56 protein-coding genes and 1 other RNA gene (1 of these 57 running past the window's edge) are annotated in these 55,355 nt (G+C 62.7%); 28 read left to right on the top strand and 29 right to left on the bottom strand.

Annotated elements, in window-relative coordinates; translation table 11 throughout:
- The 3 genes in view from rfbD to rfbC are tightly spaced (at most 2 nt apart) and all read right to left on the bottom strand, a layout consistent with a single transcriptional unit that may run on beyond the window.
- Positions 1-182: the 5' portion of a dTDP-4-dehydrorhamnose reductase gene (rfbD, locus tag RBA95_RS13405; protein ID WP_306017381.1), read on the bottom strand. It extends 709 nt beyond the left edge of the window; 182 of the gene's 891 nt are visible here — the first part of the coding sequence; its start codon is at positions 180-182; the stop codon falls past the left edge of the window.
- The gene (rfbB, locus tag RBA95_RS13400; RefSeq protein WP_306017380.1) at positions 179-1,225 is read right to left on the bottom strand and encodes a dTDP-glucose 4,6-dehydratase; all 1,047 of its coding nucleotides are present in this window, start codon (positions 1,223-1,225) and stop codon (positions 179-181) included. The genes rfbD and rfbB overlap by 4 nt, the downstream gene beginning before the upstream one ends.
- Before the next feature lie 2 nt (positions 1,226-1,227).
- Positions 1,228-1,821, bottom strand: a complete 594-nt coding sequence (gene rfbC / locus RBA95_RS13395; protein WP_306017379.1) for a dTDP-4-dehydrorhamnose 3,5-epimerase — start codon at positions 1,819-1,821, stop codon at positions 1,228-1,230.
- A 399-nt stretch (positions 1,822-2,220) separates the two neighbouring features.
- On the opposite strand from rfbC, the gene RBA95_RS13390 reads away from it, so the two are divergent.
- From RBA95_RS13390 to RBA95_RS13375, 4 genes are all read left to right on the top strand, one after another.
- Positions 2,221-3,627 (top strand): hypothetical protein, encoded by a 1,407-nt coding sequence (locus RBA95_RS13390; RefSeq protein ID WP_306017378.1) that lies wholly within the window; start codon positions 2,221-2,223, stop codon positions 3,625-3,627.
- Between the two features lie 164 nt (positions 3,628-3,791).
- Positions 3,792-5,567 carry a GspE/PulE family protein gene (locus tag RBA95_RS13385; RefSeq protein ID WP_306017377.1) on the top strand — a complete coding sequence of 592 codons (1,776 nt, stop codon included), beginning with the start codon at positions 3,792-3,794 and terminating at the stop codon, positions 5,565-5,567.
- Between the two features lie 11 nt (positions 5,568-5,578).
- A complete protein-coding gene (locus RBA95_RS13380; protein ID WP_306017376.1) occupies positions 5,579-6,274 on the top strand; it encodes a class I SAM-dependent methyltransferase in 696 nt (231 codons plus the stop codon).
- 2 nt (positions 6,275-6,276) lie between these two features.
- Positions 6,277-7,476 (top strand): type II secretion system F family protein, encoded by a 1,200-nt coding sequence (locus RBA95_RS13375; RefSeq protein WP_306017375.1) that lies wholly within the window; start codon positions 6,277-6,279, stop codon positions 7,474-7,476.
- Positions 7,477-7,491: 15 nt separating this feature from the next.
- On the opposite strand, the gene RBA95_RS13370 is transcribed toward RBA95_RS13375, so the two are convergent.
- Complete coding sequence (locus RBA95_RS13370; protein ID WP_306017374.1) at positions 7,492-8,205, bottom strand: methyltransferase domain-containing protein; 714 nt, start codon at positions 8,203-8,205, stop codon at positions 7,492-7,494.
- Between the two features lie 163 nt (positions 8,206-8,368).
- On the opposite strand from RBA95_RS13370, the gene gspG reads away from it, so the two are divergent.
- Together gspG and RBA95_RS13360 are read left to right on the top strand one after the other, a co-directional pair.
- The gene (gspG, locus tag RBA95_RS13365) at positions 8,369-8,803 is read left to right on the top strand and encodes a type II secretion system major pseudopilin GspG (protein ID WP_306017373.1); all 435 of its coding nucleotides are present in this window, start codon (positions 8,369-8,371) and stop codon (positions 8,801-8,803) included.
- 6 nt (positions 8,804-8,809) lie between these two features.
- Positions 8,810-9,223 carry a Tfp pilus assembly protein FimT/FimU gene (locus RBA95_RS13360; protein WP_306017372.1) on the top strand — a complete coding sequence of 138 codons (414 nt, stop codon included), beginning with the start codon at positions 8,810-8,812 and terminating at the stop codon, positions 9,221-9,223.
- On the opposite strand, the gene RBA95_RS13355 is transcribed toward RBA95_RS13360, so the two are convergent.
- From RBA95_RS13355 to RBA95_RS13310, 10 genes are all read right to left on the bottom strand, one after another.
- Complete coding sequence (locus RBA95_RS13355) at positions 9,220-9,600, bottom strand: hypothetical protein (protein WP_306017371.1); 381 nt, start codon at positions 9,598-9,600, stop codon at positions 9,220-9,222. The genes RBA95_RS13360 and RBA95_RS13355 overlap by 4 nt on opposite strands.
- A gap of 32 nt (positions 9,601-9,632) precedes the next feature.
- Positions 9,633-10,256, bottom strand: coding sequence for a prepilin peptidase (locus RBA95_RS13350; protein WP_306017370.1), 624 nt, complete (start codon positions 10,254-10,256; stop codon positions 9,633-9,635).
- 9 nt (positions 10,257-10,265) lie between these two features.
- Positions 10,266-12,425 (bottom strand): secretin N-terminal domain-containing protein, encoded by a 2,160-nt coding sequence (locus RBA95_RS13345; protein ID WP_306017369.1) that lies wholly within the window; start codon positions 12,423-12,425, stop codon positions 10,266-10,268.
- On the bottom strand, positions 12,422-12,910 hold the full coding sequence (locus RBA95_RS13340) for a hypothetical protein (RefSeq protein ID WP_306017368.1): 489 nt from the start codon (positions 12,908-12,910) through the stop codon (positions 12,422-12,424). Before RBA95_RS13340 ends, RBA95_RS13345 begins: the two co-directional genes overlap by 4 nt.
- On the bottom strand, positions 12,907-13,488 hold the full coding sequence (locus RBA95_RS13335; RefSeq protein ID WP_306017366.1) for a hypothetical protein: 582 nt from the start codon (positions 13,486-13,488) through the stop codon (positions 12,907-12,909). Before RBA95_RS13335 ends, RBA95_RS13340 begins: the two co-directional genes overlap by 4 nt.
- Entirely contained in the window at positions 13,485-14,534 is a 1,050-nt protein-coding gene (locus tag RBA95_RS13330) for a hypothetical protein (RefSeq protein ID WP_306017365.1), read from the bottom strand. The genes RBA95_RS13335 and RBA95_RS13330 overlap by 4 nt, the downstream gene beginning before the upstream one ends.
- On the bottom strand, positions 14,488-15,531 hold the full coding sequence (locus RBA95_RS13325; RefSeq protein WP_306017364.1) for a type II secretion system protein GspK: 1,044 nt from the start codon (positions 15,529-15,531) through the stop codon (positions 14,488-14,490). Before RBA95_RS13325 ends, RBA95_RS13330 begins: the two co-directional genes overlap by 47 nt.
- Positions 15,528-16,196, bottom strand: a complete 669-nt coding sequence (locus tag RBA95_RS13320) for a type II secretion system protein (protein WP_306017363.1) — start codon at positions 16,194-16,196, stop codon at positions 15,528-15,530. The genes RBA95_RS13325 and RBA95_RS13320 overlap by 4 nt, the downstream gene beginning before the upstream one ends.
- A gap of 79 nt (positions 16,197-16,275) precedes the next feature.
- Positions 16,276-17,310, bottom strand: coding sequence for a glycosyltransferase family 2 protein (locus RBA95_RS13315; protein WP_306017362.1), 1,035 nt, complete (start codon positions 17,308-17,310; stop codon positions 16,276-16,278).
- 3 nt (positions 17,311-17,313) lie between these two features.
- Positions 17,314-18,243, bottom strand: a complete 930-nt coding sequence (locus RBA95_RS13310) for a sulfotransferase (RefSeq protein ID WP_306017361.1) — start codon at positions 18,241-18,243, stop codon at positions 17,314-17,316.
- A 103-nt stretch (positions 18,244-18,346) separates the two neighbouring features.
- Between RBA95_RS13310 and RBA95_RS13305 the strand changes: the two genes are divergently transcribed.
- Positions 18,347-19,174 carry an ABC transporter permease gene (locus tag RBA95_RS13305; protein ID WP_306017360.1) on the top strand — a complete coding sequence of 276 codons (828 nt, stop codon included), beginning with the start codon at positions 18,347-18,349 and terminating at the stop codon, positions 19,172-19,174.
- 9 nt (positions 19,175-19,183) lie between these two features.
- Positions 19,184-19,879: an ABC transporter ATP-binding protein gene (locus tag RBA95_RS13300; protein WP_306017359.1), complete on the top strand. Its 696-nt coding sequence runs from the start codon at positions 19,184-19,186 to the stop codon at positions 19,877-19,879.
- 2 nt (positions 19,880-19,881) lie between these two features.
- Here the strand turns inward: RBA95_RS13300 and RBA95_RS13295 are convergent, their stop codons facing one another.
- Together RBA95_RS13295 and RBA95_RS13290 are read right to left on the bottom strand one after the other, a co-directional pair.
- Positions 19,882-20,538: a glycosyltransferase family 32 protein gene (locus tag RBA95_RS13295; protein WP_306017358.1), complete on the bottom strand. Its 657-nt coding sequence runs from the start codon at positions 20,536-20,538 to the stop codon at positions 19,882-19,884.
- Positions 20,535-21,428 carry a WcbI family polysaccharide biosynthesis putative acetyltransferase gene (locus tag RBA95_RS13290; protein ID WP_306017356.1) on the bottom strand — a complete coding sequence of 298 codons (894 nt, stop codon included), beginning with the start codon at positions 21,426-21,428 and terminating at the stop codon, positions 20,535-20,537. Before RBA95_RS13290 ends, RBA95_RS13295 begins: the two co-directional genes overlap by 4 nt.
- A 221-nt stretch (positions 21,429-21,649) precedes the next feature.
- Between RBA95_RS13290 and RBA95_RS13285 the strand changes: the two genes are divergently transcribed.
- The 8 genes from RBA95_RS13285 (at position 21,650) to RBA95_RS13250 (ending at position 29,680) form a co-directional block, all read left to right on the top strand.
- The gene (locus tag RBA95_RS13285; RefSeq protein WP_306017355.1) at positions 21,650-25,429 is read left to right on the top strand and encodes a glycosyltransferase; all 3,780 of its coding nucleotides are present in this window, start codon (positions 21,650-21,652) and stop codon (positions 25,427-25,429) included.
- Between the two features lie 78 nt (positions 25,430-25,507).
- Positions 25,508-25,822, top strand: a complete 315-nt coding sequence (locus RBA95_RS13280) for a DUF4164 family protein (protein WP_306017354.1) — start codon at positions 25,508-25,510, stop codon at positions 25,820-25,822.
- The gene (locus RBA95_RS13275; protein WP_306017353.1) at positions 25,819-26,223 is read left to right on the top strand and encodes a cell division protein ZapA; all 405 of its coding nucleotides are present in this window, start codon (positions 25,819-25,821) and stop codon (positions 26,221-26,223) included. The genes RBA95_RS13280 and RBA95_RS13275 overlap by 4 nt, the downstream gene beginning before the upstream one ends.
- Positions 26,224-26,257: 34 nt before the next feature.
- Positions 26,258-26,417, top strand: a non-coding RNA gene (ssrS, locus tag RBA95_RS13270) — 6S RNA.
- Positions 26,418-26,437: 20 nt separating this feature from the next.
- Positions 26,438-27,013, top strand: coding sequence for a 5-formyltetrahydrofolate cyclo-ligase (locus RBA95_RS13265; RefSeq protein ID WP_306017352.1), 576 nt, complete (start codon positions 26,438-26,440; stop codon positions 27,011-27,013).
- Positions 27,014-27,102: 89 nt separating this feature from the next.
- On the top strand, positions 27,103-27,906 hold the full coding sequence (locus RBA95_RS13260) for a hypothetical protein (protein ID WP_306017351.1): 804 nt from the start codon (positions 27,103-27,105) through the stop codon (positions 27,904-27,906).
- A gap of 106 nt (positions 27,907-28,012) precedes the next feature.
- Positions 28,013-28,783, top strand: coding sequence for a ferredoxin--NADP reductase (locus tag RBA95_RS13255; protein ID WP_306017350.1), 771 nt, complete (start codon positions 28,013-28,015; stop codon positions 28,781-28,783).
- Positions 28,784-28,861: 78 nt separating this feature from the next.
- Positions 28,862-29,680 carry a TIGR00282 family metallophosphoesterase gene (locus tag RBA95_RS13250; RefSeq protein WP_306017349.1) on the top strand — a complete coding sequence of 273 codons (819 nt, stop codon included), beginning with the start codon at positions 28,862-28,864 and terminating at the stop codon, positions 29,678-29,680.
- On the opposite strand, the gene fghA is transcribed toward RBA95_RS13250, so the two are convergent.
- From fghA to RBA95_RS13235, 3 genes are read right to left on the bottom strand one after another with little or no spacing between them, the layout of a single operon-like run.
- A complete protein-coding gene (fghA, locus tag RBA95_RS13245; protein WP_306017348.1) occupies positions 29,681-30,517 on the bottom strand; it encodes an S-formylglutathione hydrolase in 837 nt (278 codons plus the stop codon).
- Positions 30,518-30,521: 4 nt separating this feature from the next.
- Complete coding sequence (locus RBA95_RS13240; RefSeq protein ID WP_306017347.1) at positions 30,522-31,013, bottom strand: YaiI/YqxD family protein; 492 nt, start codon at positions 31,011-31,013, stop codon at positions 30,522-30,524.
- Positions 30,976-32,088 carry an S-(hydroxymethyl)glutathione dehydrogenase/class III alcohol dehydrogenase gene (locus RBA95_RS13235; protein WP_306017346.1) on the bottom strand — a complete coding sequence of 371 codons (1,113 nt, stop codon included), beginning with the start codon at positions 32,086-32,088 and terminating at the stop codon, positions 30,976-30,978. Before RBA95_RS13235 ends, RBA95_RS13240 begins: the two co-directional genes overlap by 38 nt.
- Positions 32,089-32,257: 169 nt before the next feature.
- On the opposite strand from RBA95_RS13235, the gene serA reads away from it, so the two are divergent.
- Positions 32,258-33,481, top strand: a complete 1,224-nt coding sequence (gene serA / locus RBA95_RS13230; protein ID WP_306017345.1) for a phosphoglycerate dehydrogenase — start codon at positions 32,258-32,260, stop codon at positions 33,479-33,481.
- A 53-nt stretch (positions 33,482-33,534) separates the two neighbouring features.
- On the opposite strand, the gene RBA95_RS13225 is transcribed toward serA, so the two are convergent.
- The 3 genes from RBA95_RS13225 to fsa all read right to left on the bottom strand — a co-directional run bounded on the left by RBA95_RS13225 (position 33,535) and on the right by fsa (position 36,592).
- Positions 33,535-34,428, bottom strand: a complete 894-nt coding sequence (locus tag RBA95_RS13225; RefSeq protein WP_306017344.1) for a delta-class carbonic anhydrase — start codon at positions 34,426-34,428, stop codon at positions 33,535-33,537.
- Between the two features lie 193 nt (positions 34,429-34,621).
- On the bottom strand, positions 34,622-35,932 hold the full coding sequence (locus RBA95_RS13220) for a hypothetical protein (protein ID WP_306017343.1): 1,311 nt from the start codon (positions 35,930-35,932) through the stop codon (positions 34,622-34,624).
- A gap of 9 nt (positions 35,933-35,941) precedes the next feature.
- Positions 35,942-36,592, bottom strand: coding sequence for a fructose-6-phosphate aldolase (gene fsa, locus RBA95_RS13215; protein WP_306017342.1), 651 nt, complete (start codon positions 36,590-36,592; stop codon positions 35,942-35,944).
- A gap of 201 nt (positions 36,593-36,793) precedes the next feature.
- On the opposite strand from fsa, the gene RBA95_RS13210 reads away from it, so the two are divergent.
- Positions 36,794-37,528: a class I SAM-dependent methyltransferase gene (locus tag RBA95_RS13210; protein ID WP_306017341.1), complete on the top strand. Its 735-nt coding sequence runs from the start codon at positions 36,794-36,796 to the stop codon at positions 37,526-37,528.
- Here RBA95_RS13210 and RBA95_RS13205 read toward each other — a convergent pair.
- The 4 genes from RBA95_RS13205 to kdsB all read right to left on the bottom strand — a co-directional run bounded on the left by RBA95_RS13205 (position 37,525) and on the right by kdsB (position 41,645).
- Positions 37,525-38,931, bottom strand: a complete 1,407-nt coding sequence (locus RBA95_RS13205) for an exopolysaccharide biosynthesis polyprenyl glycosylphosphotransferase (RefSeq protein WP_306017340.1) — start codon at positions 38,929-38,931, stop codon at positions 37,525-37,527. The two genes, RBA95_RS13210 and RBA95_RS13205, sit on opposite strands and share 4 nt — an antisense overlap.
- An 82-nt stretch (positions 38,932-39,013) precedes the next feature.
- Positions 39,014-40,228, bottom strand: coding sequence for an O-antigen ligase (locus RBA95_RS13200; RefSeq protein WP_306017339.1), 1,215 nt, complete (start codon positions 40,226-40,228; stop codon positions 39,014-39,016).
- Complete coding sequence (locus RBA95_RS13195; protein WP_306017338.1) at positions 40,225-40,869, bottom strand: histidine phosphatase family protein; 645 nt, start codon at positions 40,867-40,869, stop codon at positions 40,225-40,227. The genes RBA95_RS13200 and RBA95_RS13195 overlap by 4 nt, the downstream gene beginning before the upstream one ends.
- On the bottom strand, positions 40,869-41,645 hold the full coding sequence (kdsB, locus tag RBA95_RS13190) for a 3-deoxy-manno-octulosonate cytidylyltransferase (RefSeq protein ID WP_306017337.1): 777 nt from the start codon (positions 41,643-41,645) through the stop codon (positions 40,869-40,871). Before kdsB ends, RBA95_RS13195 begins: the two co-directional genes overlap by 1 nt.
- 189 nt (positions 41,646-41,834) lie before the next feature.
- Between kdsB and RBA95_RS13185 the strand changes: the two genes are divergently transcribed.
- Both RBA95_RS13185 and cmk read left to right on the top strand, forming a co-directional pair.
- Complete coding sequence (locus RBA95_RS13185; RefSeq protein WP_306017336.1) at positions 41,835-42,608, top strand: YebC/PmpR family DNA-binding transcriptional regulator; 774 nt, start codon at positions 41,835-41,837, stop codon at positions 42,606-42,608.
- Positions 42,605-43,249, top strand: a complete 645-nt coding sequence (cmk, locus tag RBA95_RS13180) for a (d)CMP kinase (protein ID WP_306017335.1) — start codon at positions 42,605-42,607, stop codon at positions 43,247-43,249. Before RBA95_RS13185 ends, cmk begins: the two co-directional genes overlap by 4 nt.
- Positions 43,250-43,286: 37 nt before the next feature.
- On the opposite strand, the gene RBA95_RS13175 is transcribed toward cmk, so the two are convergent.
- Positions 43,287-45,110 (bottom strand): autotransporter domain-containing protein, encoded by a 1,824-nt coding sequence (locus RBA95_RS13175; protein WP_306017334.1) that lies wholly within the window; start codon positions 45,108-45,110, stop codon positions 43,287-43,289.
- Positions 45,111-45,265: 155 nt separating this feature from the next.
- On the opposite strand from RBA95_RS13175, the gene RBA95_RS13170 reads away from it, so the two are divergent.
- The 6 genes from RBA95_RS13170 (at position 45,266) to RBA95_RS13145 (ending at position 52,432) form a co-directional block, all read left to right on the top strand.
- Complete coding sequence (locus RBA95_RS13170; RefSeq protein ID WP_306017333.1) at positions 45,266-46,060, top strand: aldo/keto reductase; 795 nt, start codon at positions 45,266-45,268, stop codon at positions 46,058-46,060.
- A 27-nt stretch (positions 46,061-46,087) separates the two neighbouring features.
- Complete coding sequence (locus tag RBA95_RS13165) at positions 46,088-47,332, top strand: FAD-binding domain-containing protein (RefSeq protein ID WP_306017332.1); 1,245 nt, start codon at positions 46,088-46,090, stop codon at positions 47,330-47,332.
- 100 nt (positions 47,333-47,432) lie between these two features.
- Positions 47,433-48,398, top strand: coding sequence for a metalloregulator ArsR/SmtB family transcription factor (locus RBA95_RS13160; protein ID WP_306017331.1), 966 nt, complete (start codon positions 47,433-47,435; stop codon positions 48,396-48,398).
- Positions 48,388-49,920, top strand: a complete 1,533-nt coding sequence (gene pgi, locus RBA95_RS13155; RefSeq protein ID WP_306017330.1) for a glucose-6-phosphate isomerase — start codon at positions 48,388-48,390, stop codon at positions 49,918-49,920. The genes RBA95_RS13160 and pgi overlap by 11 nt, the downstream gene beginning before the upstream one ends.
- 71 nt (positions 49,921-49,991) lie before the next feature.
- Positions 49,992-51,980, top strand: a complete 1,989-nt coding sequence (tkt, locus tag RBA95_RS13150; protein WP_306017329.1) for a transketolase — start codon at positions 49,992-49,994, stop codon at positions 51,978-51,980.
- 194 nt (positions 51,981-52,174) lie between these two features.
- A complete protein-coding gene (locus RBA95_RS13145) occupies positions 52,175-52,432 on the top strand; it encodes a YjhX family toxin (protein WP_306017328.1) in 258 nt (85 codons plus the stop codon).
- Positions 52,433-52,454: 22 nt separating this feature from the next.
- Here RBA95_RS13145 and RBA95_RS13140 read toward each other — a convergent pair whose 3' ends face one another.
- Together RBA95_RS13140 and RBA95_RS13135 are read right to left on the bottom strand one after the other, a co-directional pair.
- Positions 52,455-53,630 (bottom strand): cupin domain-containing protein, encoded by a 1,176-nt coding sequence (locus tag RBA95_RS13140; protein WP_306017327.1) that lies wholly within the window; start codon positions 53,628-53,630, stop codon positions 52,455-52,457.
- 14 nt (positions 53,631-53,644) lie between these two features.
- Positions 53,645-54,268, bottom strand: coding sequence for a hypothetical protein (locus RBA95_RS13135; RefSeq protein WP_306017326.1), 624 nt, complete (start codon positions 54,266-54,268; stop codon positions 53,645-53,647).
- A 126-nt stretch (positions 54,269-54,394) separates the two neighbouring features.
- Between RBA95_RS13135 and ruvC the strand changes: the two genes are divergently transcribed.
- Both ruvC and ruvA read left to right on the top strand, forming a co-directional pair.
- The gene (gene ruvC, locus RBA95_RS13130) at positions 54,395-54,892 is read left to right on the top strand and encodes a crossover junction endodeoxyribonuclease RuvC (RefSeq protein WP_306017325.1); all 498 of its coding nucleotides are present in this window, start codon (positions 54,395-54,397) and stop codon (positions 54,890-54,892) included.
- Positions 54,889-55,355 (top strand): Holliday junction branch migration protein RuvA (gene ruvA / locus RBA95_RS13125; RefSeq protein WP_306017324.1); only part of this gene is annotated, 467 nt, incomplete at its 3' end. The genes ruvC and ruvA, both read left to right, overlap by 4 nt.

The following is a 55,355-nucleotide window of genomic DNA, read 5'->3' as shown; positions in this document are numbered from 1 at the left end:
TTGATGACCGCGAACGGCGCATGGGCGTCCAGCAACGCTGCGGGATCGTCCTGCGCCAGATCAAACTGGTCACGCCCGCACGCCAGAAGGTCCGGGTCTGCCTGGACAAGCGCCTGGGCCAGTTGTCCGGACCGTCCGATCACCAGGATCGGTTTCAGGCTGTCAGCAGGGGCGCGGCTCATGCGCTGAGCCCGAGACGCTCGCCCTGATAGGTCTTGTCCAGAATGGGCCGCCACCAGTCTTCATGCGCGAGATACCAGTCGATGGTTTGGGCCAGCCCATCTTCAAAGCTGACAGAGGGCGTCCAGCCCAGCTGGGATTTGATCGTGCTGGCGTCGATGGCGTAGCGCTGATCATGCCCCGGGCGGTCGGTGACGTACTGGATCTGCGCCTGCCGTGCGGTTTCGGCGGGGCGGATGGCGTCGAGCCGGTCACAGATCGCGGTGACGACCTCAAGATTGGTCCGCTCGGCGTCGCCGCCAATGCAATAGGTGTGTCCGGCCTGACCGTGGGAGACCACCATTTCAAGCGCGCGGGCATGGTCGTTAACATGCAGCCAGTCGCGCACATTCGAGCCGTCGCCATAAACGGGCAGCGCCTCGCCCGAAAGCGCCTTGAGGATCATCAGCGGGATCAGTTTCTCGGGAAACTGGCGCGGTCCGTAATTGTTCGAGCAGTTGGAGACGCGCACATCCAGCCCATAGGTCCGGCCCCAGGCCCGCGCCAGATGATCGGATGCGGCTTTGGACGCGGAATAGGGCGAGGACGGGTCATAGGCCGTCTCTTCGGAGAACTTGCCCTCAGCGCCCAGCGAGCCGAACACTTCATCGGTCGATACATGCAGGAAGGCGAAGTCGTCCGCTGCCTGTCCGCGTTTGTCGCGATAGGCGCGCGCCGCCTCCAGCAGGGTGAAGGTGCCCAGCACATTGGTGTCGACGAAATCCTTGGCGCCGGTGATGGAGCGATCCACATGGCTTTCCGCCGCCAGATGCATCACGGCGTCCGGTTCGAACCGCTCGAACGCCTGCTCAACCGCCTCGGCATTGCGAATGTCGGCGTGCAGGAAGTCGTAATTGGGGTGATCCGCAATATCCGCCAGGGAGGCGGGGGAGGCCGCATAGGTCAGAGCATCCAGATTGAGCACCTGCCAGCCGGTTTCCAGCACCAGCCGCCGCACCAGGGCGGAGCCGATAAAGCCCGATCCGCCCGTCACTATAACCCGCATGCCTACGCTCCATCCCATCCCGCCGGGAAGAGCGGGGCGACTTCTTTCAGGCGCGGGGCGGCGGCGTCCTTGTCCGACAGGATCGGATCGTCCACCCCCCAGTCGACGCCCAGATCGGGGTCATTCCACGCCACCGATCCATCATGCTCTTTCGAGTAATAGTCCGTCACCTTGTAGGCAACCCGGGTATTGTCGGACAGGGTCACGAATCCATGCAGGAAACCGGGCGGGACCCAGAGCTGCTTGCCGTTGTCCTCGCTCAGCTCGACCGCGGCCCACCGGCCGTAAGACTTAGAGCCTTCACGAATGTCCACGACCACGTCCCGGATCGCGCCGGTCATCACGCCCACCAGCTTGCCCTGGGCGTGGGGCGGGGACTGGTAATGCAGCCCGCGCAGCGTGCCCTTGTGGGCGGAGAAGGACAGGTTGTCCTGCACGAACGCGACATCAAAGCCCGCCTCGGCCAGCCGACGGCGGTTATAGCTTTCGCTGAACCAACCGCGCGAATCGCCAAAGCGCGCCGGGGTGACCACGAGCGGTCCGTTCGTTTGCGGTCGTGACTGGAGATCAAACTCTGGAAATGTATCAAATGTCATTGCGGCGCCGACTAAAGCCTGAAGAGGCTTGGACCTACCCCAAGCTGAGGCTTGTGCAAACCCATTGGAAATATAAGGCGCGATTAATGCAGGGCGCTAGCGCCTCGTTAACCCTGTCCGCCCTATCACCGTGGTGCATGAACCCGCATTTGAGTTACTGTAAATGTCTGCCGTTGCGTGAAAGTAACACATGAAATTTCGGGGGCGTATGTTGGGTCCATGTACACGGAGCGGGCGAATAAACGGTTGACACCTATGCCACCCCTCGCCTTTACTCCGCATCGTTCGGCGCCTCGCTTGAGGGGGGCGTGAAACCGTGTTCTCTGCAGGAGCACGACAAATTCATGTTTGGCCCCATGGCGCTGAACAGCCATGGCTAATCAATTGGGGGATACCCAGATGAAACTGACTAAACTTCTCACTGGCGTCGCTGTTGCGGCTCTTCTCACCGGTGCCGCGAACGCCCAACTGGTCGTTGCTGACACCGATGGTGACAACTCTGTGGAATTTGCTTCCCAGGTCGACCTGTCTGCCGCTGCATACCAAGACGAACTGAGCATTACGCTGAGCGCAGCCGACATTACTGCGATCAATGCACTGGGCGTGACTGATGATATCAACATCACGCTCACCGTCGATGGTGGTCTGTCCTTCTCGACTTTTCTGAGTGGTTCCAACTTCACGCCTGCCACCCCGCTGGCCTCTTGTAACCTGAACATCTCTGCTGGTGGTTCCAATGGGGGTACGACTGTTACCTTCACCAGCGATGCATCTTTTGATCCTAACAACTGTCTCGGTTCGTCCATCGGCTTCACTCTGCCGGTCGATATCGAAGGTGTCGGCAACGTCTCCTACGAGCTGGCACTGGCTTCAACTGGAACCGTGCTCGCATCGGGCGACTACAATGCGGCAGTTGCTCCCGCGACTCAGGACTTCTACACTGCCCGTAATTCACTCGACGTGACCTTCACGGCAGGTACCGCAGTGCCTGAACTCGATGACAGCTATGAGCTGTTCGATGGTAGCTCGACGACCGACGTTGTCGGCAATCTTCGGGTGGATGACGTTGATGGCGGCGCAACCACCTACTCTGTCTCTGTCGGCGGCGCTTCGGTTCCTTTCGACACTGCAACGGCAGCTCAATTTGACGGTGCTGAACTGGTCGTGACCGTGCCGTCTCCGGCCGGTATCGCGAGCGTGACCCTGGCGGGTATTGGCACTGAAAATCTCGATGCCAATGGTCAAGCCACTTTCGCTCTGACCAATGCTGATCTGACCGCTCTTTCTGCCGCTCTTGGTGTTGATGTTTCACTGGTTGCAGACACCACCACCCCGGCGGCGATCGCAAACCAGGACATCACTGCTGACCTGACGTTTGACGAAGCCACTGGTTCTGACCTGAACGTCGATGACGTGCTGGGCGCGACTGTTGGTGACGTCGTGCGTGAAGGCTCCAACACTGCTCTTTTCGAGTGGGTCGGTGACTCTGCCGCCGCCACCTCGAACGTGTTCCGCGCAACTGGCCTCGGCGCTACCCTGCCGACCATCCGCGTGACCCTCGCTAACTCCACCGCTGACGTGGACGGAGAGTACGTGGTGACCCCGGCTGGCACGCTGACCAACGGTGAGCTCATCATGACCGAAGCTGACATCGAAGCTGCTGTGGGCTCTGCCTTCGGCCGCGCTGATGTTTCCTTCTCTTTTGAAGCAGCTGGCGTGAGCGTCCGTCGCTTCATGGTCACCAATGGTGTCGTGTCTGAAAACACCACCGATTACGCTGTCGGCGCTACGCCGATTGGCGGCTAATCCTTCTGATCTTCGGATCAATTGGATGGAAAGGGCGGCTTCGGCCGCCCTTTCTTTTTGTCTGAAAGCCGGTTGGCTGAGGGGCGCGGCTTTCGCCGCAGACCAGATGCAGTATGCTTGGCGCGCACGGGACCGAAGCGGTCCGATGAACTGCGGGTGGAAGAATGGATCACCGTCGGATTGGCGACATTCTGCTGGAACGAGGCTTTGTCACTCCAGTCGATCTGGACCGTGCAGCCCGCTATCAGGACGAGATCGGCGCCCTGTTCGGGCAAGCCCTGCTGCGCCTGGGCGCAGTGTCGGAAGACATGTTGCTGAGCGCACTGTCCGATCAGCTGGATCTGCCTGTCCTGTCCCCGGACCAACTGCCGCAATCGCCTTTGCAATACCATCAGGCGGCGCGAACGCTCGGCGTCTCTGTGGACTGGTTGTTACTGCACGACACGGTGCTCTGGCATGAGCCCGGAGAGCCTGCGGTGGATGAGCCGGACCCGGCAGAGGGCGTGCCTGCACAGACCGATCTCTCCCGGCCGCTCTTTGTCTTCTCTCGGGCCCCGTTGGATCCCGCCCTGCACGAGACCTTGTCACGCAGCGCGTCCGGACCTGTCCAGGTGGTGCTGGGACCGAATCGCTTGCTCGACAGTGCTCTGTCGGCGCTGCGTTCGGCGGGGCGGGTGCAATCGCGGGACGATCTGGATGACGCCCAGCGTTTGCGCGAAATGGCCGAGGAAGCGCCGGTCATCGACTTCGTGAATGGCGTTTTCGAAGACGCGCTGCAGCGTCGGGCCTCTGATATCCATATCGAGCCGTTTGAAAGCCATTTCCAGATCCGGTTTCGGGTCGATGGCGTGCTGCACCAGATGCAGACTCTGCCGCGCGCCCGCTTTGACGCTGTCGCAAGTCGCATCAAGCTCTTGTCCAATATGGACATTGCAGAACGTCGACTGCCTCAGGACGGGCGGCAATCTGTCCGCTTTGCCGGCCAGGATATTGATTTGCGTGTCTCATCCCTGCCCGGCGCCTGGGGGGAAAGCCTGGTTCTACGCCTCCTGCGCAAGCAGCAGGAACTGCCCAGCCTGGAGGGGTTGGGGCTGGATGGAAACGCCATGCGCGTGTTCGAGGATCTGATCGCCGAGCCCAATGGCGTCATTCTGGTCACGGGACCGACAGGCTCGGGCAAGTCCACCACGCTTTATCGCGGTCTTGAGTTGGTCAATGACGGTGAGCGCAAGATCATCACGATCGAAGACCCGGTCGAGTATGACATGGCCGGCATCACACAGGTCCAGGCGCGGTCCGAGATTGGGTACACCTTCGCCAAGGGGCTGCGCGCCATTCTGCGTCAGGACCCCGACGTCATCATGATCGGTGAGATCCGGGACGGGGAAACCGCCTCCATCTCGGCGCAGGCGGCGCTGACCGGCCACCTTGTGCTCTCCACCCTGCACACCAATTCCGCACTCGCTGCGATCGAGCGTCTCATCGATCTCGGCGTTGAGCCCTTCCTGGTGTCTTCCGCCTTGCGCGGGCTTATGGGACAGCGTCTGGTGCGCCGTCTGTGTGAACACTGCGCCCGTCCCGCCAACCCCGACGACATCGCGCTCGGGGATCGCATGATCGCCGAGGCGCGCGCCGATGGCGCCAACGGGCTGCCTGCGAAGGGGGCGAACTGGCGGACGGCGGATGGCTGTCACCATTGCGGCGGGCAGGGCTATTCAGGCCGAGTGGCCGTGTTCGAGGCCGCGCGGGTCACGCCAGCTCTGCGCAGTGCGATCAATGAAGGTGCGGACGCCGCCGGACTTCTCGCAGCCGCACGGCAGGATGGATACCTCACCATGCTGGAAGACGGCCTGATCAAGGCCTCTCGAGGCGTGACATCAATCGGTGAGGTCTTGCGGGTTCTGGGCGCCGGTCAGGTCCGGCGACAGGTCAAGGCCTGAGGGGGAAAGACATGAGTGCGCAATACAGCCATTACGACGCTCTTGAGAACATGAAGAAAGCCGTCGCGGATGGCCATCATCGTGCGGTGATTGGCGGCATGTGGGATGAGCTGGGCGCGCTTCAGAAACAATTCCTGCTGTCTCAGGGACTGAAACCCGAGCACCGCTTCATTGATATGGGCTGTGGGTCCCTGCGGGCAGGGGTTCCGTTGACCGAGTATCTGGATGCGCAACGCTATTATGGCGTCGATATCAGTCCTGACCTCCTGGTCGCCGGATATGAGCGCGAAATCGTTCCGGCGGGCCTTGAGGCAAAGCTGCCGCGCTCGAATCTCGCGGCGAACGCGGACTTCGATGCGACCGGCTTCGGTGTGAAGTTTGACTATGGCATCGCCCAATCGGTCTTTACGCACATGCCGATCACTCGGCTGACCGATTGTCTGACCGCACTGCGTCCCGTCTTTACAGAGGGGGGGCGGTTCTATGTCACCTATTTCGAGCGGCCTGATGATGCGGATCCTGCTGCGCCCTTGCCCCATGAGCCGGGCGGCGTCGTCACTCATCCCGATCGAGATCCCTATGACACCACCCTGGCGGCGCTCAGCGGTGCGACGCCGTCCGGTTGGCGGCTCAATGTGATGGGGCGCTGGGATCATCCGCGTGACCAGCGCATGGCGCTGTTCATTCGTGAAACCGGCCAGGACTGATCATGCCCACCTATCTGTATCGTGGCCTGAATGCAGACGGCGCCGAGGTGGATGGCCGGCTGACCGCGGCGGATGAAGTGGAGGCCCTGCGCCAGCTCGAAGGGCAGAAAATCGCGCCCTTCAAGCTGAGCGAGGCCGGGCTCGAACCCCGAAAATATGATCGGAAGAAAGCGCGTCCGCAGGACCGTTTCCGCTTCATGCGACAGCTGTCAGTGCTGCTCAAGGCCGGTACGCCGCTGCTGGACGCTTTTGATTCGCTCAGTGCGGACGAACCCTGCCAGGATCTGGCGGAGCAGGCCCTGAAAGTGCGTCAGGACCTGCGTTCGGGCGCTCAGTTGTCCACGGCGATGCGTGAAGGGTTCGCGGACTTGCCTGAGTATGCGCCGCGGCTTGTCGAACTGGGAGAGGCCACGGGGCAGCTGCCCAAGGCGCTCGCCGATATCGCCGCACAGATGGAGCATGATCTCAAGGCTGCAACCGAAATCCGGAACGCGCTGTCCTATCCGGCATTCCTCGCGGTCGTCGGCCTGCTCGCCATCGTCCTGATCTTCCTGTTCGTGGTGCCGCGCTTCGCCAATCTTCTGGGCGATGACCGCAGTGCTCTGCCAGCTCTGTCGCGCTGGGTTATCGAGACCGGCGTCTTCATGAGCGAGAATGTGGTTCAGACAGGCCTGATTGTCGTTGGGGGCGTAGCCATCGTGTTCGCCCTGTCGCGCAACGCCACGGTGCGCAAGAGCGTGTCTGAAATGATGTATCGCATGCCGGTGGTGGGCAGCTTCCTGGCGGCGTCGGAAGTGGCGCGTTGGGCGCGGACCTGCGGTACGGCTCTGTCTGGCGGCGCCCCGCTGGTGGATGCGCTGGTGCTGGCGGAATCGTCGGTGAATTCAGCTCGACGCAAGCAGGGGCTCGAAGAAGCCCGGCGCGCCATTCGTTCGGGTGAGCCGATTGATGCGGCCCTGAAGACTCATGCCGGGTTTGATTCCATGACGATCAATCTGGTGCGAACCGGTCGGTCTTCAGCCAGCCTGGATGAGATGCTGCTCTTCATCGCCGACATCTACGAAGAAGAATCGCGCAATCGCGCCAAGCGTCTCACCTCTATGGCCGAGCCGGCCGCCATCTTGTTCATTGCGGCCGTTGTGGGCACGATCGTGATCAGCCTGGTCATGGCGATGACCAGCATCTACGAGATTGCGATCTAGCCGCCTTGCGGCGTGTCAGGCGCGCCAGCGGTCGAGCGGTTTGCCCGCCAGCCCCATATCCTCGGAAATGGCGTCCAGGCGTTGGGGATTGCGCGCAATCGCGGCCCAAGTGGCCCCGGGGTGGTGCCAGTTGATCAACTTCAGCGTCAGATCGCTCTTGGCGCACTGCTGCTCAAGCCAGGGTTTGGGGTAGGGCACGTTGTGCGGATAGGTCCAGTCGGCTTGCGGCAAGGGCGTATCGTCTTCGCCCAGGATGAAGCTGAACAGGAACAGGCCATCGTCTTTCAGGGCTTCACCGGCGGTCTGGATCAGCTTGGCGGTCTGGTCCGGGCCTGAATGGGTGATGATCGACTGCGCCATGATGAAGTCGAAGCGCGTGTTGAAAACCGTGCAGTCAAAGTTGGCGTCGTTGGAGAACAGGGGCGCTTTCAGCGTGCGCAGCTGCCCTCCGGTTTCGTGGGTGAAACCGTCCTGGATCAGCCAGTCGTGCGGTTCTATCCCGTAATATCCGCCGCGGAGCAGGAAGGGGATCAGCATCCGACCCAGACGCAGCGAGCCGCAGCCGAAATCCAGCACTGTATCGGTTTCTTCCAGGCCGAGCGCTGTGAGCAGGTTCATTTGCAACAAGCCCAGAAGTCCGTACCGGCCGGGCGGCCCGACATAGGCGCGATAATGATCATCGCCTGGCTTGAGGGCGTTGGCGTCTGTTGCGGACAGATGACGGGTCATGGGCGGCTCCTTCAGGTTCAAGAGCTATATCAGCGCCTTGGTCCGTCGGAAACCGATGAAACCGCACTTGAGTCTTTCATTGCTTGTTAGGCGAGTGATATGCTTGCGCCATATGGCGAGGGAGGCCGCCTTCGCTCGATTTAGTCATGCACGAGGTGTGCTCATGATCCGTCACATTCGCCGCTTCAAGCCCCGCACGCGCGAAGGTTTCTCCCTGATGGAAGTCCTGATCGCTGTCGCGATCATTGCGGTGCTGGCGACTTTGGTGGCGCCCAATCTCTTCGGGTATCTGGATCGATCGAAAGTGACGGCGGCGCAGACCCAGATCCGTATGATCGAAACCTCTCTGGACACCATGCGTCTCGATATTGGTCGTTACCCGACACAGGAAGAGGGGCTGGCCTTGTTGCAGACTCCGACCGATTCCGTCTCCGGCATGTGGGCGGGGCCGTATCTGGATGGCGGTCTGCCCGAAGACCCATGGGGACGCCCCTATCAATATCGCGTCGGTAGCGGTTCCCAGCGCGGGCAAGTCTTCTCTTACGGCGCTGATGGCGAAGAAGGCGGCTCCGGCAATGATAGCGATATCGGTCTTTAGGTTGTGATGTCCGGGCCTCGACGCGCCCTCTCGCATTTGCGGCCGGGCTATTCCCTGCTCGAGGTCATGGTGGTGGTGGCGATCCTCGGGATCGCCGTCACGCTCAGCGGTCCGTCTGTGTCCAGCATGATCGCTGGTCAACAGGCCCGACAGGTCGTGCGCGGTCTTGTGACCGAAGTCAGCGCGATACGAGCCGAGGCCTTTATCGAGAGCCGATCTGTTCCATCCGACGCCATTCAGGCGCGCTTGCTGGACAAGACGCCTGAAGGCTGGCGCCTGGAGACCGGCCAAGAGATTATGGTGAGTCCGAGCGGGTATTGCACGCCGGGCCGCATCATCGTGGAGTCCCCGGGGGGACGGCGTTGGAATCTGCAGGTTTCCGAGGGTGCGTGCGCGATAGAACGCGGAGCGCAGTTCTAGAAGCGGACCGGATCGCGGACCTGGACCCAGCCGGTCCGTCGAAACCGGATTTCGTGGCGCGTGTCGCCGCGTTCCAGCGTGGCGTCTATCTCATAGAGGCCTACGCCCCAGATGCTGTTTCCCAGGAACCCGTCGGCAGGTCGTTCGGAGGCCAACTCACGGCTTTGCCAGCTCAACCGCCATTCCCCCAGATCCATTTCACCACTGGGCTGGGCGATGGGGTCTATGGTCTGCAGAACAGCCAAGGCGCTTTCCTGGGCATCCAGGAGCTCTGAGGCGGTCTGAAGGCGCGCGGCCGTGTTCGCCAGCGTCTGCTGGAACGCGTAAAGCGGTATGACCGCAATCGCCAGAAGGGCGATTGCGACCAGTGTCTCCATGATGGAAAAGCCAGGCCGCGTGCGGATCCGTGTCATAAAACCCTGTCTAGAATAATGCCGAGCGCGAAACCAGCCGCCAGTCCGGGGCCAAAGGGCAGACGTGTCTGGTTTCGCGCGCCCATGACAACGCCTGCAGCCAACGTAAAACCGGCGCCGAGCGCGACGCTGAGGGCGGCGAGCTGGGGTGGGCACCACAAGCCGAGTGCGCCCGCCAGCAAGATATCACCAGATCCCAGCCCCATCTCTCCGCGCCGCAACCGCCCGTAAAGACCTGCCAGAAGAAGGATGCCTGCCGCCAATGCTGCAGCGATGACCATATCCAGGCGGGTCAGGCCGGGGGTCAGGATCGGAGCGGCGAACATGGCCGCCACGGCGATGATCAGACTGGTCAGGTCCGATAGCTGGCCGAACCGCAAATCGGTGCTCACCGCGACCGCCAAGGCGGTGGATGCCGCCAGGGCCGCCCCCGTCAGGAGCGGCGTCTGCAGGGTCAGGTGCGACAGGAGGCCGACTGCTAGCCCGAAGCCGGCGCAGACCGCCAAACTGACGCTGTTGAACGTGTCTGACTGCCGGCGTGTTACGGCCTGATCGACCCAGAGCGCCATCAGGCCGCCAAGGACGCCGGCAGCCAGAGCAAGCGCGCTCAGTCCGCTCATGGCCGGTCCCTAGGTGTCGTCAGACTCTGAAGGCGTCTCGTCGACCCCGCCAGCCGCCCTGATCTGGAACGGCTCGTTGGGCGGCAGCAAAGTGCCGTTCGGGCGCGTCTGGTTCTGGAATCCTGTATTCAGAGCGCGCACGAGCGTATCGACGACCTGCTGGCGGTCATTGCGTGTGTCCAGCACGAAGGGCGTGACCAGCACGACCAGCATGGTGCGGGTGGCGTTCAGGGTTTCGCTACGGAACGGCGTACCCAGTATGGGCACGTCCTTGAGCAGCGGAACGCCGTTATTGCCCCGGGTAAAGCGGTTCTCGATCAGGCCGCCCAGCACTGCCGTTTGACCGTCCTGCAAGGACAGCTGGGAGTTCAGCGTACGGGTCGAGATGAGCGGGCTGGTGATGGAGGAGTCGCTATTGGCTTCAGCCGCGCTGGTTTCCTGGGCGATTTCAAGATCAATGCGGTTTCCGCTGTAGACGCGGGGTGTGACGCTCAGAAGGACGCCCGTACTGCGGTACTGGACGGTTTGCAGAACGTCTGTAGAACCGCCGGACTGGGTGTTCGCGGCGCGTTGGGACGTAATGATGGGAACATCCGTGCCGACCTGAACCGTGGCCTCGGTGCCAGAGCGCGCGACAATGCGGGGTGTGGACAGCACATTGATCTGGTTGCTGCCTGAGTTCGCATTGCCGTCCAGCGTGACCTGGCCGGTCTCCACGGTGCCGGAGAAGACCCCGTCACTGGACAGTTCAGCCCTGAAACCGGGAACAGCGTCTGAATCAAACAGGATGTCGAGGCCATATGAGGAGTCGTCGGTCAGCGTGACCTCGGCGATGGTCACTTCGATCATTACTTCAGGGACAGGCGTATCCAGTTGACGCGCCAGGTTCACGAACTGATCGTACTCCGCCTGTGTGCCAAAGAAGATGACGCGATTACCTTGCTCGTCGACGGTGATGTTCTCGTACGAACGCGTAACAGAGCCTCCTGAAGACTCCTCGCTTTCACTGTCAGTGCTGGAGGCATTGCGTTGACCTCCACCTCCTGTGCTGGGCGAAACTCCCATCACGCCAGCCACGATCTCAGCCAGGGCCGACGCTTCGGTGTTCTGGGCCTGATAGACATGTGCGCTACGCACTTCGGCGTTGTAGGCTTCCCTGTCCAAGCGCACCGCCAGAGCCAGCGCATGATCAGCCAGATTCCGTGACGACGAAAAGATCATGATCTGGTTGGTGAAATTCAGAGGCAACAGAGTCAGGGACCGAGGCGTGTTCACACCAACCCCGACACTATAGCCTTCCAGGGTCAGGATGTTGCCCATGGCTGTGGCCAATTCCGGCGCCTCCCAATTGCGCAGGCTGACCGTGACAACCTGGGTGCCGGCGAAGCGCAACTCATCCATTTGCTGAATGATGGACATGGCGGCGTTCACGTCTTCAGCCAGCCCGCTGAGCGTGACGGTATTCAGGCTGCGATTGGAATTGATGGTCAGAACATCGCGATCGGGGAAAGCCTGTTCCAGGATCTGCTGCATGTCCGCAGAATCGATGGCCTGCAACTCGACGAACTGGACAACCGGACGCAGATCGGAAGGTACATTGCTGTGGGCCCGAGCCCGGATGAAGCGCGGCATCTGAGCGCGCAGTTCCGCCAGCTCGATGATCCGGTACAGCCCCTGATTATACGTGACGCCCAGCCCGTAATCCTGCAGGGCCTGCTCCACGAGAGTCAGGAATGTGTCAGCGGGCATGTCATTGACGCTTCTCAGCGAAATGACTTCCGTCCTGTCCGCCACATTCGGGCCCATGCTGAAGGGCTGTTCCAGAACATCGCCGAAGACGGTGTTGATGAAGGTCGGCAGAGGCTGAGGCGGCAGCGTGACATTGATCCGCGTGTCAGGCAGCGCGGCGCGTTGTTGATCCGCGCTGGACTCGCCAGATCGTGAATTGCGCAGGGTCGGGACGGTATTGCGGACGACTGTCGGCCCCTCCTGAACCTGAGCGGTCATGACATCCGTGTTCTCGCCTTCCGCTGAAGACGTCGTCTCGTTCTGGGTGATGACAGTATCCGGCAAGGAGAGCCATTGCGGACGATTCGACCCGGTTTGCGTCGCGCAGCTCACAGTGAACAGCGCCGTGGCGCAGGCCAGTGAAATACGAAGAGCGTTCATTGTGTGTCAGGCTCCGCCTTGAAAACTTCTATGCGGCGAGTTTGCTCACCCTTGATGAGAAGGACCGTCGTTGAATCAATGTTCTGGATGACCCAGCCGTCTGAAAGCTGGTCGCCGACTTCGCGCATCTGCGCCCCCTCTCTGACACCATAGAGAATGATGCGCCATGCGTCTTCCCGTTTCACCAACGCGGAGAGGGAGGGGTCCCGCAAGGACTGTTCCAGCTCTTCAACCGTTTGCGGGCCGCCAGCGGCTGTGGCGGCTGTTGCGTCTTCACGTAACTCGACATCTGGGAACAGATTTGAGTCAAAGACCGCCTGGACGTAACGGTCGATATCGGTGGAGGCCGTCAATTGCGGAATCGCGAGGCCGGCTCTGCGACCGGTCGGCGGCGTGTCATTCTGCGAGACGCTGGTGAGCCAGCCGCTGAAAAGCGCGACCAGGCAGGCGATTGCGGCAAGCCAGAAGCGAAAACGTGCGGTCATGACGCTGGCCCTGCCTCGGCTATACGCGCGGGAGCGACCAGACGGACATCGAGTGCGCCATTGGGGCGCCGCCAGTTGAAGCGCGATATCATGATCTGGTGCTCAGCCCGGCCCAGTTCCTGGAAGAAGGCCAGGAACTGGCCATCAGAATCGCGTGCTGTCAGAGAAATTTCGAACAGGCTGGCTTGCTCGCCCAAGGCGTCCGGCGTGCCGGTCACATTGACCCGCACACGCGACAGGCCTGCATTGCGAGCCGCGCGCTCAACAGCCCCTTGTAGCTGGGCGGCGACAATACCGTTGGTCGAGCCGCTCCAGAAGCTGTCCTGTGTCTGTGACAGGCGCGCCTGAATGTCGCCGGCCTGATCCAGCCACCCCTGGTCGTTCACCAGACTTTGCTCCAGCCGGCGGGCGCGTTCGAGTTCCTCGACATTTTGATGCAAATTGCTCACCGAGGCGCTCAGCTCTCCCAGGGCCCAGATGGAGACAATAAGGATCAGCGCGGCCAGGCCGACCATGGCCCGGGGCGTCGCCTGGCTTTTCAGCTCGGCTCGCAGTTTGGACAAGGCGGCTGAACTCATTGCCCGTCCTCCAGCTGAGCGGTGAGAATCCATTCTCCGGCTCCGCGACCGGGCTCCAGGCTGGCGCTGTTCATCAACGGATTGTTCTCCATCGCTCGCACGAGCGACTCCGGCGCGAAATCATTGCTGGCGTGCAGGACGAGTGTGAGGCCGGTTTCGGTTTGCTCGAACGCATCCAGACGAATGGAAAAACGTGCAAGTTCTTCACTGACGCTGGCGAGCAGAGCGGCGGGATGGCGCTGGTTCAAGGCTTGCGCGTAAGCAGCCAGCTCATTGCTCGCTTGCTGAGCATTCTGCCGCGCTGCGCTGATTTCGGCTGTTTGTTCAGACAGCTCCGCCAGCTCAGCAGAAACCGCCGCTTCGGTTCGGCTCAACTGCGCCCATTGACCAATCAGGAAGAGGCCGGGGACAGCCAGCGTGATCATGGCCAATGCTGCAAGATCGCGCGCCTTTATGGCGCGAATCCGGTCGACGAGCGCCGTATAGGGTTGGGCGTGGACCGGACTGGACCTCAGTGTGGGGACAATCGGCTCAGGGACGTCCTGTCCGAATTCGGTTTCCCGGGATACGCGCAAAAAGCCGAACCAGTCAGAGGGCGCAGGGCTTTGCGGCCACCAACGACTGGCGGTCATCTGACCCTCGCGCCAGACCTGCCCCTCAACGCCGTCCAGTGTTGCAACCAGACGGACGCCGCGCTCCATGGGCGGGTGCAGCACGGTTTCAGGCAGGATCTCACCTTCAAAATCGGCAAGATCGTCCGAAAGCGACTTGGGCCAGCTCCAGATTCCTATCCGGTCCGCTCCCCAGTCGAAATAGAAGTCCGGGTCGTTGATGGGCGTTCGGGCCTTGGCGCTCAGCTTGGCGGCCTCGTACCGATGCAGGCTCTGGCTTCCGGGGGGAAGCGGCATGGTTTCAAAATGACAGAGGGCGCGGCTGACAATCAGACGCTCGCCCAGCACCAGGCGCTGGAGGGGCGTGCCGCTGCGGTGTACGCCGTCTTTAGCGCTCAGCCGGGATAGAGGGCGATTGGGGAAGCGGCGCGACATCTTCAATACTCTCGATACGCAAGATATTTTGCGAATACTCACCCCCAATAGCGTACTTGCTGTGAACAACAAAGGGCGAGATGAGGCTGTTTGGGGTGAGCTCGATGACGGTGCGCTGGGCTGTGGCGCCGTCTGATGTGTGGGTCACAAGCGTCAGGAATGGACCCGGATTGGTGATCGTGCTGAGCGGGTCTCTCAGCTGATCAAGTCGGCCTTGGCCGATCTGCCCGAAATTGGAATATTGTCCTTGTGCATAGAGGCGGAAGGTTTCCAGAACGGTTTCACGGTCTTCGTCCGCGAGCATCAGGTCGATCATCGCTTCTGAAGTCAGCATTGGACTGAGCCGGTCCGATGTGCGCGCCCGAAGGGTCAACAGCATGCGGCCCGCATCTTCGCAGACCTGGGTTTCACCCCAGTATTGCACGGCGCATAACTCGACCACATCGCGAAGGGGTTCGTTGCGGGGCAAGCCTTCGGTTTCATAATCCTGAGCCTCGGCGCCTGCCAGCGTTCGCAGGTCATCCTCATCCTGGTAGTCGCGCAAGGCGGCGATCAGGCGTTCGTGTTGCGGCTCTGGAACACCATAAAGCGTCAAGATGTCAGTAATATGGGCAGGATCATTGCTCGAGGCGTTCAGGAAGCTCTGATCATCGTATAGCCGGACCACGATGCCGGACCCGCTGAAGCGGTAAGCCTGACCGTTGGCGCGTATCATCGCGCCGCCTTGGGTGCTGTTTGAGCCGCCCAGAATCAGGGAGGTTGTGTCCGAGACCTGTCCCATGGCGACGCCGCTCCGGCCCATGGGCTCGGTGAGCAAATTGTAGATCAGCGTTTGCTCCGCAGAGATCATGTCTGTGCGGTGCCGCATCTGATCTGATAGTCGTGTGACTGTTTGCGTGGAGCTTCTGACCTGCTCGGCCGCCATGGCCGCCACCAGAGCGATGACAATGATCGCCGCCAGGGTAAGCGGCAGTGCATAGCCGTCTCGCTGCGTCATTGCGGCAAACTCCCCAGCAGATCCTGCACCCGAGGGCGGGGCGGGGCGGTAATGCTCATTTCAAAGATCATGATGCGCCGGGTTCCATTCGCCATCTCGATTTCGGCCCTGACGGCCAAGGGGAGCGGCTGGAAATAGCTTTGCGTGCGGATGGTGCGAAGGGTATTCTGTTGCGGCCAGCTCGACACCCATTCGCGGTCCCGGGATGCGTCCCTACGCTGGGTGAACCCAACTCGGCTCTCTGTCTGCTCGACCAGATATGAAAACCGCCCCTGGCCCCCCGGCCAGTGCTGCACGGTGAAGCTCCGGTCATTCTCGACATAAACCAGACTCGTTCCGGACGGGGTGTTCTCCAGCCGCAGCGCATACGCGCCGATGCCGCTGCGCTGTGGCGTGATCGGATAACTGGTCAGGGCCTGAAATCCCTGCTCGTCACCGTCAAACGTATCTGCACTGGTGTTGTAATCGGCTCGGCTGGCCTGAACAGCCCGGCGGACGCTGGCCAGGGTAATGTAGTCCTGGGACGCTTGGCGTGCGGCTTGTTCGATCCGGACGCCGTTGGCGGCCGACGCGCGCACGGTTTCCAGCACTGTGGCTGCCAGGATTGCTGTTACAGCCAGCATGATCAGCACTTCAATGAGCGTGTATCCAGCCGACCGTGTCATCGCGTTGCCATTCTCCTGCCCCCTGGGACGAGGATTAGCATGGCTCATAAAGCGATTGAACAACACAACCCGGTCGCCATCAGCTGCGGCTGACAATGCGGCGTCCGGCCCTGTCGAGCTTGGCGCCGCGGCGACTGACCAGAAGGGGCGACCAGATCATGGCTCGGATCAGGGCGCGCAGAGAGCCGGTGCGATGACGCGCGAGGGCCTTGCGCTGCTTCATGACTGCGCCAAGCCCGGCCCAGGCGGCGCTGTATGCGCGTCTGAGATAGGCGCGGCGTTCGCGATTGGCGCGCAGGTAAAGGTACAGATTGATCGCCAGATGAATGGGCGTCAGAACCGGCAAAAGCACGGTTGGCGTGTTCTTGAAAAAGACCCAGATCCGGTTGCGGTGGCCGTGAAACAGGGTGAATTCAGACGCGCGCCCTGTCGTCCCTGAGCCGGCGTGATAGACGACGGCGTCCTTGATCTGGATGCAGACCTGCCCGCTCAGACGCACGCGATAGCCGTAATCGACATCTTCGCAATAACAGAAGAACCGCTCGTCAAAGCCGCCCAGCTCCACAAAGCGCGCCCGGTCATAGAAGGCCGCAGCGCCGCAGGGGGCGAAGGTTTCGCCTTCTGGCGGATTGTCGCGTGCGGGGCGTCCTTCCAGGGCGCGCCAGGCCACGCCTCCGGCGAACCAGGAATCGCCAGCGCCATCCAGAATGTCCGGTTCGTCGAGCCTGAGCTGGGTGGAGCCGAAGGCGGGGCAATCCGGCCAGCGGCTTGCGCCCGCCATGAGGTGCTCAAGCCAGTCCGGCGCCACGCGCGTGTCGGGATTGAGCAAGGCGATGAAAGGCGCGGAGGACGCACGGGCCGCCCGATTATTGGCTCCGGCAAAGCCAAGATTGGCGCCAGGTCGGTCAATTCGGAACCGTTTGTCGGGAAGCGACAATGCATCCACAGCGCCGTCCGTGGAGGCGTTGTCGATCACGACCGCTTCGAAATCGGTGAAGCTTTGGGCCGCCAGCGCATCGATGCAGGGTTGAAGGAAATCGCCACTGTTGTACGCGACAATGATCACCGTGATCGAGACGGAATCTGTTGTCGTGTCGCGCTCGGACTGCGGCATCGCCTATTCGCCAACCAGAGGACGATTCTGCGCGAGCATTTCGAACAGGGCGCGCAGTTCCGCTTCAGCCGTTTCATCGCCGCCCGGCAGGTCTGTCGGCGCTTCCATGATCGTTTGGTAGAGGGCCTCTGCTTCAGCAAAGCCTTTCAGCTTGTCCGCCATGGAGTCACGCAGATCCTCCCCATGAGTGCCTGAGGAGTTCAGGCGTTGGTTCAAAGGATTCAGGCAGTGCTCGCTCGGGCTTTCGCCCAGAAAAGCGCAAATGTCGTCCAGGAGCGCCTTGGGCTCGCGTTCAAGTCGGCTGAAATCCACCCGGTAGACACGCTTGGAGCCTAACGCCTGTTCGGTCCACCAACTCGCACGGGCGTGCCGTAACCAGGTGTCCAGCCCCTGGGCCCGTTGTACCGGCGAAGCGCCGACCTGGTCGAACTTTTCCAGAGAGGCGATCACCTTGTGTGGCGCACGAATGTGATGAAGGAATTTCGCGCCCGGAAACATTTGCGCCAGCGCCCAGGTGTAGAAGGTGTTGAGCGGCGTGCCGTCGACCCAGCACTGCTTGGGATCGTCGACCGAGCGCTTGAGGTGCAGCCAGTCATCGCGCTTTAGCCAGTTCGCCGGGGGATGACGATCCGCGCCATAGGTCTGTTCCAGACGCATGTCATAGGCGTCATGAACAATCTGATTGATGGCCAGACCGTTGCGTTCAAGAAACCGGTCGAGCGGGTAGTCCACATTTGACAGATGCGAGAACTTGCCACGGTCCGATCCGGACAGGTAAGCCTGATACGCGCCGACGCAGGCGCCGGCGATCCAGACGGTCTCGGGCATGGGCTGGATGTTGGGGTGCTGTCCAAGGGCCCATGTCATGACCGATGTCCCTGACCGAGGGGCGCCGATAATGAAGATGGGGGCGGGGGCAGGTGAAGTGGTCATGAGGGGTTGTGCATTCTGGGAAGTTAGCGTGTAGACAGCGGTTACGCTGTTTACCAGTTCTCGTGTCCGGGACAATCCCTGCACCTGTGAGGTCCGCCGTTCTATGAGTTTAACCGAACCGGTTGTTGCGACGCCTGTGACGGCGAAGAAAAGCAAACCCTCCGTGCTCGAGCTCTCGCGCTCTATAAGCCTCTGGCGCTTCTGGAGTGCGTTGGCCTGGCAGGACTGGCGACGCCGTTATCGGCGCTCAATGCTGGGCGCTGCGTGGGTGCTGGTCTCCTTCGCCATGTTCGTGGGCGTGAAGATTCTCATCTTCGGGGCCATGACGCAGAATGAAATCGGCTTTTTTGCGCTCTGGCTCTCCATCGGCTTTCTGATCTGGACCTATATTTCCTCCAACGTGGTTGAGGGCGGCAACGTCTTCATCAGCTCGGCGAGGTGGATCAAGGGCGCGGACCTGCCCTATCTGATCTATGTGTTCCAGAGCGTGGCGCGCAGCATCATCCAGTTTTTGCTGGCGCTTGGGGTCATCGTGGCCCTGCTGGTCTTCTTTCCGCCTCCCAACGCGTTGATAGCGCTGACAGCTGTGCCCGCCATGCTGGTGCTTGTGCTCAACGCGATCTGGTCGCAGACCTTTCTGGGCGTGATTTGCGCTCGGCACCGTGATCTGGTCCATTTGTCTCAAACGATTGTGAGATTGCTGTTTTTCCTGACGCCCATCCTATGGGTGCCGAGCGATTTCGGGACATTCGGCGAATTCGCGGTCTACAATCCGTTCACCCATTACATCGCCATCATCCGCGACCCGCTGGTGCTGGGGACAATCCCCTGGTTCAGCTGGGGCATTGTCTGCGCCTTGACGGTGCTGGGCTCGGTTGCGGCCTATCTGGTGTTCGCCATCAATCGCCGCCGCATCGTGTTCTGGGTCTAGGGGGCGAGCATGACCTCAATCACTGTAAAGGACCTGACCGTCGCCTATCCCCTGATCGGGGTGAGAGCGGGCGATCGTGAGATGGTCGCGCTTTCCGATATCAGTTTTTCACTGGATGAGGGTGACCGCCTGGGCCTTGTCGGCGCGAACGGCGCCGGCAAGACGACGCTGCTTCGCACCCTGGCGGGGCTCATCTACCCGCGCTCCGGCGACCTGGTGATCGAAGGCCGTGTGCAGTCGATGATGGAAATGGGTCTGGGCGTGAACGGTGATGCGACCGGTCGGGAGAATGTCCGCTTGCGACTGCTGGCCGAAGGGCTCAACTGGCGCGATGCGGAAGCCGCCGCCGGCCCCATCGAAGCCTATTCGGAATTGGGTGAATACCTGGATCTGCCCGTGGAAACCTATTCGCGCGGCATGCAGCTGCGTTTGAGCTTTTCGATCATTACCTCTATCGGCGCCGACATCCTTGTGATGGATGAATGGGTGGGCGCTGGCGATGCGGCCTTCAAGGACAAGGCCGCCAAGCGCATGGACGAGATGGTGGAGAACGCGGGCATCGTCGTGCTGGCCTCGCACAACAACAATCTGCTCAAGCGCACTTGCAATAAGGGCCTCTGGCTTGAGCAGGGGCGCGCCCAGGCCTTCGGGCCTATCGAGGAGATTATCGATCAGTACGCCGCTTCGCTGAAATCGTCGAGCTGAGGCTAGGCCGGGTCGCGGAAGATCGCGCCCGCCTTTTGCTGATCAGACCAGTGTTGGCCATCTTTCTTGTGCGCGAGATCCTGATGGAAGCGCACATAGATATTTGCGATCTCGGAATGGTCGAGCTGGCGTGTTTGGGGTGGGGGCGGCGTCTCCTTGGGGAAGCGCTCGTTCCAGACGCCGGGACCTGTCACCAGAAACAGATTGTCGCTCACCCGATCTTTCACGTTGTCGATAATCGTCTCGAGCAGGGCGGCGAGGTGGGCATTGCCGGGTTTGGCGGCGAACAGGCCATTGTTCACGCCGCCATGCCAGCGTCTGTAATAGACCAGCCCGTCCGAGCGATGGATCAGCCCGGACGGATCTTTCAGGGCCTCGATGCTGCAATCGGCATACCAGCCGCCCATTTTCAGAACAGCGCAGATCCGGAAGATATCGCTGCGCATGGCCGGGATCATGCACGCATCAAATGCGTCCACAACGGCCGCCGGGTAATGCTCGGCCAGGAAAGCGCGAGCGGTTTCATCGTTGAACAGATGGTGCGTGTAGCGGGGCAGGTCCCGCCAGCTTTGAACGAGCGGTCCAAGATCGTCCGGCAGATCGGGTTTGTCCCAGAACTGGCAAATGGTCTTGGGGATGCCGGAGAAAAGCCCGATCATGATTCCGGATGCGCCTCGAACGCCAGAACAGCTTCCCGATCAATGTCGTAGCGACGATAAAAGGCTTCGATCACTTCGGTCATGCTGTAAAGCGCATGGCCGGGCTGGCGTGTGGGGCGGGGCTGGCTCCAGTCCAGCGGGGTGCCTTTATAGGTCACCGGGTCAAAATCTTCCGGGAAGCCCATTTCCAGACGCGCTTGCGGATTGATCGGCGCCATGATCATGCCCAGTGGTTCAGGCAGCATGCCGGGGCTCGGCCTGCGGCTCACATCACGTCCCATGGCGTGAGCGCAACGGGCCGCGAGTTCCGTCAGCAGATCCAGGCTGGGATGGTTGAAGGTGTGAAACTGCTTGGCGATCGGCAGGCGGCGTTCCACGAAATCGGCGATCTTGATGTTGGTGTCTTCATCACGCCGATGAAGCTCGTCCATGGAGGCTTTTGCGGCCCCTGAATAATGGGTCGCGTTGTAGTCGGGATCGCGCAGTCGCGCGAGCGCATCCTCAACGCTGAGACCATCCTGGTAGGCGGTGATGACCGGGCGCAAATGATAATCGCCCAAGGGGCCGTTCATGGGCGTGCGATCATCACCCCGCATATAGGTCAGTTCAGGATTGTAGCCGGAAAAGTACAGGTTCACCCACGACAGGACCTTGTCGCCGAACCGCTCCCGAAGCGCATTGGTGCGCACGTATTCGCAAGGGTAATTGTCGGCGACTTTCTGAGCGAGGATGATGTCGGCGGCCTTGAAGGCGGCCAGGTCCTCAGCGCTCGCATCATCTCGGGCCTTGTGCACGATCGTGATGTGCGAGATTTCCACCCCGTCGCACATCGTGGTGATCAGCTGTCCCAGCGGCGTGCCCTGGCAGTTCGCGCTGATGGCGATTTTCAACGGCTTCCCCCCGGGCATCAGCCCCAGTCTGCGAGCAGCTCTGACGAGGCGTTCAGGCTTTAACGCCGACGACAGCGATTTCATTTTTTGCTCTCCCTATAAGGGGCAAACTGACCGCGACGGCTCAATGAATCAAGCGCCTTGATGCACGATTGATCTTGACGGCTTCGCCCGGATGCGGGCTAGACAGACGCAACGGGGTAAAGACTTGGCGGGACGATATGAGTGCACAATCAGCGGATGCGATCTTGGTCTTGGGCATGCATCGCTCCGGAACGTCCGCGCTGACCCGTGTGCTCAATCTGCTGGGCGCCGACCTGCCCGAGGATTTGATCCCGGCGAACCGCTTCAATCGCAGCGGATACTGGGAGCCGTCGCAGGTCGTGGCTCTGAATGACCATTGGCTGAACTCGAGTAAGGCCGCCTGGGACGCGCCCTATACGGGGCGCGCGCCGCTTGACGCTGATTTGCCTTCCAATGCCGTTCGTCGCGCTGCGGATACGGTGAAGGAGGCTTATGGGTCCAATCATGCCCTGATCGCTCTCAAGGATCCGCGTTGCACTCTGTTCTCCGACACCTGGCGCGCCGGAATCGAGCGGGCAGGCTATACGCCGCGCCAATTGCTCATTTATCGGGATGCGGGGGAAGTCGCCCAGTCCCTGGCGCGCCGGGATGGATTTTCCGATGATGAAGCCGGTCTGCTCTGGTGCTGGTATGGGTTGAAGGCGCTCACAGCGATCCGTGACACAGGCGGCGTCGTGGTCGCCTATTCCGACCTCAGAGGCGACTGGCGCAGCGTCATCAAGACAATCCAGGCTGAGTGGAGCCTGGCCTCCCTGTCGGTGACCCCGGAGCGAGAGGCGGCGGTGGACGCCTTCCTGACAGAGCCGGCCTCGCGTCCGGAAGCCAATTTCAGCGCTTCTGTTCAGAGCCTGATCGATGATGTCGGCGCCCTTTATCTGGCGGCGGTCCGGGGAGAGAGCCTGGACGGGATCGAGACCTTGCTCGATGAGGCGGATCGTCTGAGTGGCGTGACCCGGTCTTCTGTTTTGCGTTTGCGCAAGGCGGGTGATGCTGCGCTCAAGGCGGCGATCAAGGAGCGCGACGCTGCCCGTAAGACGCTGAACGAGGTCGAAGAGGCGCTGACGGCTGAGCGGGATGACGCCCGACAGACGCTTGCCGAGGTTGAAGAGGCGCTTAAGGCTGAGCGGGATGAAGCCCGACAGACGCTTGTTGAGACCGAAGCGCGGCTGACCGATGAGCGCGATCAGGCCCGCCAGCATTATCTGGAGCTGGAGACCCGGCTGACCGCGGAACGCGACGCGGAGCGACAGTCTCTTGAGAGCGCCAATGCGGCCTTGGCGTCAGAACGCGATCAGGCGCGGCAGGCTCTGGCGCAGACCGAAGCGCGACTGACTGCAGAACGGGATGAAGCCCGCGCCGAGCTTGACGCTAAGGACGCGCGCGCCGCCAATGCGGAACAACAAGCGGCCAAGGCGAAGCAGGAAGTTGATCGCCTGATTGCAGACTTCCAAAGTCTCGAAGCGTCCGTACACGCCTATGCAGATCAGGCCGAAGCCTTGGAAGCCCAGCTTAAACAGACCCAGGCCGATTATGTCGCCGCTGATGCCGAACGTCAGGCCCTGCGGATCGAGGCGGTGCGTCTGAAAGCAATCGAACAAAGCTCGATCTGGAAGGCGACGACCCCGCTGCGCGCGGTCATGGCGCGCCTGCCCGGCGTGAGACATTGGGTGCGTCGGGGTTTGAAAGCCGCCTGGTGGACCGCGACCGGCCAGCTGGGCGCGCGTCTGAAAGCGCGTCAGGCGTCCGAACTCGCCGCCCAGCTTGACGCGTCTCGCGCAGAGCCCGGCGGCTCACCCTCAACGGGAGGGCGCAGTTCGATCAAGACGCTGAACGGGGTGCTCACGGAAGAGTTTGGCGACGCCGCAAGCTATATACCCGAGCTGATCAGTCGGTATGAGCTGTCGTTCCAGTCAGAAGGCCAGGCGCCGATCAAGACCGTGGTCGGTGATGCGCCTGCGCGCAAAATGGCGGAGCGTCTGGCGAAGATCACCGCCAAACGCCTTGAGACGGATGCGCCGGACGTTTCCATCGTCATCCCCGCCTATAATCAGATTTCCTATACGCTGGCCTGTATCGAGAGCGTGTTCGCGAGCGCGCCCAAGGCGAGTTTCGAGATCCTGGTTGGGGACGATCAGTCCACCGACGGCACCCAGGCGGCGGCGAGCGTGCCCATGGCGCATGTGCGCTGGGTGCGCCATGAAACCAATCAAGGCTTTGTGGGCAATTGCAATCTGACCGCCGAGAAGGCCCGCGGTCGGATTGTTCTCATGCTCAACAATGACACTCTGGTCTTGCCGGACTGGCTGGATACGCTTGTGGACACGCTTGATGCGGATCCCAAGGCAGGGCTGGTCGGCTCCAAGCTGATCTATCCTGATGGCCGGCTTCAGGAAGCGGGCGGCATTTTCTGGCAGGATGGCTCGGCGTGGAATCTGGGACGGTTCGATCATCCGCGTCGTCCCGAATTCAGCTATGCGCGGGACGCCGATTACATTTCCGGCGCGTCCATCGCCGTGCCGCGCGCGCTTTGGGAGCAGCTGGGCGGGTTTGATGATCATTATCGCCCGGCCTATGCCGAGGATGCCGACCTAGCGTTCCGTATTCGCGCCGAAGGGTTGCGCACTGTCTTTCAGCCGCGCTCCATGCTGATTCATTTTGAAGGCGTGAGTTCGGGCACCGATCTGGCCGCAGGGGCCAAGGCCTATCAGGTGAAGAACCTCGAGAAGCTGCGCGAGCGCTGGGCCGGGGTGCTGGCGGCGCACCGCCCGAACGCCCAGGAGCCTGAACGGGAGAAAGAGCGCGCCGTGACCAAGCGCGTGCTCTTCATCGATCTGACCACGCCCGAACCCCAGCATGACGCCGGCTCTCTGGTGGCTGTGGAGACCATGCGCGCCTTGCAGGGGCTGGGTTTCAAGGTGACGTTCGTGCCGGTCGATAATTTCTTGTGGACCAAGGCCTATTCCGCACCGCTTCAGGCGATGGGGGTCGAGACGATCTATCATCCCTTCTACTCGCGCTTTGAGCCGTTCATCTCGGTGCGCGGGGGCGAATTTGATCTTGTCGTGGTGCATCGGTTCGGCGCCGCCGAGCGGGTCATGGGCGCGCTGCGCACCCATGCGCCGCAAGCGAAGATCGCCTTCATGCCGGCCGATCTGCATTTCCTGCGTGAACAGCGCGAGGCGGACTTGTCGGGAGACGCCGCTGCGCAAGAGCAGGCGGCTGAAACCAAGCGCCGCGAGCTCTCCATCATCCGCTCGGCCGACGCCGTCTTGCCGCACTCCAATCTCGAGATCGACCTCCTGAAGGCGGAAGCGCCTGAGACGCCGCCCTTCAAACTACCGCTTATTCATGACCCCGATCCGGTCGCGAGTGGGTTTCATGGCCGATCAGGCGTCGGTTTCATCGGCGGCTACGGCCATCCGCCGAATGTGGACGCGGTGGACTGGTTCATGAGCGAGATCTGGCCGCGCGTGCGTGAGCATAAGCCGGATGCGCGTTTCGTGCTGGCCGGAAGCAAGATGCCGGACCGTTTCAAGTCACTTGATGGCAAGAATGGTGTCGAAGTGCTCGGCTTCGTCGACACGATTGATGAATTCTTCGGCGGGGTGCGCGCCTCCCTGGCGCCTTTGCGCTATGGCGCAGGCGCGAAAGGCAAGGTGGCGGCCAGCCTGGCCCTGGGCACGCCGTGCGTTTCAACTTCCATCGGCGCGGAAGGCATGGGGCTTACCCCGGGCGTGGACGTGCTGGTTGCTGATGATCCCGAAGGCTTCGCCCGCCATATCCTCGCCATGCTTGATGATGAGAACCGTTGGAACGAACTGCGTCAGGCGGGTCTGGACTTCGCGCGCCGAGAAACATCCCGCGAAGTGGTGCGTGAGCGATTGTCAGACATGCTGGGGCAGTTGCATCTGGACTAGGGCCGAGCCGGAGGATTCTTTCAGGCTTGTCCTGTCACACAGCTTGAACTTTTGCTGTTAAAGACGGATTTTAAGGGCATGAGCGCGCCTGAACCTTCTGCCGCCGACGATCCGTTGGCTGACGCCGTCGCCCGCCTGGACCGGGCGGTGTCGCGCGTGGGCTCGCGTCTTGAGGACTATCAGCTGCGCCTGAACGCGGCGGCCGGCGATGTCGAGGCCGCCCATGAACTGGATAATGACCGGGCGCGACTCGCCGCGGCGCTGGACGAGGCGCGGGCGCGGGAAGAGGAACTCCAGTCTGCCGCGGAAGAGGCGACACAGGCGCTGGATGACGCCATGGCGGACCTCCAGACCCTGCTCGCCGCCAGTGACAGTTCGGGGGAGGAGGCGTGAGCAAGGTCACCATCTCCCTGAACGGACGCGCTTTCACCATTGGCTGTGAAGACGGCCAACAAGCCTATCTGCGTGAGCTGGCAGGACATCTGGACACCCATGTGCGCGATCTCGCCGAAAAAGTGGGCCAGATCGGTGATGTCCGCCTTTTGCTGATGGCGGCTCTGATCGTCACCGATGAAATGCGCGAGGCGCGGGGCAAGGTGGACGAGCTCGAGGACACCGTTCTGGACCTTAAAGGCAAGGTCTCACAGGCCGACGCGCGCCGGCGCTCCGACCGGGCGCGTGCGGCGGAAGCGCTTGTCAGTGCGGCTGAAAAGCTTGAAGCCATGATTGGTGTTGAAGCGGTGACCGAGGCCATGGCTGCGTCATCCGAGCCGCCAGATGGAGAAAGCGCTTGAGCGCGGGCGGTCGCGCCCCCATCTTCAATCCCGGCGGTAGCTGGACCGTTCGTCAGGTCTTAACATCCCGAGGACCTTACATCTCTGAGAGGGAGCTGCCTCTGGACTGGACCGTGGTCCTATCTAAGCGGCGCCCACCTGGTCTACCGGGTCATCAGGGTTGGAAAACGACCGACGGCGGAATTGGCGCCGCCACCGCCTTTCCCGGCTCCACATGCTGACGGCCTGGCGCAAAACCAATGCGCGGCGCGCAGCCCGGGCGGCGCGAGCGGCGGCCCATGCCGCCGATCCGCAGGCTGGCCGCAAACTGGCGGAGCATTTTCCCGATAAGCTGTGGCCGAAGGTTCGCCAGGTCGTGGCGGGCTATGCCGCGATTGGCGATGAAATCGATCCGCTGCCGCTGCTGGAAACCTTCGCGCTGGAACAGGCCCGGATCGCCTTGCCTTGCGTTGTGGGGAAGGATCAGCCCCTGATCTTCCGTAGCTGGACACTGGACCAGCTCCTGGAGCCCGGCGCGTTCGGCACACGAGAGCCAGCGGCCAACCATCCTGAAATGATCCCCAGCCTGGTTCTGGTTCCGCTTGTCGGATTTGACCTCAAGGGACGCCGCTTGGGCTATGGCGGCGGTTTTTATGACCGTACGCTTGAAGCCCTCAAGGCGCAGGGTCCGCTCACCGTGGTTGGGCTGGCGTATGAGGCGCAGCGCCTGAACAAGGTGCCCGCCGAGCGCCATGATGTGCGCTTGGACTGGGTGGTCACCGAACAGGGCGCTTACGAAATCCAAGCCTGACCAGATTACAAAACCGCAAGCTGGCGGCCATTGCGTTGACCGTACGGGTTCATGCTGTCTGAGTGTCGTCTGGTTAGTCAGGCTTTGTCATGAATGCGATCGCAACGCCGCACCGATGGCCGCTGTCTGTTGAAGCGCTGTCATCGCAATTGAGCCCGAATGGCCTGAAATGGTCGTCCGGCGGCGCGGCTGTATTGCTGCATCTGGGGCTGGGCGCAGCGGCGCTTTTTCTGATGCAACAGGCGTCACACACGCCGCCTGTTTCGCCCCAATCGGTCAATGTCACCCTGTTCACGCCGGCTGTCGTGGAGCCGCCGGTCAGGACCGCTCAGCAAGAGGACGAGGTCTCGCCGCCCCCTGTTGAACTCGCACCGGCGCCGCGAACCGAGCCTGCCGTCGAGGCGTCTGCCGAAACAGCCTCAGCGCCTGAAACGCAGTCGGCAGCATCTGTCTCCGAACCAGACACGTCTGCGCCTCCTGCTGGTTCGGCTCCGCAGCCGCAACAGGTTCTCACTGCGGAGGGCGGTGAGGCGGGCTGGGCGCCGGATGCAGGGCCCGCTGTCAGTGAACGCACGGCGGGCGCGCTACGCGGGATTTTATGCGCGGGTGGCTCTGAGCATACGCGCGCTGCGGCCGGATGCGATCACACAGCGCAAACTGACCCCAATGGGTATGTCGCATATGCCAGCGCCGAAGAGATCGCCAAGATCGAGGCCGCCTACGGGCCGGTTGAAAGCCTGGGATATGCGGGCGGTTCGACGGTCAATCTGGGGTCGTTCGCCCTGCCCGGGCAGGTCAATAACAATCAGCCCCATTATGTCTCCGGCGCTCACTCGGCCTTTGGCCGCTTGCCGGTGTCGGACAAAACCCGCGATCCCGGCTTCGGAGATTAGGTCAGACGGTCGCAGCGTGACCGCGCGCCGCAGTGCGAACCATTGGCAAGAAGCCGCCCCCGGCCTAGAACGCCCTCACTTATCAACTTCAGAAAGCGAGACGGAAATGGGCGCGTTTACGGAAGAGACAGTCATAGCGGTTCGGCACTATACCGACCGCCTGTTTTCATTCCGGGTGACCCGCCCGCAAAGCTTCCGCTTTCGTTCGGGCGAGTTTGTCATGATCGGCCTGATGGTCGAGGGCAAACCGCTTCTGCGGGCCTATTCCATCGCCAGCCCCAGCTGGGATGAGGAGCTCGATTTTTACTCGATCAAGGTGCCGGATGGACCGCTGACGAGTCAGCTGCAGCATATCGAGCCTGGCGACACCATTCTGATGGGCAAGAAATCGGTCGGCACGCTGGTGCTTGATGCTCTGGAGCCGGGCAAGCGGCTCTATCTTCTCTCCACCGGCACCGGGATCGCGCCTTTCGCTTCGGTCATCCGGGACCCGGAGACCTATGAGCGGTTTGATCAGGTGATCCTGACCCATACCTGCCGCGAGGTCGCCGAGCTGACTTATGGCAAGGAGCTGGTGGAGGCCGTGCGTGAAGATCCGCTGGTGGGCGAGTTCGTCGGCGACAAGCTGATCTACTACCCCTCGGTCACGCGCGAAGACTTCGAGCGTCAGGGCCGCATCACCCAGCTGATGGATGACGGCATCATCTACGAAGAGCTGGGCATTCCCCCGCTCAATCCCGAGACCGATCGTGTGATGATCTGTGGCTCCATGGAGATGCTCGAATCCTGCAAGCAACGCTGTGAGCAAGCCGGTCTCAAGGAAGGCTCGAACGCCCGCCCGGCCCAGTATGTGGTCGAGAAGTCCTTTGTCGGCTGACACGGGGATCAGGCCATCGCTGGCCTAAACGCTGCGCTTCGCCTATATCCGCACGCCTAGCGAAGTGAAGGCGAGCTCATGCGTATTGCGTTTTTCGGCGATGTGGTCGGCAAGGCGGGCCGTGAAGGCCTGTGCGACGCGCTGCCCGGTTTGCGGGAGCGACTGAACCTCGATTTCGTGGTCGTGAACGCGGAAAACGCGGCCGGCGGCTTCGGCATCACCGAGAAAACCGCCAACGAAATGTATGACGCGGGCGCGGACGTCCTGACGCTGGGCAATCATGCCTGGGACCAGTCTGAAACCCTGTCTCACATCGAACGCGAGCCGCGGCTTCTGCGTCCGGTCAACTATCGCGAGGGGACTGCGCCGGGGCGCGGGGCCGGGCTTTATGATCTGCCTGACGGTCGTCGGGTGCTGGTCATGAATGTGATGCTGCGCCTCTTCATGCAGCCGCTGGAAGACCCGTTCGCCTACGTCAATCACGAGATTGAAGCCTGCCCGCTGGGCGCAGTGGCGGATGCCATCATTGTCGACATGCATGGCGAGGCGACCAGCGAGAAAGTGGCGCTGGGCAATTACTGTGACGGCCGCGCCAGCCTCGTTGTCGGAACCCACACCCATGTCCCCACCGCTGACCATCGCATCCTGCCCAAGGGCACGGCCTATCAGACCGATGCGGGCATGTGCGGCGACTATGATTCCGTGATCGGCATGGTGAAGGACGAACCGATCAACCGCTTCGTGACCCATATGCGTTCGGGCCGCTTCACCCCGGCCTCTGGCGAGGCGACCGTGTGTGGTCTCTATGTGGAAACCGATGATGCGACAGGGCTGGCGGTGCGCTGCGAGCCGATCCGTACGGGCGGGCAGCTCGCAGACTTCATCCCCGAGGTCTGATCAGAGCCGTTCGCTCAGCCACCGCAAATGGTCTTCCATGAAGGTGGCGATGAAGAAATAGCTATGATCATAGCCGTCCTGGCGATGCAGGGTCAGCGGCTGGCCGGCTGCGCGACAGGCCTCTTCCAGCAATTCTGGCTTGAGCTGCTCTGACAGGAACTGATCGCTCAGCCCCTGATCCACCAGAATCCCCGCTTCACAGCGTGCGCCATCCTCGATGAGCGCGCAGGCGTCGTATTGGCGCCAGTCCGCCAGATCGTCGCCCAGATACCCGCCGAGTGCTTTCTGACCCCAGGGGCAATGAATTGGAGAGCTGATGGGTGCGAAGGCGCTGATCGCCTTGAAAAGGTCCGGGCGCTTGAGGCCCAGGGTCAGCGCGCCATGCCCGCCCATGGAGTGGCCGGTAATGGCGATGTCTTCCAGATCGAGACAGGGGGCTGCTTGGGCGGCCGCCTTCAGAAGCTCGCCGGTGACATAGCTTTCCATGCGATAGTGCTTGGCCCAGGGGTCCTGGGTGGCGTCCACATAGAAGCCGGCCCCTGAACCGAAATCATAGCTGTCATGCTCGCCGGGCAGGTCGAGGCCGCGCGGGGAGGTGTCCGGCGCGAGAAAGGCGAGACCCAGTTCCGCGCAAACCCGCTGGAAGCCGCCCTTGTCGGTGACATTGGCATGGGTGCAGGTCAGACCCGACAGGTACAGGACGACGGGTACGGGGCCGTCTTCGGTGGCGGGCGGCAGATAGAGCCCGAACGTCATGTCCGTGCCGGTTTCCGTGGACTTGTGGGTCCAGACCTGTTGGCGGCCGCCGAAACTGCGGTTCTCGGATTGGAGTTCCATGGGCTTACCGTCCTCGTTTGAGATCCTGGAACAGGCGTTCGAGCCCGTTGAGAAAGTTCGACCGGTCGCGCGGTCCGAAGGGTTTGCCGCCCCCACCTTCCATGGTTCCGGCGCTGCGTAAATCCGTCATCAGGTCGCGCATGGCGAGTTTGGAGCCGATGGAGTGGGCGTCAAACTCGGTCCCGCGATGGTCGATCGCCTTGCCGCCGGCCTTCAGGCAACGGTCGGCGAGGGGAATGTCTCCGGTGATGCAGATGTCGCCTGGTCCGATCCGCTCGGCGATCCAGTCATCGGCCGCGTCTGCGCCTTCCGGCACGATCACCAGCTCGGCCCACTGGCTTTGCGGGCGGCGCAGACCGCCATCGCACACAAGCTTGATCTCGGTGCGATGGCGTTCGGCCACCTTGATCGCCTCGTCCTTCACCGGACAGGCGTCAGCGTCGATGAAGAGCGTCAGATCAGAACTCCACGACCGAGCGGATGCTTTCGCCCGCATGCATGAGATCGAACGCCTTGTTGATGTCATCAAGCGGCATCTTGTGGGTGATCAGGCTGTCGATATCGATCTTGCCGTCCATGTACCAGTCGACGATTTTCGGCACGTCGGTCCGGCCGCGCGCGCCGCCGAACGCGGAGCCTTTCCAGACCCGGCCCGTGACCAGCTGGAAGGGACGCGTGGAGATTTCCTGACCGGCCTCGGCCACGCCGATGATGATGCTTTCACCCCAGCCGCGATGGCAGCATTCCAGCGCCTGACGCATCACATGCGTGTTGCCGGTGCAGTCAAAGCTGTAATCCGCGCCGCCGCCGGAAATGTCCAGGATGGCCTCGACCATCTTGTCAGAACCGATCTCGTTGGGGTTGATGAAGTCGGTCATGCCGAACTGTTCGGCCATGGCGCGCTTGGCGGGATTGATGTCGATGCCGATGATCTTGTCGGCGCCGACCATGCGCGCGGCCTGGATGACATTCAGGCCAATACCGCCCAGACCGAAGACCGCGACGTTCGCGCCGGGTTCCACGCCTGCGGTGAAGATCACCGCGCCCACGCCGGTGGTCACGCCGCAACCGATATAGCAGACCTTGTCGAAGGGCGCGTCCTCGCGAATTTTCGCCAGTGCGATCTCTGGCATGACGGTGAAGTTCGAGAAGGTCGAGCAACCCATATAGTGGTGGATCTTTTCACCGTTGAGGCTGAAGCGCGAGGTGCCGTCAGGCATCAGGCCCTGGCCCTGGGTGGAGCGGATCGAGGTGCACAGATTGGTCTTCTGGCTCAGGCAGCTTTTGCACTGGCGGCATTCGGGCGTGTAGAGTGGAATGACGTGGTCGCCCGGCTTCACGCTGGTGACGCCTTCGCCGACTTCGCGGACAATGCCGGCGCCTTCATGGCCCAGGATGGAGGGAAAAATGCCTTCGCTGTCCTTGCCGTCCAGCGTGTAGGAGTCCGTGTGGCACACGCCCGTGGCCATGATTTCCACCAGCACTTCGCCCGCACGCGGGCCTTCAAGATCAACCTCGTGTATCTCGAGCGGTTTGTTGGGGGCGAACGCAATCGCGGCGCGGGTCTTCATGGCGACCTCCTGGAGCTTTGGCTGTATATGCGCGCCCACTTAAGCTGACGGACCCGCCTGGGCAAGAATAACGAATGCGCGAAATCAGGATATGCCTCGATCGCGGCATTGAATTGTGAGGGCATTCAGGCACAGTGACGCAATGCAGCATAACTGAGAGACTCCCGTTATGGCCCAGACCCCTGAATACACCGCTCTTTTTCTGGAGAACGTTCACCCGGACGCGGACGCCGCGCTTCAGAGCGCAGGACCGGTCACGGTGAAGCGTCTGCCCGGCTCGCCTGACCGGGCGCAGCTTGAGTCAGAGATCAGGACGGCGAGCGTGCTCGGGATCCGGTCTCGAACCCATGTGGACGCCGCGCTTCTGGATGCGGCGAAGGACCTTCAGGCGGTGGGCTGTTTCTGTATCGGCACGAACCAGGTGGACCTGACCGCCGCCGCCGAACGCGGCGTGCCCGTCTTCAATGCGCCCTTCGCCAATACGCGCTCGGTGGCCGAGCTGACCATGGCGTCGATCATCATGCTGATGCGGCGCATCCCCGAGAAGATGTTCGCCATTGATCGGGGGGAATGGCTCAAGACCGCCGACGGCGCCAATGAAGTGCGCAAGAAGAAGCTCGGCATCATCGGCTACGGCAATATTGGCGCTCAGCTTTCGGTGATTGCGTCCGCGCTGGGCATGCATGTCTATTTCTACGACATCGCGCCCAAGCTGGCCCATGGCAATGCCCGTCCGATGGAGTCGCTCGGGGAATTGCTGTCTGAATGTGATGTGGTCACGCTTCACGTACCATCCACCGCTCGCACCAAGAACATGATCGGCAAGGACGAGATCGCGCAGATGAAGCACGGCGCCTTCCTGATCAACCAGGCGCGCGGCGATCTCGTGGATGTGGATGCGCTGGCCGACGCCCTGAAGACGGGCCATCTGGCGGGTGCGGCCGTGGATGTGTTCCCGGTCGAGCCCAAGAGCAAGGATGAGCGGTTTGAAAGCCCGCTGACTTCATGCCCGAACGTCATCCTGACCCCGCATATCGGCGGGTCGACCCTGGAGGCGCAACAGGCCATCGGTCTGGACGCGGCTGGCAAGCTGTCTCGCTATCTGCATGAAGGCTCGACGACCTTTGCGGTGAATTTCCCCGAAGTGGAGCCCGGACCGATCCAGCCGGGGCGGACCCGTATTCTGGCGCCGCACCGGAACCGGCCGGGTTTCCTGCGCCGTCTCAATGATGCGGCCGAGCAGGCCGGGGCGAACGTTGCCGCTCAGTTCCTCCAGACCGACGGTGATCTGGGCTATGCGGTGGCTGACCTTGAAGGCGAGTTGCCCGCAGACTTCTTTGACCGGGTCCGCGCCATTGACGGCTCGATCCGCGTGCGTCTGATCAAGGGCTGAGCTGATCGTCCGCCCCCGGCGCAGACACCGGGGGCGAACATCATCAGAAGTGACTATTCAATCGGCGAGAGCAGTTCTGGCGCGGTCACCAGCTGACGCACGCCATGGCTTTCGGTCTCGTTGAAGACATTGCCCTCTTCCGCCCAGCGGTGCAGGGAGCTGATGTCCACGCGGGCGCATTGCGGACGCACATTCCAGGTCACTTGCAACGGCGAACAGGCGGCCTGGGTATAGCTCGGGCCCGTGGTGGAGCCGCGGAACAGGACCGGTTCACCCGTGCCGCTCGGCAGCGCCAGCGGCTGATGCAGGCCCGCCTCGTTCGCCGCGCCGGCATAGCCGAACTGGGTGAAGTCCAGAGCCTCGGGATCGTTCACGACAAGGAAGGCCTGCGCCTCAACACGCAACACGGGATCGGTGCAGCTCTCGCTCAGGCAAGAACCCAGGCCTTCGCCGGGGGCGATGTCACAGCTGGAATACACCCAGTGCACTTCAATCGTGTCGCCCGGGCTGACATGACCAAAAGCGCCTTCGCCATCATAGGGATCGCGCAATTCCTCTTCCGTCAGGGTGTCGGCGTCATTGCACGCATACCCGCCGTTCACGCCGTCACCGACAAAGACCGAGAAGCCCGGACCCTTGTGCTCGGCATTGGTGTGCGTGTGGATATTGCACAGGTTCATTTGGGTCGGGGCCGGCGCCAGATCGAACAAGATCGGGTTCACGCCTTCGGTGCTGGTGATATCGCGAGGAGTTTGCGGGCCGAACCCTTCGCAGAGCGGGGCGTCGGAGGACGCCAGGGTTGCGCCATGCTCCATCTCGCTGACATCGGAGCCGGCCATCGCCGTATCCGAAGCGCCTTCGGGCGCCGATTGGGCGTCGTTGGAAGGGCCTGAACAGGCGGCGAGCGCCAGAACCAGACCGGAAACGGCAAAGATGTCGATGCGCATGATACTCCCCTTGAGACACTCGGATTTGAGCCGATAAATATGCATATTCATCATGTGAGAGAGTCTGCAAGGGGAAAACCGGCGCGGGACGCGAAAAATATTCAGATTATCTAGGGTGAGGTGAAAGGGGGTGTGTGAGGGCTGCTCGACCCTACACATGCCCCCATCCGTCCGTTCGACGGGAGCGAATGGCCTAACGGGTCAGCCCCAATGCCTCGCAGAGATGGTTTGCCGCGACACGCGCGGCTGCATCGGGATTGATAATGCGGTAGTTCATGTTGCGCGCGGCATTGGGGTGATGGGCTGACGCACCTGTGTCCTCCACGAGTTCGGAAGGCAGGACGCAGGGAGGGACAGCGATCTCCGATTTCTGGCCGTGCCAGTTGGCGACATGCCAATTCATGGAGCCATGCGGCCCGTGGACAAGGCCCGGTATGGATTGAAGCCAGGCGACCTTGTGCTGGATGGAGCCCACCGGCGTGATGTAGAAATCCGCGTGCTGCGCCAGGGCCAGAGCTTGCGTGACTGTCAGCCCGGAGGTTGTGGCGTGCACGGCCTCGGGGCCGCCGACCGCTTCGGTCATGGCCTTGAAGATCACCTCCGATTGCCCCTGCCGGGCCTCGAACGCGGTGCGAACGGGATCATACCAGGACTGCTGCAGGTCGGCGGGCGCGGAGAAGCTGTCGAAGACGTAGCGTGGCGTGCACAACTGGCGCACCTCTTGGTCGAACGCCTGGAGCATTTCGAGAAAATTCTCGCAACTGCGGCCATCCTCCCGGTGCGCGATCCAGATCAAGGGCGCGTCATCCTGGGGTGGCGCAGTGGCGGGAGCCGGCAATTGCGTCGTCAGTCCCCGGGCCGTTTGCTGATCAAGAAGCTCCCCGCCGATCGGGGAGAAATAGGGCTTTCGCTGGCAATGCAGGGCGCGGAAGGGCACTGGGTCGGGTAGGCCGTCAAGCGGACCCAGCGGCGCAAAGAGCGTCTGTATCGAAATGGGCGTGTCGGAACGCAATCGATTGAGCGCTGGCAGTTCATTCCACATATGATGGGCGAAATTGGGATGGCCCAGAATGGCCAGCGGCTCCGTCAGGACCGTCTCTTCCGGCGCGGTCTCCGCCAGGGCGTCAAATTCGGGCGCCAGGCGCTTCAGGATGGCATAGGCGGCGGGCAGAGGCGGACGCGCCTGAGTATAAGCGAGGTAGACACCGTTGATGAAAAGCGCGCACAGCGGGAAGCCCAGCCCGATCTGGAAGCTCATCACCCAGATGTCGGTGCGATCCTGAAAACGATACGCGTAGAGTGGCAATTTGAAGTGATAGGGGTCGTTGATATAGGCGATCAGCCGGGCCTCGACGCACTCAAGGGGCCGCCCGGACCAGGGTGAAGCCAGCTGGAAGCTGCCCGTGGTCAGGATGTCGTGCTGGAACTGACGGACCTGTTGATCATGGACATAGGCGTTCAGCGCCTCAATCCGGTCGAGGGTCGCCTGCAGATGATCCAGCATATCTGGCCTCTAGACGAGACCTTCGCGCCCGGTGGCTTTCCAGTCGGCCATGAAGGCGTCGAGACCCAGATCGGTCTGGGGATGATTGATCAGCTGGTCAAAGATTTTCACAGGCAAGGTTGCAGCGTCGCTTCCGGTCAGCGCGGCGTCTTCCACATGCTTGAGGCTGCGCAGTGATGCGGCCAGGATAGAGGTCTCAAAGCCGTATTGATCATAAACGGCCCGGATGTCTTCGAGCAGCTTCACGCCATCGCCGCCGGCATCGTCGAGCCGGCCGATAAAGGGCGAGATGAAGGTGGCGCCCGCCTTGGCCGCCATCAGCGCCTGATTGAGTGAGAAGCACAAGGTCACATTCGTCGCGATGCCTTCCTCGTGGAAGATGCGGCAGGCTTCCAGGCCGGCTGCGGTCAGTGGCAGTTTGACCACGACATTGTCGCCAATGGCGCGCAATTTCCGGCCTTCCTCCAGCATGCCGTCCCGATCTGTGGCGACCACTTCGGCACTGACGGGACCGGAGACCGTCTTGGCGATTTCCTTGACGCGCTCCATGACGCCTGCGCCGGATTTGGCGATCAGGGAGGGGTTTGTTGTCACGCCGTCAATGAGGGCCGCGCGGGCTTCAATCTCGCTGATTTCGGCGGTGTCGAGAAAGATCTGCATGGGGCCCTCCGGTGCATGTGCGGCGTGTTCAACTTGAACACCCCTTACTCCTCAATCATAACAGCACCATAAAACCGCTTTGGGAATGAGGAAGACTGCATGGGCCCGGCGACCCGCTTCAAAAACTGGGCGCATCGGATTGTCCCGCGGCCTGTCATGAATGGCGGGTGGAACCTTGCAAGCGACCTCAAAGACCTGCCCATGCGGCTGAAAGCGCCGGGCGCGCCTCGGCCCTGGCGGGTCTGGCACAATGTGGGCGGCGGCGATTTCCACCAGATTGGCCAACAGTATTTCGAGTGGTTCCGAGAGGGCGCACATCTGACCCCGAGCGCTCACGTGCTCGATATGGGGTGTGGCGCAGGGCGTCTGGCTTTCCCCCTGGCGCAGTATCTGGGCAGTAAGGGGGGCTATACAGGGTTTGATCTGTCAGAGCGGGCGCTGGGGTTCGCGCGGCGTCATGTCAGAGGGCCGGCCCGCTTCACCTTTATCAAGGCTGACGTGCAAAGCCGCGAGTACGGCGGGGCTGGAAGCAAGGCGAGCGGCTATCGCTTTCCCGTCGAGGATGACAGCATTGACGCCGCATTGGCCATCTCCCTGTTCAGCCATTTGCTGCCGGAAGATGCGGCTGCCTATCTCAAGGAGGCCGGGCGTGTGCTCAAGCCGGGCGGCCGTTTGTGCCTGACCGGCTTTCTGGTTGATCCGCGCATGTCGCTGGACGATGCGGTTCTGTCGCTCAAACCGTTCCGCGATGGCGCCTGGGCGGCGGACCCACGTGAGCCCGAGCGGGCGATTGGATACGAACAGTCAGCCTTTGAAGCCTGGCTCGACCGGGCGGGCCTGTATTTTGCTGAGCCTGTCGAAGCCGGTCACTGGTCGGGCCCGACCCGAGTCGGCGAATTTCAGGATCGCATCATTGTCGAAAAGCCAGTCGTCTAGCGTCCCGAGCTGAACAGAACCTCGCGCACGGTCCGGATGACGATGACGGCGTCACGCCAAAGCGACCAGTTGCGGACATAAAAACGGTCCAGCTGGGCGCGTTCTTCAAAGGTGGTCTGGTTGCGACCATTGACCTGCCACAAGCCGGTCAGGCCCGGGCGGACACGCTCATATTCCATGATTGCGTCGCCATAGGCCTCGCGCTGGTCAAGCGTCATCGGACGCGGCCCCACCAGGCTCATATCGCCCTTGAGCACGTTGATCAGCTGGGGCAGCTCATCAAGGCTTGTCATGCGCAAGAAGCGGCCAACCGTCGTGATGCGCGGATCATCATCCAGCTTCTGATAGGCGGTCCACTGGGCGGCGCGTTCGGGATCGGTTTCGAGGATCTCCTCGAGCTTGGCCTCGGCGTCGACAATCATGGTTCTGAATTTCAGGCAGCCGAAGACCCGTCCGTTGGCGCCCAGGCGTTTCTGACTGAACAGCGCCGGTCCGCCATCGCGGCGGATGGCGATCAGGATCAGCGCCAGAACCGGGCTGAGAAAGGCCAGTGTCGCCAGTGACGCGCAAATATCGAAAGCGCGTTTGAGGGCGCGAGCGACGGGCCGTTCAAGCGGATCCTGCATGGACAGGATGAGCCCGTCTTCCGGGGGAAATGTGACCAGATCCAACGACTCGTTTGAAATGCTTCCGAGCGCCGGGCGGTAATAGAACGCGGCCCCCTGGGCGGTCAGCAGGTTCGCCAGACGCGCGGCGATCTGCTGGGTGTCGGCGTTCGGCGCCAGGAAAAGCGGGCGATTGGACAGGGCCTGGACATGTTCGAGCAACGCCGCATCACTGAGCTGGCTGAAGGGCTCCAGCGCAACACTGCGTTCAGCGCGCAAGCCATGGCCCTTGTTCGAGGCGATCACGCTGTCCGGGGACAGGGTCATGTCTTGCGGCGCGAGCACCGTCACCGGCTGAAGCCAGGCGCCCGTGGCCTTGAACAGGGCCCGCACCCCGAGACGCAGGGCCAGGATGAGCGTGGCGGCGCTGATCCAGCTCGCCGCCAGAGGCAAGGCCTGATCGAGCGCGCCGTACGCGGCCAGTCCGGCCAGTTGCGCGCTGAGCGCCAGGAGGCAGGCTTTGAGGATGGCGAAAGTCGCGCCCGTAACCGGTTGGCGCGTCCGGTAATGGCCCTGCGCGTTGAACCAGCCCAGAAGGAAAACGCCGAACAGGAAAAAAATCGCCAGCTCGCCCTGGGCGTGACTGGAGCCGCCAAAGGCATGCAGAGCTTGCAGAAGAATGCCGGACAGGCTGATTGCGCTCATGTCCGAGAGCACGAAAACCTGCAACGGATTGATCTTGCGCGAGGCGTGATCCGAGATGAATGACGGCGCCTGTGCTTCAATCCGGGACGACATGTGGCTCTCCTCGATACGCAACACCCGCTCTTTGAGGCGGTTGCCGATATCAGGAGCAAGAATGGCGCCGGATGGGGCGACCTTAAGGACGTGTGTCTGTCCTGTTCAGGAACGCTGTGAAGACGCCTAGGGCCAGGGCGGCATGGTGCCATTCCTGATAGACGCCATACCCCAGCATGACGCTGACCAGCCAGAGGCCGCCCACATAGGACAGGGAGATGATTTGATCACGGTTCAGGCGCGCCCGTCCGATGCCGGCGGCGGCGGCAAAAAGGGTTGCCGCGCACAGGATCGCCCCGATGGCTCCGGCATCCATCCAGATATGCAGGCCTGCATTGTGGGCGTGAAGGGGCAGTCGATCGATGATGATGTCGCGATAGGGGGCTGGATCGCTGATGGCGCGCATGCTGTCCAATCCGTGCCCGATCAGCGGCGCCTGGCGGATCTCAGACAGGACGGCCTGCCAGATTTCAAGTCGCCAGGCCCAGGACAGGGGCAGGCGGTCTTCAAGGCTGTCGGGTATCAAGGCGAGCCCCATGCCCATGAACAAGGGCGCGCCCAGCACCCAGATCCCGGCCCCCACAAGCAGGATCTGCGGCGCCAGTTGCGCGCCCCAATAGGCCGCCGCAGCCATGATGAGTCCAAACCCGAACGCCAAAATATTGGCTTCCACATCAAAGCTGGCTGACGCAAAAGCCGCCATCACGATGAGGGTGACCGCCATGCTGCGGTTCAGCGGCGTCTCGCGTCGCCAGAGCGACATCGCCACGGGCCCTGCGATCATGAGAAAGGCGGTGGCTCCGCGAGACAGGGTCACCTTGGCATTGCGGATCGCCTCGGCGGGATAGGTGGATTCCTCGAGATTGAGCTCGATCCAACCGCCGATCAACGCGCCGGTCAGCGCCTCAATCAGGAAATAACCGCCGACCAGCACGGTGATGATGGTCAACACTGTAGTTTGACGGTTCGCCTCTTCATCCGTCAGGCGGCAGGCGATATAGGCGGCGATCACAAAGAGTGGGGTCAACAGCGCGAGCTTGTACGCCTGATCCGCCTTTTCATAAGGCGACCAGGCATGGGTCAGGCAGATCCAGCCCACGCTCAAAATGGCGAGAAAGACCAGGGTGGGTGCGCTTTTGAAGGCGCGCCAGCCCGAGACGAAGACGACCGGAGTGAAGATCAGGCCGATCAGGCCGACCGAGCTGGCCAGGCCAAGCCCGCCCGCTGCAATGAACAGAGCGCTTAGCGTCAGAAGAGCCGCCAGTGTGACGGATGAAACGCGCCAGCTGTGCTTCACGGACGCAGGGCCTCGACAAACGCGTCCGGAGACAGGTTCCAGCCCAGCAATTCACGACCTTCAGCGGTAATGCGTACAGCGCCCATATGCCCGGTTTTCACCTTGGCGTCCTCGGTGGCGGCGGTCTCGCCCGCCAGGAGCGCGTGGAAATAGCGCAGCACGCCATTGGAGGTCAGAACAAAGACGACCTGATCATCGCCGCGGTCGCGCGAGACGGAATCCAGCACGCTGCGGGCATTGGCTTTGAGGGTTTCAACCGTCGGACTCCAGCCCGCACCTGTGGGCGCGATCGAGCGTTCGCGCCAATCGGTGATGGCGCTTTCACCCCAGCTTTCCGTGATCTCGGCGTCGGTCTTGCCGCCCCAGACGCCGTAATCGATTTCCTTGAGCCGGTCGTCGATCTCGATTTCGCCGGTAAAGCCGCAGATTTCGCCGACGAGCCGGGCGCCATGGCGCGTGCGCTTGAGCGGGCCGGCAAGGATGCGGTCGGGCAGCTGGTTGAGCTCGCGCAAGGCTTCGCCCATGGCGCGGGATTGTTCGAGGCCCATTTCAACAAGAGGCAGATCCTCATTGGCGCCGACCCAGACGGGGGTGTCGTCCGGGCCAAAGGTGTTGCCGTGTCGGGCCAGGATGAGCAGCATTACAAAATCTCTCCTTCACGGGCGATGATGTCGGCGGCGACTTCGGCGTCGCGCGGGGAGTCCACCGAATAGGGGGTGCGCCCGCGATATTCGGTGAGTACGACCCGGATCGGAATGCCGTTCTCCAGGGCGCGGAGCTGTTCAAGGCTTTCAGTGAGTTCCAGCGGGCTGGGCTCGAGCGCCACCAGGTCCGTCAGCGTCTCGAAGCGATAGGCGTAAAGCCCGATATGCTTGTAGATCGGCAAGCCGGTAGCTTCGCGCTTGAAGGGGATGATGGCTTTGGAAAAATAAAGCGCATTCATGACCTTGTCGAACACCACCGTGGTGCCGCCCACTTCGCCGCGGCGCTTGGCTTCGCTCAGCTTGTCCAGCGCGTCTTCGCTCAACGCCACCGCCGGCGTGGCGAGCCGCAAGGCCGGGTCCGCCTTCATGGCGGCCGCGGCGGCGTCCACCACCCAGGGCGGGGTAAGCGGGGCGTCGCCCTGCAGGTTGACGATCACATCATCTCGCTTGGCGAAGCCTTTCACCGCTTCGAAGGCTCGTTCGGTGCCGTTGCGGCAGCTCTCCGGCGTCATTACCGCTTCGCCGCCAAAACCGGTTACGGCCTCTTGGATGCGCGCATCATCGGTGGCGACCAGCACACGGTCGATGCTTGGCGCAGCCGCGGCCAGGCGGCGCACGCGCTCCACCATGGGAATGCCGGCGATTTCATGCAGGGGTTTGCCGGGAAAACGCGTGGAGCCGTAACGGGCGGGAATAACGGCGATAACGGTCATGGGGCGCCTTTGCGGAGATCAAAGCGAACACCCCGGTTCAATGCCACGCCCCGCCGCTGAAGGCCAGTGCAGGCGCTGAGCGCTCAAGGTCTTGGCCGAAGCCCCTTCCATGGGGTAGAAGGCCCGCTCCAAGAATTCATGCGGCTTGTTCAAGCCGTCGCGCCATTCGCCCACCCGGAGGTTTCGACCATGGCCGGCCACTCAAAATGGGCCAATATCCAGCACCGCAAAGGTCGCCAGGATAAGGCTCGCGCCAAACTGTTCTCGCGTTTGTCCAAGGAAATCATGGTCGCTGTGAAGATGGGCGGCCCCGATCCGGACATGAATCCGCGCCTGCGTCTGGCAATCCAGAACGCCAAGGGCCAATCCATGCCCAAGGACAATATCGAGCGCGCCATCAACAAGGCGGCCGGCGGCGACGCGGAAGAATACTTTGAAATCCGCTATGAGGGCTTCGGCCCGGCGGGCATCGGCCTGATCGTGGAAGCGTCGACCGACAACAAGAACCGCGCAGCCGGCGAAGTGCGCGCCGCCTTTTCCAAGAATGGCGGCAATATGGGCGAGACCGGCTCGGTCAGCTTCATGTTCGACCAGCTTGGCGAAATCCGCTTTCCCGCTTCGGTGGCCGATGAAGAAGCCGTGTTTGAAGCCGCCATCGAGGCCGGCGCTGAAGACGTGGTTCAGGAGGACCTGCTGGACGATGACGGCGAGCCAGCGCCCGAGCACGTGATCTATTGTGCGCGGGAAGACCTGGCCGAAGTCAGCTCCGCCCTGCAGGAAAAATTCGGCGAGGCCAAGTCCGCCAACATCATTTGGAAGCCGCAGAACCTGATCGAGGTGACCGGCGAGAAGGTGGCGACCGTGATGAAACTTATGGAAGCGCTGGAAGATCTCGATGATGTGAGCACGGTCTTCGCCAATTTCGACATTTCCGACGAAGACATGGCCGCGCTCGACGGATGACCGGCTCCAAGCGCTCCGTCATCATCGCCGTGGATGGTCCGCTCGCTTCGGGCAAGGGGACCATTGCGCGTGCGCTCGGAGCGCGTTTCGGCATTCCCCATCTGGATACCGGATCGCTGTATCGGGCGGTTGCGGTGGCCATGATCGAAAAGGGCTTGCCGCCCGAAGACGCGGACGCCGCCGAAGAGGCCGCGCGGACGCTGGATGTGACCGCGATTGACGAGGGCAAGATCCGCACGGCCGGCGCGGGCGTCGCCGCCAGTGTTGTGTCCGCCCATCGAGCGGTGCGGGCGGCGCTTCTGGACGTACAGCGCACTTTTGCGTCCCAGCCGGGCGGGGCTGTCCTGGATGGCCGGGATATCGGCACGGTGATCTGTCCCGATGCGCATGTGAAACTGTTCGTCACGGCAGACGAGGAATCGCGCGCCTGGCGTCGCCGGGCCGAACTCGTCAATCGTGGCGAGGACATCAGCTTTGAGCAGGTGCTTGGGCAATTGCGCCAGCGCGACGCGCGTGACGCCAGCCGGGCGGATGCGCCCATGCTGAAAGCCGATGACGCCATCGAGCTGGATACATCGGAGATGTCTGTGGACGAGGCGGTCCGTGAAGCGATCCGCCTAGTCGAGGCGAAGCTGGGCTGACCCCGACCGCCAGAGGCGGCCGGGATCTGTACCCGGGCTAGAAGCCCATCCGCACCTGCAAGCGCGCCTGAAGGCTCTCCGTGCCATCGCCGGAGCGACCGGCTGCGGTCAGCGCGACGCTGATCCGGTCGCGGATCTGGGCCTCATAGCCCAGCTGGGCCCTTAACAGCCCATCCTCATCGCCGCCGATACGGGCGGTGGACAGGTCCACATCGTTGAGCAGGACGCCCAGAGTGCGTTCCGCGTCATCCTCGCTCTCATAGGCGAGACCAGCCTGCAGCACCCCGGCATCGGAGACCTGCCACGCCGCCCGGACGCCCGCTTCATACAGCGTGCTGCTGAAGTCGGTTTCCTGATAGCGACCGTTGAGCAAGACGCCTTGCTCGAGATTGGCGGCGAGATCGTAGTCGGTGAAGACGCCGCGCAGATACGGGGTCAGCGCAAAGCCCTCCGACGGCGCCAGATCAAAACCGGCCTCCAGAGCGGTGAAGCTGTGATCAATCGCCCATTGGCCTGTGACCTGATTGCGGGGGGTGAACCCGGTCACGCGCTGGGTGTCCATGTCGGTGCGGCCCAGACCCGCGCCGCCCATCACATAGAACGCGCCCGTCGACCAGCCGCCATGAACGGCCACTGCGAAGGTTTCCGCTTCACCGGACGCGGCGAGCACGCTGCTGACGTCGCTGCTGGTGTCGGTAAAGCTGACGCGGCCGCCCGCAAAGAAGCCATTGTTCAGATTGGCGTTGAATCCGCCAGAGACGGACCAGCCGTCATACTCGACCCCGGCGCGTTCGCCGTCGGCGTCCACCGAACCGTCCAGCCAGCCGCCGGTCAGATAGGTCCCGGTCTCGGACCGCTCCCGTCCGGCTTCATCCAGCGCGTCGACGATCACATGGCGCGTCACCTGATAGGCATGCTCGGAGAGCCCGCCTGCGCTTTGCGCGGCATAGTCGTCATTCATGCCGCTCGCGACGACAAAGGAGGCCAGCAGGGCGTGGGACTGGGTGGTGGGGTGGATGCCGTCATAATCCTGCCAGTCCGAGGGGCAGGCATCGAGCAGCAGGCCCTGGCTGACGCAGTCAAGCCGCGCTTCACTGAACCCATAGGCGCCCGGGTCGGCGTACAGGTCGAGCAGCAGGTCTTCTACATTGATGTAAAGCACGTCCGCGCCGTATTGCGCGCTGATGGCCGCATCCACGCTACGCAGGCCCAGATTGAACTGGGCCGCGGCCTGGTCGAACTGGGCGTCGAACGGCGCCGGGGCTTCGACAGAGGTTCCGATGGGCGGCAGGCCAAAAAGGATGAAGCGCTGGGCGCCGGCGCTCGCCAGCGTGGCCAGGGTCTGCTGGATGTCGGCGACGCCCTGCTCGATGTCGAGGCCGCCCCCGCCGCTCAGAGCGGACAGGAAATTGTTCCCGCCGATCCAGACCGAGAAGATGTCCGAACTGGTCGGCGCCGCGATGGAGCCATTGGCCACGCCCGCCGCGTAGAACTGGGCCTGTTCAATGGAGCCGGGCAGGACGGGACCGCCCGGGCTCGTTTCGAATCCAGCCGTGCGTGCGCCGCCATGGGCGAAGTTGATGCCATTGGAGGCATCGCCCACGATCGTGGTCAGGAAAGGCGAGAGCGCCAGGGTCTCATCTGACAGATATTCGTGCCAGACAGGGCCGTTCGAGAAGCGTCCGTTGAAATAGACCGGCGGTGCGCCGGCCCCGGTCGCCAAAAACACATTGCCCGTATCCGAGAGGCTGTCGCCGAACACATAAGACTTGCCGGCGGTGAAGTCCCAGGTCTGCGCCATCGCAGGCGCAGATGCGAAAGACAGGGTGACCAGCGAGGCCCCCAGCATTTGTTTAAACATTTAGCTCCTCCCCAGAGCGCATTTCAGGCGCGGTTTTTTATTATTCGCGCGACACGATTAGCTGTCCTGAACTGTGCATATGTCAAGTATTGCGGATCTCGCCAATCTCACAGCTGGACATGGCGGAGGCTCTAAAACCGGCTTAGCGTGTCGGAATGGTTGAGCTTTCCCCCCTCGGTTTCGGAGTCTCCGGCGCTCATGGCACGCCGCTCGTGTCGCCGATGCGCACCCGCAACTTGATTAATGCGGCGGTGGCGGGGGGCGTCCGGTATTTTGACACGGCCCCCTCCTATGGCGCGGGAGAATGCGAACGACGGCTGGGCCAAAGCCTCAAGCAGCTGGGACGTAGTGATATCGTTGTGTCCACCAAGGCGGGCCTGTCCAGTCACGGGATCGCAGGACGGCGACGTGATCTGTCACCTGAGGGCGTTGAAAAAAGCGTACGCGGGTCTCTGGGGCGCCTGGAGCTGGAGGGCGTTGATCTGCTGATCCTGCATGGCGCGGCGCCGCACGAGCTCAATGTGGCCTTGCTGGAGCGTTTGCGGGCTCTGAAACAGGCTGGCGCTTATCGCTGGCTGGGGGCGACCGGTCGGGGCGCGGCTCTGGATTGGGCGTTGGATGCGGGCTGGTTTGATGTGCTGATGGCGCCGGTTCACCCGTTTCTGCGGACCGGCGAAGAGGCGACACTGGATCGGGCACGGTCGGGCGGTTGCGGGATTATCGCCATAGAAACCGCGGGCGACGCCCCGCCGGCGCTACGCTCCCCCCGGAGCCTTGCGGATATTTATCCTCTGGCGAAGCGGGTGCGGGGCCTCGATCCGGGACGTGGCCGTGTCGGCGTGCCGGACGGACTCCGGCAGGCGATGGGCCGACCGGGCGTCATCAGCACGCTCTTCACCACGACGCGCGCTGATCACCTTCAGGACAATCTCTCACAATCGCTTTCCTGATGGAGGCGCTGATCTAGTTCAGCGGGCATGAGCCAAGCTGATCTCTTTGCATCTGACCTGCCGCCAGAACCGGACCGGGAATCCGGTCTCAAACGGGTAGAGGCTTTCGCCGCCTCCATGGGGCGCGCTTACGCCAGCAAGCGCAATTTTGATTTCGGCCCGCAAGACCGCTCGAACATTTCTTGCCTGAGTCCTCATATCCGCCACCGTCTGGTGCTGGAATCCGAACTGGCCCAGGCCGCCTTGTCTGCGCACGGATCCGAGGGGGCGGAAAAGTTCATCCAGGAGGTGTGTTGGCGGACCTATTGGAAGGGCTGGCTGGAAATGCGCCCGAGCGTGTGGTCCGACTACAAGGCGGAACTGGCGGACGCGTTGAACGTCCTGGCGGAAGACGGCGTTCTGCGGCAACGCTATGCGACCGCCATTGAAGGCCGGACAGGAATTGCGTGTTTTGACGCCTGGACGGCCGAGCTGATCGAGACAGGCTATCTGCATAATCATGCGCGAATGTGGTTCGCCTCGATCTGGATTTTCACCCTGGATCTGCCCTGGGTTCTGGGCGCGGACTTCTTTTTGCGCCATCTGATGGATGGCGACCCGGCGTCCAACACGCTGGGCTGGCGCTGGGTCGGCGGGCTGCAAACCGTCGGTAAGACCTATCTGGCGCGCGCTTCCAACATCGAGAAGTTTACTGAAGGACGATTTGCACCCGACCCTCAGTCTCTCGCCTCATCCGCGCCGCCCTTGCCGGTTCATCGACCCGCCCCGGAACCGTCTGCGATAGTGCCGGGCGATCGCTGGACAGAAGGGCGACCTGCTGTTCTGTGGCTTCACGAAGATGATCTTCATCCTGAAAGCTGGGGTTTGGGGGCTGCGGACATACGCTGTGTTGTGTTCAGGCCTGACCCTGTGAGCCGGGGGGCGTCAAAGCCGGGTGAAGTCGCATGGCGCTTTGCCACGCAGGCCCTGGAAGACGGCGCGCAGCGTGCGTCCAATCTTTGGGGCGTGCAGGCGCTGGCGTGCCAGGATGCGTCTGACATGATCGCGGCGGCGCATCAGAACGGCGCGACGCATGTGGTGACCCAGCGACCGTTCCAGGGTCCGGTCGCCGATCATGCGCAGCCGGTTCAAGAGGCGCTCGAAGCTTCCGGGCTGAGGGTTGCACGACTGACGCGGGACTGGGACCAGGCCTTTCATCCGTACGCGACGAAAGGTTTCTTTAAATTCAAAACCGCCATACCAGACGTCTTCGAGCGGCTTGGGCTGAGCTGAACACGACCCAAGCCGCGCCGGAAAGATGACTTTTCACCAATCTCCCGCTAATCGGTGGGGGATAGGTATCAGGCGCATGACGCGCCGGGTGGGAGACACGATGCAATCTGATCTGTTGGCGAAGCTCAAGGCTCTGGCGGAGCCGACGCGCCTGCGGATCGTGTCGTTGCTGGCCCAGGGCGAGTTGACCGTCAGTGAAATCATGCAAGTGCTGGGGCAGAGCCAGCCGCGCATTTCCCGCCATCTCAAGCTGCTGGCCGATGCCGGCCTGTGCGAACGCTTTCCCGAAGGCGGCTGGGTCTTCTATCGGCTGATGCGCACCGGACCGGTCAGTCGTCTGGCCGCCCTGGTGGATGAATTCACCGAGGCGAACGAGCCGCAGGTGCATCGCGATCGCCAGCGTCTGCAGGAACTCAAGCGCCTGCGCGCCGAAGAGGCCGCGAAGTATTTCGAAGTGGCGGCCCAGGAATGGTCGACCATCCGCTCGCTCCACTTCTCCGAGGCCGCGGTCGAAGCGGCCATGGTTGAAATGGCCGAAGGCCGGCCGTTCAATCACCATGTGGATGTGGGGACCGGCACCGGGCGCATGCTGGAGCTGTTCATCGACCAGGCTCAGGAAGGCATGGGCGTCGATCTCAGCCGTGAAATGCTCCATGTGGCGCGCGCCAAGCTGACCGAGGCCGGTTTGTCCTCGCGCTTCGTGCGCCAGGCGGATGCGTCCGCCTTGCCGCTGGATGCCGGCGCGGCGGATTTGGTGACCCTGCACCAGGTGCTCCATTACCTGCCTGATCCGCAAGCGGCGCTGTCTGAGTGCGCGCGCGTTCTGGCGCCCGGCGGATTGTTGCTGGTGGTCGATTTCGCCGAGCACCATCATGAAAGCCTGCGTCTCGAGCACCACCATCGCTGGCTGGGTTTCCCGCCCGCGCAGGTGACGGCCTGGCTTCAGACAAGTGGACTCACCCTAAAGTCGTTGCGTACGCTGCAGCCTGAAGGCATTGAAGGCGGACTGACGGTGCTGATCTGGGCGGCTGAGCGCCCGATTGAAGGGGATGGGGATGACGCCTGAAACGGGGGTGAAGGCGATCGCCGCGACGCAAACGGGCGTGACGATGGCGGACCTTCTCGATGATGCAGCGCGCGATGACGCGCTGCAGTTCGAGGCTGCGGGTCTGTATCTCGATTTGCGGCGACAGAAGCTTGATCTTGCGGGCTTTCGCGCTCTTCTGGCCGAAGCCGAGCGTCTGGACGTGACTGCTCATATTCAGCGCCTGTTTTCCGGCGAGACCGTCAACGGCACTGAACAACGCCCCGCCCTGCATCCGGCCTGCCGCAACACCGCGCTCCTGGGAGGCGCGTCCGCAGGGGTGGCGCTGGCGTCAGCGCGGGACAAGACCCGCGCCTTTGCAGATCGGGTCGCACAGCCGGACGTGCTGGACGGGCATCCGGTCCGGCGCATCATCAATATCGGCATTGGCGGGTCTGATCTGGGGCCGCGTTTTGTCTATGATGCGCTCAAGGCCTATCGCCGCGACGGCATCGAGACGCGTTTCGTCTCCAATCTCGATCCGGCCGATCTCGATGATGCGCTGGAAGGCGCTGAGGCCGAGACCACGCTGATCCTGGTCATCTCCAAATCCTTCACCACGCAAGAGACTTTGATGAATGCGCGCGCGGCGCGCGCCTGGATCGTCGAACGTCTGGGCGAGGCGGGAGTCGGACCGCGTTTCGCCGCTGCAACGGCCTGCCCGGACAAGGCGAAGGCTCTCGGTCTGGAAGATGCGCGCATCTTTCCGTTTCCCGATGGCGTGGGCGGTCGTTATTCGCTCTGGTCCGCCGCGGGGCTGGCGCTGGAAGTGGGGCTGGGCGCAGACGTGTTTGACCGTCTTCTGGCGGGTGCGCGAGCCATGGACGAGCATGCCGCCTCTGCGCCGCTTGCTCGCAACATGCCGGTCGTCAAGGCGCTGGTCGATGTGTTCAATCGCGCCGGGCGCGGTCTGCCCTCGCGATGCGTGGCGGCTTATTCCTCCCGGCTTGAGCGCTTGGCGAGCTATCTTCAGCAGCTTGAAATGGAGAGCCTGGGCAAATCGGTGAATACCGAGGGCGGGCCCCTGGGAGAGAGCCATTGCGGACCGCTGGTCTGGGGCGGGCGCGGGTCGGACCTCCAGCACTCGGTGTTTCAATGGCTGCATCAGGGGCTGGATGAGGCGCCAGTGGACTTCATCGCCATCGCCGATCATGGCCGCGAGGATGAGCGGGTGCGGGCGCTCAACGCCAATCTCGCCGCCCAGGGCGCCGCCCTGACCCAGGGCCGCAAGGGGGAAGGCGAGCTGGCGGCGCACAAGGCCATCGCCGGCGGTCGCGCCAGTTCCACTTTCGTGATGCCGGCCCTCAGCCCGGAGGCGCTGGGCGCGCTTCTGGCGTTGCACGAGCACAAGGTGTTCGTGGAAGCGCTGTTCTACGGGCTCAACCCGTTTGACCAATGGGGCGTCGAGCTGGGCAAAAGCCTTGCCCGATCCATTCTTTCCGGCGACATGGCCGGGTTTGACGGGCCCGCGCGTGACCTGACGCACAGATTGGGCCTTGATTGATCGTCATCAGGGCTGTGTAAACACATTCCGGATACGCCCCTCGCACACCGCGCTCTTAAAAGGCTTGCGACATGACCCAGCCCGCTCTTGATCCGGCCCGGATCCAGCCCCTTGCCAATGCTGTCCGCGCCCTGTCCATGGACGCGGTCGAGGCCGCCAAGTCCGGTCACCCCGGCATGCCCATGGGCATGGCCGATGTGGCGACCGTGCTGTGGACCCGGCACATCAAGTTCGATCCCAAGGACACCAACTGGGCGGACCGCGACCGCTTCGTGCTGTCGGCGGGCCATGGCTCCATGCTGCTCTACTCGATCCTGCATCTGATCGGTGTTGATGCGCTGAGTCTCGACGAGCTGAAGAATTTCCGCCAGCTGGGCTCAAAAACCGCGGGTCACCCCGAATTCGGTCATGCGCCGGGCATCGAGACCACCACAGGCCCGCTGGGCCAAGGTCTCTCCACTGCGGTTGGCATGGCCATGGGCGAGCGGATCATGAACGCCCATTACGGCGATGAGCTCGTGGACCACCGCACCTGGGTGATCGCGTCGGATGGCGATCTCCAGGAAGGCGTCAGCCAGGAAGCCATCTCTCTCGCCGGCCATCTCAAGCTCAACAAGCTCGTGGTGCTGTGGGACGACAACTCCATCCAGATCGATGGCGATACCGGACTGTCCGACACCGTGGACCATCGTCAGCGCTTTGAGAGCGCGGGCTGGATGACGCTGGAAGTGGATGGCCATGACGCCGCCGCCGTCGACAAGGCGCTCAATGACGCCAAGACGTCGGACAAGCCGGTGATGATCGCGTGCAAGACCACGATCGGATTTGGCGCCCCCACCAAGGCGGGCACGGCAGGCAGCCATGGCGCGCCGCTGGGCGCGGACGAGATCAAGGGCGCGCGCGAGGCGCTCGGCTGGAGCCATGAGCCCTTCGTGATCCCGGACGAGATCTATGAAGGCTGGCGCTTCGCCGCCGAGCTGGGCGGGCAGACCCGCGAAGCCTGGGAAGCCCGTCTGGCGGCGTCCGACAAGGCCGACGCCTTCAAGGCCCAGATCTCCGGCCAGCCGCCGAAAGCGGCGCTCGACGCACTGGACGCGCATATCAAGGCGACTCTCGCCGACACGCCGGCGCTCGCTACGCGCGCTTCTTCGGGCAAGGCCATTGAAGCCTTCTGGGAAGCCTTCCCGGGCCTGATTGGCGGTTCGGCGGACCTGACCGGCTCCAACAACACCCGTGCGCCGGGCATGGCGTCCATCACGCCGGATGATTTCTCGGGCTCTTACGTCCATTACGGCGTGCGCGAATTCGGCATGGCGGCGGCCATGAACGGTCTGGCGCTGCATGGCGGCCTGCGTCCGTATTCGGGCACCTTCCTGGTGTTTTCCGATTATTGCCGCGGCGCGATCCGCCTGTCCGCGCTGATGAATCAGCCGGTCATCTATGTCTTCACCCACGATTCCATCGGGCTGGGCGAAGACGGCCCGACCCACCAGCCGGTCGAGCATCTGACCGCCCTGCGGTCCATGCCCAATGTGGCGGTCTATCGCCCGGGCGATGCGGTTGAGGCGGCCGAAGCGTGGAAAGCTGCGCTGGAGCGCACCGATGGGCCGACGGTTCTGGTGCTGTCGCGCCAGAAAGCGCCCCATGCGCGTCAGGATGATGGCTCCGAAAACCTCTCGGCCAAGGGCGCCTATGTGATCCGCGAGGCCGAGGGCGAGGCGCAGGTGACGCTGATCGGCACGGGCACCGAGTTGAGCCTCGCCATCGAGGCGCAGGACAAACTCAAGGCCAAGGGCGTGCAGGCCCGCGTCGTCTCCGCCCCCTCGCTGGAAACCTTCCTCAAGCAGGATCCGGCCTATCGCAAATCGGTCGTGAACCCGGATCTGCCGGTGGTCGCTGTGGAAGCCGCGATCCGCTGGGGCTGGGATGGCCTGATCGGCCTTGAAGGCGGCTTTGTCGGCATGGACGGCTTTGGCGCGTCGGCGCCTGCCGAAGCCCTCTACGCGCATTTCGGCATCACCGCCGACGCCGTGGTCGAGCAGGCGCTCGCCCGGGTGTGACCCTTTGGACATAGGCGGCCCGGGGCTTTCATGCTATCTGGGCCGCTTATGCGTAACACTCTGTCTGAGACCCGGTAGGGCCTCTCCTCGCATTTGCGGGGTGAGGCGGCTTCAAGAGCCCGCTCGCTGCGATCGGTGAGCGCCGTTTTGGTGTGTCTGCAGCCTGGCTGCGGACCCTCGGGACCGACAGACCCATGGATATTTCAAAAGACGAACAGCGCGTCCTGCACGCGCTGGCCAAGGGCGGCCGTTTGCAGGCCGTCAAAACCTCATCAGGACGCATTCTGGATGTTGAGCTGATCACGCGGGAAGGCTGGACCATGCCCGGCGTGACGCCGCGCCTGTTCCGCAAGCTCAAGTCCAAGCGCGCCATCGCGTCACGGCAAGGTCAGCCCTATCGCATTACGCGGCGCGGGCTGGAGCTGGTCCGCGCCCAGCTCGATAATCGCTAGGCAAGGGTCAGGCGGGGCGGGCTCAGGCCCGCTCCGCTGCGCCATAGGCGATCAGGCGCTCGAGCACGTCGCGGGCCTTGGCCTCGCCTAGCGCGCTGAAATCGGTAAGGGCGATGGTCTCGCCCTTGAGCAACCGTTCGAGCCCCGCCTCGGCCGGCGCGTCAAAGGTGAGCGCGCCCCCCGGCGCCACGAGCGCCACATGATCCCCGTCATCAACGAGCTCAAGCGCGATCAGCGGTCGACGTTTCAACCGGGTCTGCGGCGTGATCGGACCAAAGGTCAGCGCGCCGCGCGTGTCTGCGGGCCGCGAGCTGATGGCGGTATCAGTAAAGAGCCCCAGCACGGCGTCGATGTCGGCGTTCCGGCCGACCGCTTCCAGGGCTTCGGCGAAGGTTTTTGCGAACACGCCGGAGCTCACGGCGCCGCGGGCGAAGCCGGGCGGCAGGGCGCGGCGCAGTTCCGGCGTGCGCAAGGCCGCTTCGGACACCGCTTCGAGCAGGAAATCCGCCCAGGTCTTCGCCAGCAAACCGGTCGTGATATGCAGCGAGGCCTCATCCGCGCCCTCATTGACCGCGTCATGCATCAGCCCGCGCGGCACATACAGAACGTCGCCCGGATTGAGCACCAACTCGTCGCGCGGCTCGGTCTGCGCGAACCGGCCTGGCGTGAAGCGTTCGCCGCGATAAGGCGTGCCCACGGGCGCATCATAGAGCCGCCAGCGCTTGGACCCTTCCACCTGCATGACCAGGACATCGTGATTGTCGTAATGGGTCTGGAAGCCCTGCGCGTTCGGCGGGGTGAGATAGATATTGGTCTGGACCGGGCAGGAAAACTCGGCTTCGAGTTCGCGGCACAGATCCGCCAAGGGCCGATGGCGCGCCTGCAGCTGGGGCAGGATCAACGTCGCGCCCTGCTGGTAAAGCCGGACGACCTCGCCGCGATCCACCAGCCCGTCCTCACGCAGCCAGGCAGTGTCCGGCAGGCGCGGTTCGGCGCGCGCCATGGACAGATCCCCGTCCCGCAGCAGGTCCTCGGCCAGGATTCGATCAATCGAATCAAGGCTGATCAGGGCCTTGAACCGGTCCCGGTCCGGGCAGGGCGCATGCAAATGGGTCTGTTCAAAGACCGTGTCGAAGAACGCGTCGGCCTTGAGCGGCGCGATCAGCTGAACCAGCGCGCCGGACATGGAAGCAGGCATCTGAGTCATCCGGCCTAGCAGCGCCGACCATGGTTGGCCGGGTCCGCATAGGGCCCGGAATCAGAATCCGTGCATTGACGTCCGCCGCCCTGGTAACCACGACGCCCCTGGCCTGCAGGATCGGCGTATGGACCCTGATCATTATCAGTATAGCCGCTTTGATATCCGCCGCCCCGGCCCTGACCGGGCGGGTCGGCATAGGGGCCCTGATCATTGTCCGTATAGCCGCCCGTCTGACCGCCCCGACGCCCCTGCCCGGGAGGATCGGCGTAAGGGCCCTGGTCATTGTCGGTATAGCCATTCTGATATCCACCGCCGCGCCCTTGTCCGGGCGGGTCAGCATAGGGCCCTTGGTCGTTATCAGTATAGCCGGTCTGGCCCTGGCACCGCCTGCCCTGATTGGCGGGATCGGCATAAGGGCCCTGATCGGCATCCGTGCAATTGCGCCCGCCGCCATAGGCGCCACCGCGTCCATAACCGATCGCGTCGGCGTATGGCCCCTGATCCTGATCGGTCAGGCCGGTATAGCCCGCGCCGGTTGTGGTGCAGCCCGTCAGGCCCGCCGCGCCGATGGCTGTGGCGCCGCCCGCGACCTGGGTCAGGAAGGATCGCCGTGAGAGCGTCCGTTTCTTGCTCATGTCCGTCTCCCCCAAAGACAATGACCTTACACCGATTATGGAATGGGAGAAGCTGAATACGGGCTGAACAGCCCTGCGTGCAGAGTTTGGTCGCGTTTTGTTCCGAGTGCTCTATGCTGACGCGCCATGAGCAGTGCGATTCGCATATTGGGCATCGATCCGGGGTTGAACGCCACGGGTTGGGGGGTGATCGACCAGACCGGCTCGCGCCTGTCGCTGGTCGAGTACGGGGTCATCAAGGCGCCGTCCAAGGCGCCCATGGCCGAGCGTCTGACCGTGATCTACAACGCCATTGAAGAGCTGGTGGTCGCCCACAAACCCCATGAAGCGGCGGTCGAGGACCAGTTCGTGCACGCCAGCGCGGTCAGCGCGCTCAAGCTGGGGCAGGCGCGCGCGGCCGCGATGCTGGCGCCGGCGCGTGCCGGCCTGATCGTGGGCGAGTACGCGCCCAAGCTCGTGAAGAAAGCTGTCGTGGGCACCGGCTCGGCGGAAAAGGCGCAGGTTGCGGCGATGATCGCCATCCTGCTGCCCGGTTCAAAAGCGGATGCAGACGCGGCGGACGCGCTCGCAGTGGCGGTCTGCCATGCACACCATCGGACGAATGCGAAAGGAATGGCCTCGTGATCGGAAAGCTCAAGGGCCTCGTTGACAGCGTGGGTGAGGAAGAAGCCGTCATTGACGTCAATGGCGTCGGCTATCTGGTCAGCGCCGGATCGCGCACGCTCGGGCGCCTCGAACCGGGCAAGCCGGTGGCGCTTCATATCGAGACCCATGTGCGCGAGGACCAGTTCAAGCTGTTCGCTTTTCTCAGCGATTCCGAGCGCGCCTGGTTCGTGCGCCTGCAATCGGTGCAGGGGGTCGGCGCCAAGCACGCGCTGGCCATGCTCGACACGATCGAGGTGGGCGAGATCGAAAGCTCGGCCATTCTGGGCGACGCCTCGACCTTCGAGCGCGCCAAGGGCGTGGGCAAGAAGCTCGCCCAACGCATCGCCACCGAGCTCAAGGACAAGGCGCCGCCGCTCGGCCGCACGCTGGGCGCGGGCGTGTCCGGTCTGGCCGCTGCTCTGGCGCCGGCGGGCGCGGATGC

Origin of the sequence: Oceanicaulis sp. MMSF_3324, assembly GCF_030733545.1 — a bacterium.
Taxonomy (GTDB): domain Bacteria; phylum Pseudomonadota; class Alphaproteobacteria; order Caulobacterales; family Maricaulaceae; genus Oceanicaulis.
Note: the sequence above shows the minus strand (reverse complement) of the source record. Positions and strands in the feature narration are given on the sequence as shown.

Bases quoted from the DNA above. Each gene is read 5' to 3' on its own strand.
- rfbB (WP_306017380.1), bottom strand. From the start codon at position 1,225: ATGCGGGTTATAGTGACGGGCGGATCGGGCTTTATCGGCTCCGCCCTG.
- rfbC (WP_306017379.1), bottom strand. From the start codon at position 1,821: ATGACATTTGATACATTTCCAGAGTTTGATCTCCAGTCACGACCGCAA.
- RBA95_RS13390 (WP_306017378.1), top strand. From the start codon at position 2,221: ATGAAACTGACTAAACTTCTCACTGGCGTCGCTGTTGCGGCTCTTCTC.
- RBA95_RS13385 (WP_306017377.1), top strand. From the start codon at position 3,792: ATGGATCACCGTCGGATTGGCGACATTCTGCTGGAACGAGGCTTTGTC.
- RBA95_RS13380 (WP_306017376.1), top strand. From the start codon at position 5,579: ATGAGTGCGCAATACAGCCATTACGACGCTCTTGAGAACATGAAGAAA.
- RBA95_RS13375 (WP_306017375.1), top strand. From the start codon at position 6,277: ATGCCCACCTATCTGTATCGTGGCCTGAATGCAGACGGCGCCGAGGTG.
- RBA95_RS13370 (WP_306017374.1), bottom strand. From the start codon at position 8,205: ATGACCCGTCATCTGTCCGCAACAGACGCCAACGCCCTCAAGCCAGGC.
- gspG (WP_306017373.1), top strand. From the start codon at position 8,369: ATGATCCGTCACATTCGCCGCTTCAAGCCCCGCACGCGCGAAGGTTTC.
- RBA95_RS13360 (WP_306017372.1), top strand. From the start codon at position 8,810: ATGTCCGGGCCTCGACGCGCCCTCTCGCATTTGCGGCCGGGCTATTCC.
- RBA95_RS13355 (WP_306017371.1), bottom strand. From the start codon at position 9,600: ATGGAGACACTGGTCGCAATCGCCCTTCTGGCGATTGCGGTCATACCG.
- RBA95_RS13350 (WP_306017370.1), bottom strand. From the start codon at position 10,256: ATGAGCGGACTGAGCGCGCTTGCTCTGGCTGCCGGCGTCCTTGGCGGC.
- RBA95_RS13345 (WP_306017369.1), bottom strand. From the start codon at position 12,425: ATGAACGCTCTTCGTATTTCACTGGCCTGCGCCACGGCGCTGTTCACT.
- RBA95_RS13340 (WP_306017368.1), bottom strand. From the start codon at position 12,910: ATGACCGCACGTTTTCGCTTCTGGCTTGCCGCAATCGCCTGCCTGGTC.
- RBA95_RS13335 (WP_306017366.1), bottom strand. From the start codon at position 13,488: ATGAGTTCAGCCGCCTTGTCCAAACTGCGAGCCGAGCTGAAAAGCCAG.
- RBA95_RS13330 (WP_306017365.1), bottom strand. From the start codon at position 14,534: ATGTCGCGCCGCTTCCCCAATCGCCCTCTATCCCGGCTGAGCGCTAAA.
- RBA95_RS13325 (WP_306017364.1), bottom strand. From the start codon at position 15,531: ATGACGCAGCGAGACGGCTATGCACTGCCGCTTACCCTGGCGGCGATC.
- RBA95_RS13320 (WP_306017363.1), bottom strand. From the start codon at position 16,196: ATGACACGGTCGGCTGGATACACGCTCATTGAAGTGCTGATCATGCTG.
- RBA95_RS13315 (WP_306017362.1), bottom strand. From the start codon at position 17,310: ATGCCGCAGTCCGAGCGCGACACGACAACAGATTCCGTCTCGATCACG.
- RBA95_RS13310 (WP_306017361.1), bottom strand. From the start codon at position 18,243: ATGACCACTTCACCTGCCCCCGCCCCCATCTTCATTATCGGCGCCCCT.
- RBA95_RS13305 (WP_306017360.1), top strand. From the start codon at position 18,347: ATGAGTTTAACCGAACCGGTTGTTGCGACGCCTGTGACGGCGAAGAAA.
- RBA95_RS13300 (WP_306017359.1), top strand. From the start codon at position 19,184: ATGACCTCAATCACTGTAAAGGACCTGACCGTCGCCTATCCCCTGATC.
- RBA95_RS13295 (WP_306017358.1), bottom strand. From the start codon at position 20,538: ATGATCGGGCTTTTCTCCGGCATCCCCAAGACCATTTGCCAGTTCTGG.
- RBA95_RS13285 (WP_306017355.1), top strand. From the start codon at position 21,650: ATGAGTGCACAATCAGCGGATGCGATCTTGGTCTTGGGCATGCATCGC.
- RBA95_RS13280 (WP_306017354.1), top strand. From the start codon at position 25,508: ATGAGCGCGCCTGAACCTTCTGCCGCCGACGATCCGTTGGCTGACGCC.
- RBA95_RS13265 (WP_306017352.1), top strand. From the start codon at position 26,438: ATGCTGACGGCCTGGCGCAAAACCAATGCGCGGCGCGCAGCCCGGGCG.
- RBA95_RS13260 (WP_306017351.1), top strand. From the start codon at position 27,103: ATGAATGCGATCGCAACGCCGCACCGATGGCCGCTGTCTGTTGAAGCG.
- RBA95_RS13255 (WP_306017350.1), top strand. From the start codon at position 28,013: ATGGGCGCGTTTACGGAAGAGACAGTCATAGCGGTTCGGCACTATACC.
- RBA95_RS13250 (WP_306017349.1), top strand. From the start codon at position 28,862: ATGCGTATTGCGTTTTTCGGCGATGTGGTCGGCAAGGCGGGCCGTGAA.
- fghA (WP_306017348.1), bottom strand. From the start codon at position 30,517: ATGGAACTCCAATCCGAGAACCGCAGTTTCGGCGGCCGCCAACAGGTC.
- RBA95_RS13240 (WP_306017347.1), bottom strand. From the start codon at position 31,013: ATGCGGGCGAAAGCATCCGCTCGGTCGTGGAGTTCTGATCTGACGCTC.
- RBA95_RS13235 (WP_306017346.1), bottom strand. From the start codon at position 32,088: ATGAAGACCCGCGCCGCGATTGCGTTCGCCCCCAACAAACCGCTCGAG.
- serA (WP_306017345.1), top strand. From the start codon at position 32,258: ATGGCCCAGACCCCTGAATACACCGCTCTTTTTCTGGAGAACGTTCAC.
- RBA95_RS13225 (WP_306017344.1), bottom strand. From the start codon at position 34,428: ATGCGCATCGACATCTTTGCCGTTTCCGGTCTGGTTCTGGCGCTCGCC.
- RBA95_RS13220 (WP_306017343.1), bottom strand. From the start codon at position 35,932: ATGCTGGATCATCTGCAGGCGACCCTCGACCGGATTGAGGCGCTGAAC.
- fsa (WP_306017342.1), bottom strand. From the start codon at position 36,592: ATGCAGATCTTTCTCGACACCGCCGAAATCAGCGAGATTGAAGCCCGC.
- RBA95_RS13210 (WP_306017341.1), top strand. From the start codon at position 36,794: ATGCGGCTGAAAGCGCCGGGCGCGCCTCGGCCCTGGCGGGTCTGGCAC.
- RBA95_RS13205 (WP_306017340.1), bottom strand. From the start codon at position 38,931: ATGTCGTCCCGGATTGAAGCACAGGCGCCGTCATTCATCTCGGATCAC.
- RBA95_RS13195 (WP_306017338.1), bottom strand. From the start codon at position 40,869: ATGCTGCTCATCCTGGCCCGACACGGCAACACCTTTGGCCCGGACGAC.
- kdsB (WP_306017337.1), bottom strand. From the start codon at position 41,645: ATGACCGTTATCGCCGTTATTCCCGCCCGTTACGGCTCCACGCGTTTT.
- RBA95_RS13185 (WP_306017336.1), top strand. From the start codon at position 41,835: ATGGCCGGCCACTCAAAATGGGCCAATATCCAGCACCGCAAAGGTCGC.
- cmk (WP_306017335.1), top strand. From the start codon at position 42,605: ATGACCGGCTCCAAGCGCTCCGTCATCATCGCCGTGGATGGTCCGCTC.
- RBA95_RS13175 (WP_306017334.1), bottom strand. From the start codon at position 45,110: ATGTTTAAACAAATGCTGGGGGCCTCGCTGGTCACCCTGTCTTTCGCA.
- RBA95_RS13170 (WP_306017333.1), top strand. From the start codon at position 45,266: ATGGTTGAGCTTTCCCCCCTCGGTTTCGGAGTCTCCGGCGCTCATGGC.
- RBA95_RS13165 (WP_306017332.1), top strand. From the start codon at position 46,088: ATGAGCCAAGCTGATCTCTTTGCATCTGACCTGCCGCCAGAACCGGAC.
- RBA95_RS13160 (WP_306017331.1), top strand. From the start codon at position 47,433: ATGCAATCTGATCTGTTGGCGAAGCTCAAGGCTCTGGCGGAGCCGACG.
- pgi (WP_306017330.1), top strand. From the start codon at position 48,388: ATGACGCCTGAAACGGGGGTGAAGGCGATCGCCGCGACGCAAACGGGC.
- tkt (WP_306017329.1), top strand. From the start codon at position 49,992: ATGACCCAGCCCGCTCTTGATCCGGCCCGGATCCAGCCCCTTGCCAAT.
- RBA95_RS13145 (WP_306017328.1), top strand. From the start codon at position 52,175: ATGGATATTTCAAAAGACGAACAGCGCGTCCTGCACGCGCTGGCCAAG.
- RBA95_RS13140 (WP_306017327.1), bottom strand. From the start codon at position 53,630: ATGCCTGCTTCCATGTCCGGCGCGCTGGTTCAGCTGATCGCGCCGCTC.
- RBA95_RS13135 (WP_306017326.1), bottom strand. From the start codon at position 54,268: ATGAGCAAGAAACGGACGCTCTCACGGCGATCCTTCCTGACCCAGGTC.
- ruvC (WP_306017325.1), top strand. From the start codon at position 54,395: ATGAGCAGTGCGATTCGCATATTGGGCATCGATCCGGGGTTGAACGCC.